This window comes from Gardnerella sp. KA01001, from assembly GCF_049244025.1.
GTDB classification, from domain to species: domain Bacteria; phylum Actinomycetota; class Actinomycetes; order Actinomycetales; family Bifidobacteriaceae; genus Bifidobacterium; species Bifidobacterium swidsinskii.
Genome location: NZ_CP058366.1, coordinates 288,357 through 346,027, shown reverse-complemented (window position 1 = coordinate 346,027; position 57,671 = coordinate 288,357). Strand labels below are relative to the sequence as shown.

Annotated in this window: 51 protein-coding genes (1 of these 51 only partly in view); 45 read left to right on the top strand and 6 right to left on the bottom strand. The window is 41.6% G+C overall.

The genetic code is table 11. The annotated features are described in order from the left end of the window. Positions 1 to 1,110 precede the first annotated feature (1,110 nt). Positions 1,111 to 3,348 carry an RNA degradosome polyphosphate kinase gene (locus HXT59_RS01595; protein WP_004110091.1) on the bottom strand — a complete coding sequence of 746 codons (2,238 nt, stop codon included), beginning with the start codon at positions 3,346 to 3,348 and terminating at the stop codon, positions 1,111 to 1,113. Between the two features lie 662 nt (positions 3,349 to 4,010). On the opposite strand from HXT59_RS01595, the gene HXT59_RS01590 reads away from it, so the two are divergent. The 4 genes from HXT59_RS01590 to HXT59_RS01575 all read left to right on the top strand — a co-directional run bounded on the left by HXT59_RS01590 (position 4,011) and on the right by HXT59_RS01575 (position 7,663). After that, complete coding sequence (locus HXT59_RS01590; protein ID WP_012913721.1) at positions 4,011 to 4,742, top strand: MIP/aquaporin family protein; 732 nt, start codon at positions 4,011 to 4,013, stop codon at positions 4,740 to 4,742. A gap of 199 nt (positions 4,743 to 4,941) precedes the next feature. Beyond that, positions 4,942 to 5,991, top strand: a complete 1,050-nt coding sequence (locus tag HXT59_RS01585; protein ID WP_032841656.1) for a glutamyl-Q tRNA(Asp) synthetase — start codon at positions 4,942 to 4,944, stop codon at positions 5,989 to 5,991. A 34-nt stretch (positions 5,992 to 6,025) separates the two neighbouring features. Continuing rightward, complete coding sequence (locus HXT59_RS01580) at positions 6,026 to 6,826, top strand: YggS family pyridoxal phosphate-dependent enzyme (RefSeq protein ID WP_004110083.1); 801 nt, start codon at positions 6,026 to 6,028, stop codon at positions 6,824 to 6,826. Positions 6,827 to 6,847: 21 nt separating this feature from the next. Then, complete coding sequence (locus HXT59_RS01575) at positions 6,848 to 7,663, top strand: fumarylacetoacetate hydrolase family protein (protein WP_004110082.1); 816 nt, start codon at positions 6,848 to 6,850, stop codon at positions 7,661 to 7,663. A gap of 73 nt (positions 7,664 to 7,736) precedes the next feature. Here the strand turns inward: HXT59_RS01575 and HXT59_RS01570 are convergent, their stop codons facing one another. Continuing rightward, positions 7,737 to 9,086 (bottom strand): hypothetical protein, encoded by a 1,350-nt coding sequence (locus HXT59_RS01570; protein WP_248893045.1) that lies wholly within the window; start codon positions 9,084 to 9,086, stop codon positions 7,737 to 7,739. Beyond that, entirely contained in the window at positions 9,013 to 9,720 is a 708-nt protein-coding gene (locus tag HXT59_RS01565; protein WP_421783975.1) for a cell wall hydrolase, read from the bottom strand. Before HXT59_RS01565 ends, HXT59_RS01570 begins: the two co-directional genes overlap by 74 nt. 391 nt (positions 9,721 to 10,111) lie before the next feature. On the opposite strand from HXT59_RS01565, the gene clpB reads away from it, so the two are divergent. From clpB to HXT59_RS01515, 10 genes are all read left to right on the top strand, one after another. Beyond that, positions 10,112 to 12,706: an ATP-dependent chaperone ClpB gene (gene clpB, locus HXT59_RS01560; RefSeq protein WP_116994957.1), complete on the top strand. Its 2,595-nt coding sequence runs from the start codon at positions 10,112 to 10,114 to the stop codon at positions 12,704 to 12,706. Between the two features lie 294 nt (positions 12,707 to 13,000). Continuing rightward, positions 13,001 to 13,162: a hypothetical protein gene (locus HXT59_RS01555; RefSeq protein WP_004136515.1), complete on the top strand. Its 162-nt coding sequence runs from the start codon at positions 13,001 to 13,003 to the stop codon at positions 13,160 to 13,162. A gap of 26 nt (positions 13,163 to 13,188) precedes the next feature. Then, positions 13,189 to 13,956, top strand: a complete 768-nt coding sequence (locus HXT59_RS01550; RefSeq protein WP_004136514.1) for an ABC transporter ATP-binding protein — start codon at positions 13,189 to 13,191, stop codon at positions 13,954 to 13,956. 533 nt (positions 13,957 to 14,489) lie between these two features. Next, complete coding sequence (locus HXT59_RS01545; RefSeq protein ID WP_421784330.1) at positions 14,490 to 15,584, top strand: hypothetical protein; 1,095 nt, start codon at positions 14,490 to 14,492, stop codon at positions 15,582 to 15,584. Further along, positions 15,574 to 16,305 (top strand): hypothetical protein, encoded by a 732-nt coding sequence (locus HXT59_RS01540; RefSeq protein WP_421783973.1) that lies wholly within the window; start codon positions 15,574 to 15,576, stop codon positions 16,303 to 16,305. Before HXT59_RS01545 ends, HXT59_RS01540 begins: the two co-directional genes overlap by 11 nt. 54 nt (positions 16,306 to 16,359) lie before the next feature. Next, complete coding sequence (rmuC, locus tag HXT59_RS01535) at positions 16,360 to 17,700, top strand: DNA recombination protein RmuC (RefSeq protein WP_004105862.1); 1,341 nt, start codon at positions 16,360 to 16,362, stop codon at positions 17,698 to 17,700. Positions 17,701 to 17,757: 57 nt separating this feature from the next. Further along, positions 17,758 to 18,525: a hypothetical protein gene (locus HXT59_RS01530; protein ID WP_012913729.1), complete on the top strand. Its 768-nt coding sequence runs from the start codon at positions 17,758 to 17,760 to the stop codon at positions 18,523 to 18,525. Positions 18,526 to 18,582: 57 nt separating this feature from the next. Next, positions 18,583 to 19,389, top strand: coding sequence for a TrmH family RNA methyltransferase (locus HXT59_RS01525; protein ID WP_288231412.1), 807 nt, complete (start codon positions 18,583 to 18,585; stop codon positions 19,387 to 19,389). A gap of 161 nt (positions 19,390 to 19,550) precedes the next feature. After that, the gene (locus HXT59_RS01520) at positions 19,551 to 20,543 is read left to right on the top strand and encodes an ATP-binding cassette domain-containing protein (protein WP_288231411.1); all 993 of its coding nucleotides are present in this window, start codon (positions 19,551 to 19,553) and stop codon (positions 20,541 to 20,543) included. Further along, complete coding sequence (locus HXT59_RS01515) at positions 20,540 to 21,529, top strand: ABC transporter permease subunit (protein WP_076002565.1); 990 nt, start codon at positions 20,540 to 20,542, stop codon at positions 21,527 to 21,529. Before HXT59_RS01520 ends, HXT59_RS01515 begins: the two co-directional genes overlap by 4 nt. Positions 21,530 to 21,937: 408 nt before the next feature. Here HXT59_RS01515 and HXT59_RS01510 read toward each other — a convergent pair whose 3' ends face one another. Both HXT59_RS01510 and HXT59_RS01505 read right to left on the bottom strand, forming a co-directional pair. Continuing rightward, positions 21,938 to 22,249, bottom strand: coding sequence for a hypothetical protein (locus HXT59_RS01510; protein WP_219705556.1), 312 nt, complete (start codon positions 22,247 to 22,249; stop codon positions 21,938 to 21,940). A 193-nt stretch (positions 22,250 to 22,442) separates the two neighbouring features. Beyond that, on the bottom strand, positions 22,443 to 23,993 hold the full coding sequence (locus HXT59_RS01505; RefSeq protein WP_012913731.1) for a thiol-activated cytolysin family protein: 1,551 nt from the start codon (positions 23,991 to 23,993) through the stop codon (positions 22,443 to 22,445). Between the two features lie 496 nt (positions 23,994 to 24,489). On the opposite strand from HXT59_RS01505, the gene gatC reads away from it, so the two are divergent. The 7 genes from gatC to rho all read left to right on the top strand — a co-directional run bounded on the left by gatC (position 24,490) and on the right by rho (position 33,360). Further along, positions 24,490 to 24,786 carry an Asp-tRNA(Asn)/Glu-tRNA(Gln) amidotransferase subunit GatC gene (gatC, locus tag HXT59_RS01500; RefSeq protein WP_004114131.1) on the top strand — a complete coding sequence of 99 codons (297 nt, stop codon included), beginning with the start codon at positions 24,490 to 24,492 and terminating at the stop codon, positions 24,784 to 24,786. A 2-nt stretch (positions 24,787 to 24,788) separates the two neighbouring features. Continuing rightward, the gene (gene gatA, locus HXT59_RS01495) at positions 24,789 to 26,330 is read left to right on the top strand and encodes an Asp-tRNA(Asn)/Glu-tRNA(Gln) amidotransferase subunit GatA (protein WP_012913732.1); all 1,542 of its coding nucleotides are present in this window, start codon (positions 24,789 to 24,791) and stop codon (positions 26,328 to 26,330) included. Positions 26,331 to 26,362: 32 nt separating this feature from the next. Further along, the gene (gene gatB / locus HXT59_RS01490) at positions 26,363 to 27,862 is read left to right on the top strand and encodes an Asp-tRNA(Asn)/Glu-tRNA(Gln) amidotransferase subunit GatB (RefSeq protein ID WP_012913733.1); all 1,500 of its coding nucleotides are present in this window, start codon (positions 26,363 to 26,365) and stop codon (positions 27,860 to 27,862) included. 256 nt (positions 27,863 to 28,118) lie between these two features. Then, positions 28,119 to 29,027, top strand: a complete 909-nt coding sequence (locus HXT59_RS01485; RefSeq protein ID WP_012913734.1) for a GNAT family N-acetyltransferase — start codon at positions 28,119 to 28,121, stop codon at positions 29,025 to 29,027. Beyond that, positions 29,027 to 29,341, top strand: coding sequence for a DUF2469 domain-containing protein (locus HXT59_RS01480; RefSeq protein WP_004105898.1), 315 nt, complete (start codon positions 29,027 to 29,029; stop codon positions 29,339 to 29,341). The genes HXT59_RS01485 and HXT59_RS01480 overlap by 1 nt, the downstream gene beginning before the upstream one ends. Positions 29,342 to 29,432: 91 nt before the next feature. After that, complete coding sequence (locus tag HXT59_RS01475; RefSeq protein WP_012913735.1) at positions 29,433 to 31,052, top strand: NAD(P)/FAD-dependent oxidoreductase; 1,620 nt, start codon at positions 29,433 to 29,435, stop codon at positions 31,050 to 31,052. Between the two features lie 337 nt (positions 31,053 to 31,389). Then, positions 31,390 to 33,360 carry a transcription termination factor Rho gene (gene rho, locus HXT59_RS01470; protein ID WP_410310928.1) on the top strand — a complete coding sequence of 657 codons (1,971 nt, stop codon included), beginning with the start codon at positions 31,390 to 31,392 and terminating at the stop codon, positions 33,358 to 33,360. A 96-nt stretch (positions 33,361 to 33,456) separates the two neighbouring features. On the opposite strand, the gene HXT59_RS01465 is transcribed toward rho, so the two are convergent. Further along, positions 33,457 to 34,662, bottom strand: coding sequence for a pyridoxal phosphate-dependent aminotransferase (locus HXT59_RS01465; protein WP_421783969.1), 1,206 nt, complete (start codon positions 34,660 to 34,662; stop codon positions 33,457 to 33,459). A 282-nt stretch (positions 34,663 to 34,944) separates the two neighbouring features. On the opposite strand from HXT59_RS01465, the gene HXT59_RS01460 reads away from it, so the two are divergent. From HXT59_RS01460 to nucS, 24 genes are all read left to right on the top strand, one after another. Beyond that, a complete protein-coding gene (locus HXT59_RS01460) occupies positions 34,945 to 35,406 on the top strand; it encodes an Lrp/AsnC family transcriptional regulator (protein WP_004105907.1) in 462 nt (153 codons plus the stop codon). Between the two features lie 5 nt (positions 35,407 to 35,411). After that, positions 35,412 to 35,753, top strand: coding sequence for a chorismate mutase (locus HXT59_RS01455; RefSeq protein ID WP_004110050.1), 342 nt, complete (start codon positions 35,412 to 35,414; stop codon positions 35,751 to 35,753). Between the two features lie 146 nt (positions 35,754 to 35,899). Continuing rightward, the gene (gene fbaA / locus HXT59_RS01450; RefSeq protein WP_421783967.1) at positions 35,900 to 36,955 is read left to right on the top strand and encodes a class II fructose-bisphosphate aldolase; all 1,056 of its coding nucleotides are present in this window, start codon (positions 35,900 to 35,902) and stop codon (positions 36,953 to 36,955) included. A gap of 115 nt (positions 36,956 to 37,070) precedes the next feature. Further along, positions 37,071 to 38,372, top strand: coding sequence for an adenylosuccinate synthase (locus HXT59_RS01445; protein WP_004110044.1), 1,302 nt, complete (start codon positions 37,071 to 37,073; stop codon positions 38,370 to 38,372). Between the two features lie 95 nt (positions 38,373 to 38,467). Then, positions 38,468 to 38,971 (top strand): fluoride efflux transporter FluC, encoded by a 504-nt coding sequence (locus tag HXT59_RS01440; RefSeq protein ID WP_421783965.1) that lies wholly within the window; start codon positions 38,468 to 38,470, stop codon positions 38,969 to 38,971. After that, a complete protein-coding gene (locus tag HXT59_RS01435) occupies positions 38,971 to 39,381 on the top strand; it encodes a fluoride efflux transporter FluC (protein ID WP_004110041.1) in 411 nt (136 codons plus the stop codon). Before HXT59_RS01440 ends, HXT59_RS01435 begins: the two co-directional genes overlap by 1 nt. A gap of 39 nt (positions 39,382 to 39,420) precedes the next feature. Continuing rightward, positions 39,421 to 40,788, top strand: a complete 1,368-nt coding sequence (locus tag HXT59_RS01430; protein ID WP_421783963.1) for a ClC family H(+)/Cl(-) exchange transporter — start codon at positions 39,421 to 39,423, stop codon at positions 40,786 to 40,788. A 123-nt stretch (positions 40,789 to 40,911) separates the two neighbouring features. Then, positions 40,912 to 42,087 carry an ATPase gene (locus HXT59_RS01425; protein ID WP_421783961.1) on the top strand — a complete coding sequence of 392 codons (1,176 nt, stop codon included), beginning with the start codon at positions 40,912 to 40,914 and terminating at the stop codon, positions 42,085 to 42,087. Beyond that, on the top strand, positions 42,074 to 43,150 hold the full coding sequence (locus tag HXT59_RS01420) for a CpaF family protein (protein ID WP_421783959.1): 1,077 nt from the start codon (positions 42,074 to 42,076) through the stop codon (positions 43,148 to 43,150). Before HXT59_RS01425 ends, HXT59_RS01420 begins: the two co-directional genes overlap by 14 nt. 30 nt (positions 43,151 to 43,180) lie before the next feature. Continuing rightward, entirely contained in the window at positions 43,181 to 43,756 is a 576-nt protein-coding gene (locus tag HXT59_RS01415; RefSeq protein WP_004110029.1) for a type II secretion system F family protein, read from the top strand. Between the two features lie 3 nt (positions 43,757 to 43,759). Then, on the top strand, positions 43,760 to 44,407 hold the full coding sequence (locus HXT59_RS01410) for a type II secretion system F family protein (RefSeq protein ID WP_004110027.1): 648 nt from the start codon (positions 43,760 to 43,762) through the stop codon (positions 44,405 to 44,407). 138 nt (positions 44,408 to 44,545) lie between these two features. Continuing rightward, positions 44,546 to 44,821: a DUF4244 domain-containing protein gene (locus HXT59_RS01405; protein ID WP_033888546.1), complete on the top strand. Its 276-nt coding sequence runs from the start codon at positions 44,546 to 44,548 to the stop codon at positions 44,819 to 44,821. 29 nt (positions 44,822 to 44,850) lie between these two features. Continuing rightward, complete coding sequence (locus tag HXT59_RS01400; protein WP_032835337.1) at positions 44,851 to 45,231, top strand: TadE/TadG family type IV pilus assembly protein; 381 nt, start codon at positions 44,851 to 44,853, stop codon at positions 45,229 to 45,231. After that, entirely contained in the window at positions 45,228 to 45,632 is a 405-nt protein-coding gene (locus tag HXT59_RS01395; RefSeq protein WP_033888548.1) for an Rv3654c family TadE-like protein, read from the top strand. The genes HXT59_RS01400 and HXT59_RS01395 overlap by 4 nt, the downstream gene beginning before the upstream one ends. 105 nt (positions 45,633 to 45,737) lie before the next feature. After that, positions 45,738 to 48,143 carry a DNA polymerase III subunit gamma and tau gene (locus HXT59_RS01390; RefSeq protein WP_421783957.1) on the top strand — a complete coding sequence of 802 codons (2,406 nt, stop codon included), beginning with the start codon at positions 45,738 to 45,740 and terminating at the stop codon, positions 48,141 to 48,143. 6 nt (positions 48,144 to 48,149) lie between these two features. Then, positions 48,150 to 48,758, top strand: a complete 609-nt coding sequence (gene recR / locus HXT59_RS01385) for a recombination mediator RecR (protein WP_004105782.1) — start codon at positions 48,150 to 48,152, stop codon at positions 48,756 to 48,758. A gap of 129 nt (positions 48,759 to 48,887) precedes the next feature. Beyond that, on the top strand, positions 48,888 to 49,652 hold the full coding sequence (locus HXT59_RS01380) for an aspartate kinase (protein ID WP_064621790.1): 765 nt from the start codon (positions 48,888 to 48,890) through the stop codon (positions 49,650 to 49,652). A 63-nt stretch (positions 49,653 to 49,715) separates the two neighbouring features. Next, positions 49,716 to 50,285 (top strand): ACT domain-containing protein, encoded by a 570-nt coding sequence (locus HXT59_RS01375; protein WP_004105778.1) that lies wholly within the window; start codon positions 49,716 to 49,718, stop codon positions 50,283 to 50,285. A gap of 101 nt (positions 50,286 to 50,386) precedes the next feature. Next, positions 50,387 to 51,454, top strand: coding sequence for an aspartate-semialdehyde dehydrogenase (locus HXT59_RS01370; RefSeq protein WP_415693603.1), 1,068 nt, complete (start codon positions 50,387 to 50,389; stop codon positions 51,452 to 51,454). A gap of 52 nt (positions 51,455 to 51,506) precedes the next feature. Then, a complete protein-coding gene (locus HXT59_RS01365; protein WP_004105772.1) occupies positions 51,507 to 52,127 on the top strand; it encodes a DUF5701 family protein in 621 nt (206 codons plus the stop codon). A gap of 109 nt (positions 52,128 to 52,236) precedes the next feature. Further along, on the top strand, positions 52,237 to 52,938 hold the full coding sequence (locus HXT59_RS01360; protein WP_004105770.1) for an ABC transporter ATP-binding protein: 702 nt from the start codon (positions 52,237 to 52,239) through the stop codon (positions 52,936 to 52,938). Between the two features lie 13 nt (positions 52,939 to 52,951). After that, the gene (locus HXT59_RS01355) at positions 52,952 to 55,705 is read left to right on the top strand and encodes an FtsX-like permease family protein (RefSeq protein WP_421783954.1); all 2,754 of its coding nucleotides are present in this window, start codon (positions 52,952 to 52,954) and stop codon (positions 55,703 to 55,705) included. A gap of 237 nt (positions 55,706 to 55,942) precedes the next feature. Next, entirely contained in the window at positions 55,943 to 57,376 is a 1,434-nt protein-coding gene (locus HXT59_RS01350; protein ID WP_100066729.1) for an amino acid permease, read from the top strand. A 36-nt stretch (positions 57,377 to 57,412) separates the two neighbouring features. Next, positions 57,413 to 57,671, top strand: the 5' portion of a protein-coding gene (nucS, locus tag HXT59_RS01345) for an endonuclease NucS (protein WP_064621458.1). The gene runs 449 nt beyond the window's last position; only the first 259 of its 708 coding nucleotides appear in the window; it begins with the start codon at positions 57,413 to 57,415; its stop codon lies beyond the right edge, outside the window.

Here is a 57,671-nt window from a genome sequence, read left to right as displayed (position 1 = left end):
TAGTAAATTAATAATTATCATTAGATTACGTACGACTACAAATGCCTGAGAAAAATACGGCATTTGTAGTCGTTTCTGTGTTGTGCAGAAACGTTTGCAGGTGATTTTTCTGGTGTTTGTGTGTTGTAGTCCAAAAAGCGTATAAGAAATCATGCTTTGCATATTGCAATACACGTGTGTCGCATTAATCGAATCTATTTTCTGTACATTAGCCAACTCGGACAAAAGTGTGTAAAAAATAAGCCCATAACCCTTATGGGAGTAGTGCTCATAGTATATCGAATGTAGGTTATTTCCTTAGGAGCTGTGGCGTTCGTATCAAAATATTTAATAGCGATTCATGTTGAGTGTTACTAGCTCAGTTAGTTAGATGAGTTTTTGATTGTGTTGAGGCTATGAGTATTACTACCTCGGTTGGTTGACTTAGTTTTAGGGTAAGCGGTAAAAAGTGTGTCTAAAAATCCGAGTTATCGTTGAAATACCAAGGAAAATTCTCTGTAACTAAGCTAAAAAACTTAACATTTAGTATTCCTTGACATTTTCGTAGACACGTGATCGCGCATATCAGGCATCTGCAACCGACTTAAATGTACTGTATTTCCCGAACTAACGTCATCTGTGTGTATATATATATTCTTATGCGCTAAGGATTACTAAATTTTATAACATAGTTAACTAGTGGATTGGGGTATATGTTTTATTATTACTTCAAACATCAAAAAAGTATATAACGCACTCACTTACTGCAAGAAAGCTATATTTCTCTCAAGACGCTCTAACTAACAGATACATTTTGCTGCTTATCGGTATTTGGAGCATGACCCTAGATATTGCAGGAGCTGATGCCCGAGATAATCAGGTGATTACAGCCTCAGCTTCCAATCCTTAAGAAGATAGGAATAGAACTGCTATATAGTATGTAAACAATATTATAAACGCTCAATTTTCACATAAATTATCCTAAAACTGGCAAATGGTGCTGTAGAAATTTCGGCTATTGCCGGGAATACTTGAGATTTAGCCAGATTATAAAGGGTTAATAAACACAACAAGAGCCAGAAACATGTTACTGAATCTGGCTCTTGCTTATTGTTTATTAGTTATTTGCGATTAGTTCGCACCGCGAGGCTTACGCGTGTGAGTATGAATCAAGTAAGCCTGGCTGTCAACGAGCGGACGACCTTCCTTATCACGAGAATGCAAGGTATACGTGCCGTCGCCATCCATCCACCACGAAACAGTTGAATCAGCCATTTGCAAATCAATATACTGAATTAATGCTTCAACTTGATCAGGCGCAGTAATGCGAACTAGGGTTTCAACTCGACGATCAAGATTGCGGTGCATCAAATCTGCAGAGCCAATCCACACTTCTGGACCACTTGCAGGACCGTCACCAATCTGCGGGCCACAAGAATTAGCGAACGCGTAAATACGGCTGTGCTCAAGGAATCGACCAAGAATAGAACGAACGCGAATATTCTCACTCAATCCCTCAATGCCAGGCTTCAGTGAGCAAATTCCACGCTCAACAATATCAATCTTCACGCCAGCTTGAGAAGCACGGTATAAAGCGTCAATAGTTTGCTCATCAACTACGGAATTGACCTTAATCTTAATCCACGCTTCCTTGCCAGCAAGAGCTGCGGCTTCCTCGCGGCGAATACGCTGAATAATGCCAGTGCGAACGGTTCGTGGAGCTACAAGTAAGCGATGGAAGCTTGACTTTGGAGCATAACCGGAAAGCTGGTTAAACAAGCGAGTCAAATCCTGTCCGACTACAGGATCGCAAGTAAGCAACCCCAAATCAGTGTAAAGGCGAGCAGTCTTAGGATTGTAATTACCTGTGCCAACGTGGCAGTAGCGACGCAACCCTTCTGCTTCTTGGCGTACCACGAGTGAAAGCTTGCAGTGAGTCTTCAAACCAACAATGCCGTACACAACGTGAACGCCTGCGCGCTCAAGCTTACGAGCCCAAGCAATATTTGCGTCCTCGTCAAATCGTGCCTTAATCTCAACCAGCGCAAGTACCTGTTTGCCAGCGTGAGCTGCGTCAACAAGAGCGTCAATAATTGGCGAATTGCTAGACGTTCGATACAAAGTTTGCTTAATTGCAAGCACTTTTGGATCTGCAGCAGCCTGCGCGAGGAATGCCTGTACAGAAGTAGAGAACGAATCGTAAGGATGATGCAACAAAATGTCATGCTCGCGAATAGAAGCGAAAATATCTTGAGCGTGGCTAGTTTCAACTTCCGCAATCTGACGGTTCGTAGTAGGAATAAACGGACGATACTTCAAATCTGGGCGGTCAAGCGCCTGCAATTCAAACAATACCGTCATATCAAGCGGCGAAGGCAAGCGATAGACTTCCTCAGGGCTTACGCGAAGTTGATTTGCAAGAAGCTGAGAAAGGAATGGGCTGGCCTCGTTAGAAATTTCCAAACGAATTGGCGGCCCAAAGCGGCGGCGAAGAAGTTCCTTCTCCATAGCGTTAAGCAAGTTTTCTGCATCGTCTTCCTCAACGTCAATATCTTCGTTACGCGTAACGCGGAAAGAGCGAGCTTCCTTAATAATCATTCCTGGGAAAAGTGATTCCAAGTGTGCTGCAATCAGCTTTTCCATAGTGATGAAGCCGTAGCGCTCTTCGCGACCTTCTTCGTCTGTTAAATCGTCAACTGGTACAAGGCGATTCAAATTATCTGGAATTTTTACGCGCGCAAAATGCGACTTTCCAGAATTTGGATTTTCGACGATAACAGCCAAGTTAATAGACTTGCCGGAAATGTATGGGAATGGGTGAGCAGGATCCACTGCAAGAGGCGTAAGAACAGGGAATACTTGCTTTTTGTAGTAATCAGACAAACGTGCTTTTTCTGATTCTGTAAGCTTATCCCAGCTGAGCAACACAATGCGCTGTTTGGCAAGCTCAGGAAGAATGTGCTCAATAACATAGTGAGCGTGCTCATCTTGACGGCGGTGAGTTACTTCACTAATAGCGCGCAATTGCTGACGAGGGCTTAAGCCGGATGCTGCAGTTACTGCTATTCCAGAATCTATTCTGCGCTTTAATCCTGCAACTCGAACCATAAAGAATTCGTCGAGATTTGACGCAAAGATAGCAGCAAAATTAGCGCGTTCAAGAAGTGGCAAATCTGTATTCTGAGCCAACTCGAGCACGCGACGATTGAACTTCAACCAGCTTAATTCTCGGTCGAAGAAACGATCTTTTGGCAACGGTAGCTCACCCTCACGAGCTTCACGCTTTTCTGCCTTTTCATCTTCGGCGATGTGTTCGGCAATTTGACCGCGCAGTATCGCCTTTGAGGGAGCGTCAAAAATTTGTACCATATTCTGTAATTGTATGCGTTGCAAGGGAAGTGCGCGACTGAGTGTCGATTTTATTGCTTGCTTTGCGCTCTAAAAATATCTTGCGACACGCCGGAGTGTGTCTCATGCGAACGTAATTTAACATGATAACCTTTGCATGTTCACAAAATGCCGCAAGAGTTGCGATTTTTCGTGTGCAATTGAACAGTAGTGACAATATGTTAACAAAGGCTAATTTGCTCTTTACTATTAGGCAAAAAACGATGATAATAATAATTACAAAAACAAAAAAGAGATAGCGGTAACCCACAAAAGTGTATGGATATGAAATCCGTGGACGTTGGACGGGATATTTAAGACTTTAACCGTTGCAACGAGGATGTTGTGAAGATGAAACCGCAGATATTGTTTTTGTAGATAAGAGGCTCGCCAAGGTGGCGGGCCTCTTTTGGTGTGAGGGCGATTTTACTATTTACGCAGACTGTCGCGCGTATAAGGGAAACTATCAAAGAATAAATGTTGGAATTCATTTTCTTAGCTTCTTTGAAAATGAGAATATATTGTGTTCCATGCTGTGCTAATCGCAATTGCGAGTTGTTGGACGATTGTTAAGCGACGAGTCGTTATTTATACGCGTGATTACGTGTGTGGAGTTTGAAACAAGTAAGAAGGATCGAAGGACCATGCAACATTCGTTTATGGCAATGTTGGCTGCAGAATTTATTGGCACTGCTATTCTCATGATTTTCGGAAACGGTGCTGTGGCAAACGTTGAATTAAAAAATACTAAAGGACACCATGCTGGCTGGCTAAATATTGCTATGGGCTACGGTTTTGGCGTGATGTTCCCAGTGCTCATGTTTGGCGGAATCTCAGGTGCGCATATCAATCCTGCTATGACAATTGCGCAAGCTGTAAACGGCATGTTCCCGTGGGCTAACGTTGCGCCTTATATTGTAGCTCAGCTTTTAGGCGCGCTGGTTGGTCAGCTTATTGTGTACGTAACTTATTTGCCGCATTACAACGAAACTGAGGAGTCAGAAGCAATTCTTGGCACTTTCTGCACTACGGATGCGTATAACAACAAAATTAACTACTTCCTTAACGAGTTCTTCGGCACGCTTGTGCTTGTTTTAGCTGCACTTTGCTGCCTTACTTCTCCTTGGGGTGAGAAGAATTTGGCTGGCGCTTCAATCGTCGTTGGCTTCGTTGTTTGGGGCTTGGTGACTTCTATGGGTGGTCCAACTGGTCCTGCTTTGAATCCTGCTCGTGATCTTATGCCGCGTTTGCTTCACGCAATTTTGCCAATTCCGCACAAGGGATCTTCTCGCTGGGGTGAAGCGTGGATTCCAGTTATTGCTCCTATTGCCGGCGCAATCTTGGGTGTGGTTATGTATAAGTCGTTATTTGCATAAAACATTTGCTTTTAACTGTGATTGATTGCGGTTTATTGCGATTGTAAGAAGCGCGTAATGCTAGTATGAATGCGTTACGCGCTTTTTATTTTGCAAGCTTATGCTTTGCAAGCTTGTGCTTATTAAGAAAAATATTGGAAAAGATTTTAAGAAAGATTTTAAGAAAGATTTTAAGAAAGATTTTAAGAAAGACGAAATCATGTTTTCGAAGTCAACTATTGCAATTGGTCGTTTTGCGCCGACTCCTTCCGGGCGTATGCATATTGGAAACATGGTAGCAATGTTGGCTGCGTGGCTTTCTGCAAAATCGCAGGGTGGCCACATGCTTTTGCGTTTGGAAGATCTTGATATTGCGCGAATGCCGAAAGATGCTAGCGCGCGAGTTATTGACGATTTGAAGTGGGCTGGTCTTGATTGGGTTGGTGAGCCTACTTATCAGCATAAGCGCACTGCAATCTACCAAGAAGCTCTTGATGCGTTAGAATCTTTGCAAGATGCTGACGGAAATTCGTTGATTTACCCGTGTTTTTGCTCGCGTTCCGATATTCGTGCAATCGCAGCTCCGCAAGAAGGCGACGGTTTTATACGCTACCCGGGTACGTGCAGAAATCTGTGCAAAACTGCGGAAGGCTTGGCGCAAATCGAAAGGCGTTTGCAAAATAACCAGCAACATTCTTTGCGACTTGCAGTGCCGTCTGCTGATTCGCTGCAAGCAAATGTGAGTTTTGAAGACGCGATTTTTGGCGCGCAATCGTTTAACATTAATCGCGATTTGGGAGATATGGTGATTCGCCGCGCGGATGGCGTTTTTTCTTATCAGCTTGCGGTTGTTGTTGACGATGTTTTGAGCGGAGTAAATGATATTGTGCGCGGCCGCGATTTGCTTCGTTCGGCAGCGCTTCAAATTTGGATTGGTGAGCTGCTTGAAAAATCGGGATTTTTTGCGGCTTATGGCGTGCACTATGTGCGTCCGCAATTTGCGCATTTACCGCTGATTGATAACGCACAAGGCGAGCGACTTGCAAAAAGTAAGCACTCGCTAGACGTCGGTGCTCTTCGTGAATCTGGCTGGAGTGCCGAGCGCATGATTGGCTATTGCATGTATCTTTTGGGATACAAAAAGCCTGGTCAAAATCAGCCTGTAGATATGAGTGCCGACGATGCGCTTGCGTTATTTAAAAGCCTTGACACGCCGTGGGGTTCTGTTCGCGCAAACCTAGCCGACAAATCCGTGCCCTTCCTCGACTAAACTATGTATTTAGATTGATAGATTGGGGCAATAAATGGCATATATGGCGCAAAAAGATTTAGCGAATACTGAGGTTGATTGTGTTCGTGCGCGTCAAATTGCCGACGGCGTGCACAGCGTGCAAGACGCCATTGCTCAAGCCGAATCGCATTATGGTCGCAAAGCTGAGTCGGTTACGCTACTTGCCGCAACTAAAACGCGAGATGTTGGCGAAATTATGGCAGCGCTTAAAGCTGGGGTGAGAGTAATTGGGGAAAATCGCCCACAAGAAATCGTTGCAAAAGCCGAAATTTTACGCGCGGAAGCTGCTAGAGAAGGTTTAAGCGTTGGTGTAAACGGCGAAATTCCGCTCTACTTAATCGGTCAACTGCAAAGCAATAAAATAAACAAAGTTTTACCACTTGCAAATGGTATTCAGTCGGTTGACGGCATTGAACTTGCGCAAAAGATATCTGCTCGCGCGCAAAATTTGGGACTTTGTGTAGACGTTATGTTGGAAGTGAACGTTTCGGGAGAAGCTACGAAATCGGGGTGCGCGCCAGAACGCGCGATTGACGAAGCGTTCGCTATATCTAGTCTTCCGGCACTTAATTTGCACGGATTTATGACGCTTGGAGCGCGCGTGGATGATGAAACAATAGTGAGAAGCGGTTTCGCAAAATTGCGAGAAATTAGAGATTGTGTGAGTAAACAACTCGTGCAAGATTATGATGGAAGCTCTGTAAAATTAGAGCTTTCGATGGGAATGTCTGGTGATTTTGCGTGGGCGATTGCCGAAGGTTCAACAATGGTCAGAATCGGTTCGGCAATCTTTGGCCCACGCGCATTTGTGTAGTGTGCTGCGTAATCTTGAACTATGAGAATTGCACGTTTTTCATATAATGAAGTTCCGCAATACGCTTTCGTTCAAAAAGACAAAGCCGACGGTAAAGATTATTTAGTAGCGCTTGAAGGTCATCCTTTAAGCTCGCAAGGAGTTAAACCAACTGGTAAACGTTACGCGTTGGATGCGGATGGCGTGCGCTTGCTTGTACCTGTAATTCCTTCGAAAGTTTACGGCTTGGCAAAAAATTACGATACACGTTCCGACGATGAGCGCGCTACTTCTTCTGCGGCTTCTTCACATACTGCTGCAGATATGGTGATTTTTACAAAGCCGAGCACTTCTGTAATAGGACCTGACGATCCGATTGTTATTCCTACTTGCTCAAACGACATGAATTTTGAGCCAGAAGTGGCAGTTGTTATGGGCAAAATCGCCAAAAATGTGACGGCAGATACTGCAATGAATTACGTTTTTGGCTTTACATGCGTAAACGACGTAACTTTACGAGATTGCGCAGGAAGCGACCCAATGTGGACGCGCGCAAAAGGTTTCGACACTTCTTGCCCGCTTGGACCTTGGATTACAACCGAGCTAAATTGGCGCGATGCACATATTTCATTTACGCTTAATGGTGAAAATGTGCCAGAAGCGAGTGGCACCACAGCTCGACTTATTCACAGTATTCCTGAGCAAATTGCTGCGATTTCAAGCTTCTCAACGCTTCTTCCGGGAGATGTGATTTTGACAGGAACTCCATACCCGGCTGGGACTTTACGCGCGGGTGACGAAGCTATCGTGCACGTAGATGGCATTGGCTCTTTGCGAAACGTTGTTGTAAGTGAATAAGAGTTAAAGGAAAGGGTGTCTTATTTGTAAGACACCCCTAAGTTTTTCCATAAACTGTAATTTAGCAAATCGTCTACATTTGTGGATTAATTGCAAAATCGCTGAAATGACATCCATCTACTTTCCCAGCAAGAAGATTACTTGTTGTGTTATCAAAATGCACGGTTTGTTGTAGTTTAAAATTCTTTTTGTTAAGAAAATACAATGTAGATTGTGGTGTCTTTTCTCCATTTGCGTTATCTAAAATTGCTATAGCATTTTTAGTGGTTTGCATCCAATATCTTTTTGGATTGAACTTGCTTGAAGTATTTACTGGGATGGTAAATGTAATTTGCGTTTTCCCAGTAATTGTATTAATTTTATACAGCACGCCTGTGCCTTGGTCGAGTGCTAAGAGCTCGCGATCATTTAGCATTGTCCTATTCCCATATGAAATATTTTCAAAATCGTGTTTTTCCCCATAGTTATAGGCTATGCGCTTATTTTGCAAGGTTAGCGGTATAAAATCGAATTTTCCTGATTGCGTATTCCACCGATTAATACCGTACGTGGTGAAAGTGAATTCAGGATTGTCTTTTTTATATTCCGTTGTGTCTCCAATCGAAATGATGGTGTTGCGAATGCAAGGAGCTGTGTCGTTTCCTATCGTAGAAAAACTATGTACCGTCGTTTCAGAATTTTTGAGTATATGTTTTATGGGTATTGAATCTTGGAGTTTTTTTATTACGAATCCATTTGTTCCATTAAAACTATTAGTTCCATTGTCGCTGGGGCTAATGGTGTACGTGCCACTCTCGCAAGCGCTCGATACATCATATATACGTGATTGCATAATATCTGTATGTCGCGGTTTGCCAAGGGTAATACTATTGAATTCGAGTTGATTTTTCCTAGTGCGAGTAAAACCGTGGTCAAGAACACTAATAACTTCGTGCTGATTATTTTCAAAAATTCCAGCTTGTGCAGCAGGTAATTTTTTGTGATGTTTAATTGCAATACGCATGTTACTTTTTTGGGCAAGGAAATAATCAAATTTAGCGTCTACGAAATACAAACCATCAGTGTTCCATAATATGCTAGGAGATTCAATGGCATAAGTGGTAATAGTTTGAGAAGTTCCATCGTTGTTGAGTAATACGATGAATCCATCTCGCTTCTTCTCTTTGCCGGCAGTCATGTCACCTATTGCCACAGCGCCAACGGCATGTGAAAGATTTGCTTGTTTATAACTAATTTGTGTAGGCATCTGCTGCCAAAACAGTAGAAACAATATAGCTGATGCGATGACGGCGGCAGAAAAGCATAGTAAAACAATAATTATCTTCTTGCTTAATTGTTTCATCTTGTCATCAAAGCTTTCTGTATGTTGTGGCTTTTGTTGTTTTTTCAAGATCCCAAGGCCAGACGAGTTCATCGTTGCCATCGTCAATGTCTATTCCAGCGCCATATTTATAAGAAGCCCAGACTAATTGCGCGCAATGTAGTCCTCCCCAGTCGTTTTTATTCGGTTGCCAGAAAGCATCATTATATCCACGACCGATATAAGTTCGAGCTCGATCTGTAGCTTTTGCTCTATTGGCATTAGATGTATTAACAGAACGTATTATTGCTCCTGGAGCTACAAGAGTCTTGAAAGCTAGTTTTTCTCTAGCTACTTCTCCTGATCCTACTGCCTCAACAATTTTATTTTTTTGCGAGTAAATGCCTGTGTGACCATGTAGTCCTGCAGGAGTGAAATAAAAATCACCACGATGTTGAGCGTTTGGTAGCGCTATAGTTGTTTGGCTGGAAGATTTATCTTGTTGGTATTTATTGATATTTGGATTTTGCAATAATTCCATTTCTGCATCGAGCGCTTTTTCTTTGCTCCAATGATGATATTGAGCTATTTCTTGCACGCTTTTATCTAGCTTTTCTTTATTTACGTAATAGGGTAACGCATTTGCAAAATCTGATAATTTATCATCATATGATTCTTTGGCAAAAGCGGAAGATGTAGGCCATAGTACGCATAAAACAGCTGCAATTGTAATTGTTTTAAAAAGTTTCTTATTCATAATAGCCTCATTGTTATTGTGGATAATTTTACCTGTAATATGTCGCCGACGATATATTTATATTGTAGATTATTTGCAGAAGTCAGTCTATAAAATATTCGTAAAACATTGCAATTTCACCTTAAATATGCAACATGTGATTGATTTTAGGAAATAGCCCTTAATCTTGATTTCAAAACTTGAGTCTAGTACACTCAAGTTTTAGGAATAAAGTTATAGGAAAATCTGTTATACGTATCAGATACATGAAAGTGAAAGCTCGTTAGAACTCGAAAGTATTGTCAAAAAGCTTGAAGTTGCAACGAAAGTTGCAATAAAAATTGCAATAAAAGTTGCAGCGATTTGACTTAACTGAAATGGTTTCTACAGCTTTCGTGGAAATGAGGTAGATATGGAACAAAAGTTTACAACCTTAGCGCAAGACGCATTAAGTGATGCTGTGCAAAGTGCAGCGGCTGCTGGCAATGCGCAAGTTGACACTTTGCATTTGGCGGATGCTTTACTTCGCCAAGAGCAGGGCGTCGTTCGCGCGCTTATTGCTCAGGCGGGGGCGGATGCGCAACAAATCGGTGCTGAAATTCGTAATGCATTAGTGGCATTGCCTTCATCTACTGGTTCAACTACAACTAAGCCAGATGCAAGTCGTCAGCTTTTGGCTGCGCTAAGCCAGGCAGAAAAAGAGATGCGCGCAATGGGAGACGAATACGTTTCTACGGAGCACATGCTTATTGGCATGGTTGCTAGCGAACCAAACGCTGTTGCGGATATTTTCAAAAAGCACAACGTTTCCGCAGACGTGTTGCGTAAGGCTGTGCCAACTGTGCGCGGTGGCGCAAAAGTGACAAGTCCGGATGCTGAAGGCAACTACAAAGCGCTCGAAAAGTATTCTGTTGATATGACTGCGCGCGCTCGCGAAGGAAAGCTCGACCCAGTAATTGGACGAGACCAGGAAATTCGCCGCGTGATTCAGATTCTTTCTCGCCGCACGAAGAACAATCCTGTGCTAATTGGAGAGCCGGGCGTTGGTAAAACGGCAGTTGTAGAAGGATTAGCTCAGCGAATCGTTGCAGGGGATGTGCCTATGACTTTGCAAAACAAGCGTCTTATCAGTCTTGACTTGGCTTCGATGGTTGCAGGTTCGAAGTATCGCGGCGAGTTTGAGGAACGCTTGAAGGCAGTGTTGAAGGAAATTCAACAATCAGACGGTCAAATTATTACGTTTATTGACGAAATTCACACTGTTGTTGGCGCGGGATCTGCAGAAGGTTCAATGGATGCTGGCAATATGCTTAAGCCAATGCTTGCGCGCGGTGAGCTGCGCTTGGTTGGCGCGACTACGCTTAACGAGTATCGTGAGCATATTGAAAAGGATTCTGCGCTTGAACGCAGATTCCAGCAAGTGTTTGTTGGCGAGCCGTCTGTTGAAGATACTGTGACGATTTTGCGCGGACTTAAGCAACGTTACGAAGCACACCACAAGGTGACGATTAGTGACGATGCAATCGTAGCTGCAGCAACGCTTTCAAACCGCTATATTACCGGTCGTCAGCTTCCAGATAAGGCGATTGATTTGGTGGATGAAGCGGCAGCTCACTTGCGTATGGAGCTTGATTCTCAGCCAGAAGAAATCGACGAATTGCAGCGCAAAGTTACGCGTCTTGAAATGGAGGAAATGCAATTAAAGAAAGCGGAAGATGCTGCTGCTAAAGAACGCTTAGAAAAGTTGCAAGAAGAATTAGCTAACTCGCGTGAAAAGCTTACTGGATTGAAAGCGCGTTGGGATGCTGAAAAGGCTGGTCATAACAAGGTTGGTGATTTGCGAGCGCAACTCGACGCTAAGCGCGTAGAGGCCGACAAATTCACGCGTGAAGGCAATTTGGAACAAGCAAGCCGTATTTTGTATGGCGAAATTCCAAGCATTCAAAAAGCTTTGGAAGAAGCGGAGTCCGAGGCTGCTAATGCTAAGAGTGAAGCGAAAGAGCCGATGGTTCCAGACCAGGTTGATGCTGATTCTATTGCAGGAGTCGTTAGCGAATGGACGGGCATTCCTGTTGGTCGCTTGATGCAAGGCGAAAATGAGAAGCTGCTCAACATGGAAAAGGAGCTTTCTAAGCGTGTGGTTGGTCAAAGTGAAGCAATTCAGGCTATAGCGGATGCTGTGCGCAGAAGCCGCGCTGGAATTGCAGACCCTAATCGCCCAACTGGTTCCTTCTTGTTCTTGGGTCCTACTGGCGTTGGTAAGACGGAGCTTGCGAAGGCTCTTGCTGACTTTTTGTTTGACGACGAGCGTGCAATGGTTCGCATTGATATGAGCGAGTACATGGAAAAGGCTTCCGTTTCGCGTCTAATCGGTGCTGCTCCTGGTTACATTGGCTACGAGGAAGGCGGCCAACTTACTGAAGCCGTGCGTAGGCGCCCGTATTCTGTAGTGCTTTTTGACGAAGTTGAGAAGGCACATCCAGAAGTATTCGACGTTTTGTTGCAGGTTTTGGACGATGGTCGTTTGACTGACGGACAAGGTAGAACAGTTGATTTTACGAATACGATTTTGATTATGACATCAAACTTGGGTTCGCAATTCCTTGTGCAAGAAGGCTTGGACGATGCTGCTAAGCGCAAGGCTGTTATGAACGCTGTTCACGCTGAGTTTAAGCCAGAGTTCATCAACCGTTTGGATGAACTTGTTATGTTCCATCCGTTGAGCCGCGAAGAGCTTGGCGGAATTGTGGATATTCAAGTTCGTCAAGTGGCTGCGCGCTTGAGCGACCGCCGTATTAGCTTGGATGTGAGTGACTCTGCTCGCGCTTGGCTTGCAGAGCATGGCTACGATCCAGTTTATGGTGCTCGTCCTTTGCGCAGATTGGTTCAAACGGAAATTGGCGACCAGCTTGCGCGATTGTTGCTTTCTGGAAAGGTGCATGATGGCGCTCGCGTAGTTGCAGATTGTGAGAATACTAGCGACCATGTGACCCTAAAGATTGCGTAGTGCCTGCATTCTTTAATGTAGTCAAATAATGTAGTCAAATAAAACAAAGCGTGCTGTTTGTTGGATTATTCCCCAGTAGACAGCACGCTATTTTTTTATCTAAATAAAAAATATTTGTAGAATGAACTTGAAATAAAAAGGTGGAATTCCCCCTTAATTTTTCGAGTTATTGCTGATAATTGGCATTATCGAATATGCGTATCTTTTAAAATTTTAATTGGTTTTTGTAAAAATCTATTTTTTTTATATTGAATTATTATAAAATGCGTGTATGTATTCAAGGCTGAATACGTTATGAAGCAGATTGAAAATGGAGATACGAATATGTTCGCAAAGGAAGGATTTGCAATAGTTGCGCGTTCTACTATTGCTTATGCTATGCCAATGTCAGCTTATGCTCAGATGAGTGGTTCTGTAGTTGGAATAGACAGAGAAAATATACGAAGTTGTAGGTAAGTAGTCTAGTTATTAAGTGGTGAGATATGCAAGAATCATATACGTGCTCAGATGTGCAACTTGTTAATGTGAATTTTTCGTATGGGAAAAAACAAATTTTGCATAATCTTTCTATAGATTTATCTTTTGGCATATGTGGTCTTTTGGGGCCAAATGGTGCTGGGAAAACTACTCTGCTTAACGTTATAGCGACTATTTATGCTCCCTCTAGTGGGAAACTTTTTGTTCATGGCTTTGACGTAACTGATCGTGCGGAAAGGGCTAAAGCTCGGTCAAATATTGGTTATTTGCCACAATCATTTGAACTTATGAATGCATCGAGTGTGTTAAAAAATGTTCAATATGCCGCATGGGCGCGAGGTTTATCGTGGAGCGCTGCGTATCAAGCTGCTTGGAATGCTCTCAAACAGGTTGGCTTGGAAAAACAAGCACATCGCATAGTTGCAAAAATATCAGGAGGTCAGCGTCAGCGTGCTGGTATTGCTTGTGTGATTGCTAGTCAGCCTGCAGTACTAATACTTGATGAGCCTACTGTTGGTTTAGATCCTGAGCAGCGTATTGATATTCGTAATTTTCTTAAGTCTTATTCGCAAAAGCATACTGTTATTGTCAGTACACATTTAGTAGAAGATTTAGCAGTAATTGCGGATCGGGTTATAGTTCTTAATGAAGGAATTATATTGCTTGATGGGAAAATGGATAATCTTCTTCAATATGCTAATCGTGAAGATCTTATGGTAACTCCATGGGAATCAGGGTATAGGCATTTGCTATCTAAATTTCATAAAAATTAGTAGTAGCAGTAACTAGATATGTATAGTTTCTTATTTCGTTAATGTGGTAGCAAGTAGGGATGTGATTAAATATGCGTCAATATTCTAACTTTTTAACTGAATTCAGATTTTTTACGAAAAATCATAAGAAGTGCACAATTATTTCACATATTATGTCCCCATTATCTCTAATAAGCAGTTGTATTTTTAGCTTATTTTTGATTGCATATCCTATTTTTTTGGGTGTGGCAAATTTTTTAGCGCATAATAATAATTATGCGCTTTGGTTAAGAATTGATGTCACGTGGATGCATTGTTTGTCTGATATTGTTGCTTGCATTTTTGGCGCATGGTGTTCATGTAAAGCTTGCTCGCCCAGATGTTTGGTTAATCCTGCGTGGTGTGCAGGAAAATCAGCCAGTCGTTACGCTATTCCTATACTAAAAGGCGCTATACTGTGCAGTTTGTTATATTGCGTAAGTATATTGCCAACAGTAATTCAGAGTGATGTAAATATTACAAATTTCCCGTATTTTCCACTATTATGTGGAGGCGTGACGCCAAGTGCATTTTTTGCAATTGGTTTTACTTTAGGAGTAATTATTGGCAATCGTTGGGCAATTGTATTCTCAGCTTTATTATCTTTTGCAATAATTTGGTGCTGTATTTATGGCGTCATTATAATGCGTAATGGCGTTATTCCTCAGGGAGATACTTTTCCTAGATATTGGGGTAGTAGTTTATACGCAATACTTCCAGTGTCGGATGCTGGTATCGGCGCCGAGCCTGGTTTGCGTATGAACCCATGGTTGGTGACTTTGCGCACGTTCTTTGTGTGTGTTGTTATCGTTTCATGCATTCTTTGTTGCGCGCATATTAGATATTTTTGGCAAAAGGGATCTTATTGGCGCATAAAAGCAATAAGTATTTCTTTAATTATGCCAATAGTATGTGCTTGTTGTATAGCTATGTGGGGTCCAAAACCTTGGATTCGCTCTGGACCTTTTGTGCCTCAGTGTACGACGTTTAAAGATACTGCTTTTTCTGTTTGTGTACATCCTGAAGAAGCTTATATTCGTAAACTTCGTGCTGTTAAACATCTGAAAACTGTTGCTTCTTGGTTTCCTAAGAATCAGAGAGATTCGCAAGGCAAAGGAATTGTGCTTGTGCTTGGAAATGCGTTTACTCCAACAAATACTGAAAAATCTTGGAATCTTACTAATAGTGGTTTAATAAAGTTACGTAATCTTAAAGCTACTGTTATTCAACAACAAACAGATACATTTGTTAGGCGTTCTGAGAAATATGGTGATATGACTGGTATCGCTCAAGAAGTGTTACAAAGATTTGTGCCTGCAAAATGTGCATCAAGTGCTATGAAAGAAGTATATGTAAAAAAGAATCTTGATTCAAACGCTTCTGTTACAGCATTTTTGCTTGCTCAGCTTCCTTCTCGTATAAGTAATGATGTGTATGGGTCATATGGATTTATTCCAGGTGAAGCAAACGATAAAGTGGCTATGAGTATTAATAATGCTGATGATGCTAAGCTGAAACAATTTGTAAAAAATCATGTTAAAGAACTTAATCAATGTCTCATAACTCCACAACAAGTCTTATCGGAACTTGGTGATAAGCATGAAAAATAATTTTCGCGCTTGGCTTGAAGGTAGGCATTATATTGTTGCAATCGTTGCAATCTTATTGTCCGTAGTCCTTCCCTCTTTAATGCTTGTCATATTCAGATCATTTGTAACGCAGTTGCCAGTTTATGTTGGTTATATTTGTTTGCCAGATTCTGCTAATGTGCATAACGCGGTAGAAGGTATAACGTTCCAATGTCAATCTGGCAGTAGTGTTGTTAATTTTGTTGTTCCTCTGTATGAAGTTATTGTAGTTGGGCTTATTACCACGGCATTCGTTTGCCTTGCTCCGATTATGGTATCGTGGGAACGTTTCGTGATGAAAAGGTTGCGAATATATGCATTGAGTGCTGCTTTATTGTGTTTGTTTGTTTCATTTGGCGCTTCAGTGTTAATTGTTCGTATAATTGATTTGCAGTTATTGAGTACATTGCAGATGATTTTAGGTAATGCTTGGATTGATATTGTGCTCATAATGATTGGATTAGCCTGTTTTGGAAGGTTTTACGGCCTTGCATTTGGTGTATTTTTAGCGGTGATGAATATTGCCACACAAGGTTTGCAAAGTAAAATTGGATTGATTTTGCGATGGTATCCTTCTGGAACTTTGCCTGTAATTCCTGGACAATCCATATTGTTATACGTCATTGTTGTGCTTACTGTAATTGCAGTTTGCCTATGGAGTGGCACGTGTGGACGTGGATTGCTTTATTTTGAACGTGCTTAAAAGACGTGTTTAATTATATTTCAAAAGTCAACTCAATAGTGTTTAATAGAACGTATGTTCGATAATATTGTGATGTTTGTTTTAATGGTGGTTGCTGTTGTAATAACCGCCATTGTTGTGCTGGCTATTGTTAAGCACAACTCTGGAACGCAAGGCGCTAATGGCGTAAACCAGCGCGAATTTAACGAATTGCGCTCGCAGTATGAACAAGCGCGCGCTCAAGCTCAAGAAAATGGCAATCAGGCTATACGGTATCGCACGCAAGCAGAGCAGCTTGCTGAGCGATTAAAGTTTGTTGAAGCAGAACTTGCTAAAGCGCAGCAGGCAGAGCAATTGCGAGTGAATCGCGAAGAACAATTGCGCGCAGAGCGAGAAGAACGCGAACGGTTAAATCGTGAAAAAACTTTGAAAGAGCAAGGTAAAGTTTTGGAAGCGCTTGCTCCAGTAAAAGACAATCTCGAAGCATTGAAGAATAAAGTTTCGCAGATTGAAGAAGGGCGTAAGCAAGAAATGGGTGTGCTAAGCACTCAGCTTAAAGGCCTAAGTGAGCAGCAAACAAGGCTTGACCGCGAAACGAGTTCGCTTTCTGCAGCATTGCGAAATAATAAGGTTCGCGGAGCTTGGGGCGAGGCTCAACTAAAGAATATTGTTGAATCTGCAGGCTTGCTTGAGCATGTTGATTTTGATACGCAGGTTGTTGTAACTGGAGTAAATGGCGAACAGCAGAGGCCGGATATGGTTGTGCATCTGCCAGGAGGCAAAACAATTCCAGTTGATGCAAAAGTTCCGTATGCGGATTATCAGCGCGCTTGCGAAATCCCAGATAACGCAAGTGACGAAGAATTAGCTAGAAGGAGCGAGCTTCTAAAAGCGCACGCTAAGGCTTTGCGAGAACACGTGCGAGTATTGGGAGCTAAAGCGTATTGGCAGGCTTTTGAAACAGCGCCAGATTTTGTAGTTGCATTTATTCCAAACGAAGCGTTGCTTCAGGCAGCTCTTGAAGCGGATCCAACGCTTATGGATGATGCTTTTGCGCAAAAAGTAGCACTTACTTCACCAGTTACTTTGTGGGCTGTGCTTAAGTCTGTTGCGTACGCATGGCAGCAGCAAAGTCTTACAGATGATGCAAAAGAACTTTTCGATTTATCTCGAGAATTATATGATCGCTTTGCGGTTCTTGGGGAAAATGCTTCAAAACTTGGCGTATCTTTGGCAAGAACAGTTGCAGCTTACAATAAGTTTGCTTCTTCGCTTGAGTCGCGAGTGTTGGTAACAGCGCGTAAACTTCAGAAGTTAGACCAAAGTAAAGTTATTGCTTCAATAGATCTTATAGATTCCGATAAAGCTGACGTTAAAGAGCTGAGCGCTCCAGAAGTATCAGTAGAAGATCGTTAAGCATAAAAACATCAAAGCATCAAAAATTGAACAACTCTAAACGCTAAGGAGTGCAAAATGGCAGAATTACAAGAGGAACGTGCGGAACTTAAGCGCATGCTTTGTGCGGATATGAGTGCGAAACCATTTAGTGAACTGTTTTCTGTTACTTTTAATCAGCGCGGCTCCAAGTTGGTTGGTGATGTTCTTTTTGACGCAATTGAGAAAGCTGGGTATTCGTTAGAGCGCGATGTTGACGCTGTTGGTGCGTTAACTGCTGCTGCAGTTCCAATGGTTTTTGCGCTTATTCATGCTGCAGAACGTAAAGGAATTGCACTCGACGGCTTTGTTATGGATTTTGTTTTTCCTGCAACAAAAGGTCCGTCAGTTAAAGGCAAGCGAGTATTATTGCTTGACTCTTGGCTTTCTGAAAAATCGTATGTTCAAACTTCTTCGCTTGTGACTTTACGACACGGAAATGAATTAAGTCTTGATTTTGGTATTGTTAATCAGCAAGGCGCGCAAATTCTTGCTATAGTTGCATTAATTGGTGGTGTTGACGCCGACGAACAAGGCACAAGGCATCTTCAATTAGTAAATCCAATAAGTGAGGAGAGTACTAAAATGGCATTTGTTCAAGCTTTCGGTGAAGAAGAATTACGTGCAGATGCAGATCACGACGATTGCTGCAACGACAATTGCTGTGGCGGTCATTGTGAGGTTAAATGCACTGGTGATTGTGCTCATGATGGTTGCACTGAGCCATGCTGTGAAGATAACTGCTGTGGCGGTCATTGCAAGTCAGGTTGCACAGGAGATTGCGCAACAGACGGCTGCCAAGACTAGTTGCAAATACTAGCTGCCAATACTAAGCAAAAGTATTAAACGGAGCAAAACTCACACATGCACGAACCGAATCCAATTACTTTGGCTGCAAAAGCTTCCGATGAGCCAGAATTTCGACCTATAGGAGTTGGCCCGTGGGAAGAAGAGCATCCAGGTGAGCCTCGTCCAGATAATCCAGAATCGCCAAATTATGATGCGCGGTTTAGCACTGAATTACTAGACGAAGGCGACCAGCGTAACGTTCTAGACCGCTACCGATACTGGAAAGTAGAAGCCATAAAAGCGGATCTCGATTCTAAAGGTCGTCATGAGTTTGAAGTAGCTGTAGAAAATTGGACTCACGATTTTAATATAGGCTCTATGGTTCGCACTGCAAACGCGTTTACAGCGAAAAAAGTGTATATTGTAGGGCCTCATAAATGGAATCGTAAAGGCTCGTTAATGACTGAGCTTTACCAATACGTTGAGTGCTGCCCAACTATTGAAACTCTAGTAACTAATTGGCGCGAAAATATAGCACGAGAAGCAGAAGAAGCGCATCAACTTTTGCTTAAAGCGCAGGCAGAAGGCAATAAAGAAGCCGAAAAAATCGCAAATATCAAGGAACAAGATGCTAAAAACGCTCGCGTTATAGCGCTCGATATTATTCCAGGTGCTGTTGCTATGGAAACCTACAAGTTCCCTAAACGTTGCCTTATGCTTTTTGGTGCAGAAGGTCCGGGTCTTTCTAAAAAAGCGTTACAAATGGCGGATGACGTTGTTTATATTTCGCAATTCGGCTCTGTTCGCTCACTAAACGCGGGAGCAGCTGCAGCTGTTTCCATGCACGCGTGGATTGCGCAACATGCAGTGCCAAATTGCTGAATCTTAATAAAATATTAATTAGAATTTCGGTAGCAGAATTTCGGTAGCAGAATTTTGTCAGCAGAATCTCATCAGCAGTATTAGTTAAAACGCAGTAGCTTGTACTCATAAACGCTTACATTTAATGTGTATTTTTTTTTTATTTGTGATATTGTTAATTTATGTTAGAATTTCAACATATTACAAAGCGTTTCGGCGCAAAAACAGTGCTTAACGACGTTTCTTTCGTCGCCGAAGACGGTAAAGTCACGGGCTTTTTAGGTCCTAATGGCGCTGGTAAATCTACCACCATGCGTTGCGCGTTAAATCTTATTCATGCCAATAGTGGCACTTCTCTTATTGACGGAAAACCTTACGCAAAAATCACATCCCCAATGACGGAAGTGGGAGCAGTTCTTGATGCAAAGTCTGCCCACAGAGGTCGAACGGCTTACAATCACCTGTATTCACTGGCTTTAACTCACGGAATATCAAAGAAACGTGTCGATGAAGTCATTGATATTACTGGTTTGACTAGTGTAAAAAATCGCAAGGCAGGTTCCTTCTCGCTTGGTATGGGTCAGCGTCTTTCCATTGCTGCAGCTCTTTTAGCAGATCCGCACAATCTCATACTTGACGAACCGGTTAACGGCTTGGATCCAGAAGGCGTTAAGTGGGTTCGAGAATTATGCAAGTATTACGCAAGTCAAGGTCGTGCAATACTACTTAGTTCTCACTTAATGAGCGAAGTCGCGCTTACTGCAGATAATCTTGTGATTATTGCGCATGGCGAAATTTTGGAGCGCACAACAGTACAAGATTTTGTTAATGCACATTCTCAGCATGCTATACGTTTAGTGACTCCTGAAGGCGAAAAACTAAAGTCGGTGCTCGCTCAAAATCGTCCGGAATGCAAGATTTTGCCTGATAAGCGCACGTCTCAAGACGCTCAAGAGGGCGAACTTTTTAAGGTAACAGGTTGCGAGCTTAATCAACTTGCTCGCGAAATTGCAGATAATCAAATTATGGTTTACCAGCTAAATCAAGAGCACGCATCGCTTGAGGAAGCATATTTGGCTCTTACGCACGGTCAAGAGCAGTACGTAACAAAAGCATTGCCAAATGCTACTGCTGCGACTGGAACGCAATATGCAGATGGAGGAAGCGCAAAATGAGTGAGCAAATTAATCAATCTGTTAATCAATCTGTTGATCAAGCAACAAGCAACTCTTACAAAACCGGCAGAAGCATGAACGCTCAGCACCTACGTCTTACATTTATGCACTCTCTTAAATCTGAGATGGTTAAGTTGCGTGGGCTTGCATCCACTTGGTGGTGCATGGCATTGGCCATTGTTTTGCCTGTAGTTTTCAGCTTTATTATCGCGATTGTGCAAAAAGCAATATCTAAAGTTGACTTTACTAAACAGGGTGCGTCTGCTAGCAAATCAAGCGGTGCAGTCACCATGGGGCCGAGTGATAAAAGCAGCCTTATTTCTTCTCAAGAAGGTATTTTCAACTTAGTTATTAGTTTTGCTTCTATATCTTTGATTGTTATTGCGATTTTTGCAGTGCTTGCTATAACAGCTGAGCATTCCACAACTTCAATTCAAGCTTCGCTTACTTCTGTACCTCGAAGGGGTATGTTCTTTACCGCTAAGTTTGTTGCAATCGCAATCTACGTTTTTGTGGTGCAACTTATTGCAATGGCAGTTTCGTTAGTTGCTGCAGAATTAGCATTTATGGGTGAGAATATCTCAGGTTTGTCTGGAAGTAGAACATGGCAATTACCTCTTATGCTGTTCCTTGGATCTCCTGTAATTATGGTTGTTGTGGCAGCAATGGCGTACGGTTTCGGCATGATTTGCAAGTCAACTGCTGGCGGAATTATGTGCGTTATTGGAGCTGTGATGATTTTGCCTACTGTTCTTAGCATTATTGTGATTTCAAGTGGTTTTGCTAAATGGACTTTAGTGCTTACTCAGCTTTTGCCAGCCACAGCTGTAAGTCAATTCTTGGGTGATTCTTCTAGCTCTAACGGAAAATTCGCATCAAATGTAAATGTTGCTTTCGAATGGTGGCAGTCCGGTTTAGTGGTTCTCGCTTGGGCTGTAGTCATGTACGCAATTGGCTACGTTATTGAAAAGCATCGCGATATTTAAACATAGTAAGTATAAATAAAAAATAAGCTCCGTTCGATTGCAATCATTACTGAGCAAACGAGCGGGGTTTATTTGTTGCAACTATTCGCTGATACTAGTTTTAATTCTTTTTGCTAGAAGTAAAGTGCTCACTGCAAATAGCACAACGGTTCAAGCAACCATAGCAATAATAGATGGCACTAATTCTGGCACTAAGCTCATTGTGCATTTTCTTGAGAATCCTGATCATCTTGTTTCTTTTTAGCAAATTGAGGATGAGCATACTCTGGTCCAATATATGAAGTATCAGGCAATGGTAGCTCGGTAGTAGGCTTAGTATGTTGTGGTTGCGCATACTGAGGTTGCGCATACGGCTGACCATATTGAATTTGTTGTGGTTGCGCATGCCAGTTGACATTTCTTTGATTTTCATATTTTGCATAGAGCTGATTCCGGCAATATCCATAATCTCCGATACGCGACTTTTTGGAATTTTACAATATTTTGTAACGAATGTGAGCTTTTTATAGCACTAGTATTTCTATAATTAGCTTTTAAATCTAATACTTTGCCGACTGTTTTTATTGGGGAATTAAGCTTTTTGTATGGGACGCCGTCGAATAATACTTCACCTTCATTGGCTTTTATGAGTCCCAATGCGCAATATAGCGCAGTTGATTTTTCGGAACCGTTAGGTCTAACAAATCCCGTAACTTTGCTATCTTCTGCTACAAAAGAAATATTATTGAGTACTTGCTGTTTTTATAGTACTTGCATATATTTTGTATCTCTAACATAACTAAATCCTACTGCGAAAAATGTAATAGAAACCCTATTTGTGTAAAAAATTAAGGACTTTATCTCGTAACTGGCTACAAGATAAAGTCCTTAATTTTTTCAGTTTTATTTATTTATGCTCAATTGCAATATGAGTTCAGTCATTCTTTACAGTTTCAGCGACGCGAGGCCATAAAGTTGTACCCCAGTTCTTGATTGTGCGCTGGCGAACCAACGGCAAATCAGTACGGTTGTACACTGTGCGCCATGGTTCCCATACTAAGCCGGTCTTTTCTTCCAACTTAATGCGAAGATTGCGCACATTGCCCTTGAACTGAATCGTTGTGCTGAAGTGAGCGGTACGATACTTGCCGTTTCCTTCCCAAGCGCGAGAACGTACGTATGGAGTTCCGTCGATATCAGTGCCGTACTCATCCCAGTAGACGTAGTAGCGAGCTACATAAGCCCCACGATGATCCAAGGTCAAATAACCGTCACGGTAAGCAGAAACCTTAGTCTCAACATAATCGCTGTTGCTCTGGAGAGTTGCTACTTCGTTATCTTTTACGAAGGAAGTAGTGTAAGCGATTGGAACAGCTGGGCTAGAGGTGCTCAAATTTGCACCTTCCTGAATCAAAGCCTTTAGCGTATCGATATTGCCGGTAATAACCTTTGCTGCACCGTTAGCGCTGCCGCCGAGAATCACTGCAGTAACAGAGGTATTCTGGAGAATGCGATGGAATTCGGTGTTTGGCTTGATGTCTACGCCCTTAATTGCTGCTTCTACTGCAGCCTGGAAATCAGTGCTCTTGCTGGTGGTATCGAACTTTACATACATTGAGCGACCATAAGCTACGTTTGATACGTAAACTGGTGGGCGTTTGCTGTCAACGCCACGGTTCTTCAAGCTTTCTGGCGTAGTGCATGGAGCAAAGAAATCTGCTGGGCTATCTGGAGCGTCAACGCTTACTGTGTAGTAAGTTTGCTTGAAGTTCACAATTTGAGTCTGCTTCTCACCCTTGTGTACTGCATCGAAATCAATCTTCAGCGGTACGCCAATCTTTGCAAAATCAGCACCAAACTTAGCTTTGAGCTGGTTCATGCTCTGTGCGCTTGCGGAATCATACTGCATACGAGCTGCCACATGATGGCTTGCTGCATATTGTGCATTCCACTTAGAAACTAAGCCGTTAACTGCTGAAGTAACGGAGCTCTTGGTTGGATGTTGCACGGTTACAGCACTCTCGCCGCCATGGAAGCCTGGCAAATCAATACTCAAAGTTAATGGAGCACGATTTGCTGAAATCAAGCTTGGCATGTTATCCATCAAATTCTGGTCAGCGCGGAATAATGCACCCGGATATACGCGATCATTGTTGGCCGAAGTTACCGACAAGTTTGATGTTGTATTTGTGATGTTCTTCTTCTGGTGCTCAACAACAACGAATTCACCGTTATTGTTGAAGCTATCGCTAGAGAATTTATTGTTAATTGTTTCGCCGTGACGTGCGAGAATATTCGTTTTATCGTAATGCAAATCCCACAAGTAGTTGTTCAGCGAGTCCTTGCTAGCTGCACAAGATGCAGCTGGTGCAGAAGGCTTTGCAGAAGAATCTGCCATTGCTGGAACTGCTAAGCATTGTGGAATAATAGTCGCGCCCGCGAGCAACAACATTGCTGCATTACGGTAGAACTTTGTGCTCTTCATATGTATCCTTCGATTTTTATTAGATTTTATTTCAAATTATTTTTTCAGTGAGATGCTGCAAATACGTGCTTCAGTGCATATATGCTTCAGTGCATCAGCTTCAGCTTCTCACATCACACGATTATTACACACTTTTTATTTATGCGATAATTGTTTAAAATAATTTTTTAAGTTTCAAACAAAAGTTTAAATAATGCTGAAATACCAACACTTTTTTGTTACGTCAGTTTTGTCGTTTCGGCGTGTTGATAGATAAAATGAACGGATTTTACGTATTTTGATTCGTGATAATTTTGTGAAAATATATGCAAAATATTTGTGCAAGTATTATTTAGTGTTACACATGCGCAATTTTTAATTGCTTCAGTCTTAAAAAATTAATTCGTAGTACTTTCTCAATAAAACAAAATAATTAACAAATAATTCTCATAAAGCTTTTATCCACATTGCTTTTTTCTACTAACGAAGGTCACGTATCACACATATAGTTGAGGTTATGCCTACATTCACACGCGAAGAAATTGAGCATTTGGGCGTTCTATCCCAGATTGCGCTTAGCGACGAAGAAATCAGTCGCTTGCAAGGCGAATTAAACGTCATTGCAGAATCTATTAACAAAGTGCAGGAAGTTGCTGGCGAAGATGTGCCACCTACTGCAAATCCAGTACCTCTTGAAGCGTATTTGCGCCCAGACGAGCCTGCTACGCCATTGACTCAAGAAGAAGCGCTTTCTGGCGCTCCTAGAAGTGAGTCTGGCATGTTTGTAGCACCTCGAATTTTGGGGGAGGAATAAACATGACTAATACTCAAGATTTAGTAAAGCTTTCTGCTGCCGATATGGCAAAAGCTGTAAAAGCTAAAGAAGTTTCTAGCCGCGAGCTTGTTGAAGCTCACTTGGCAGTAATCGAAGCAGCCGAGCCAGAAATCAAAGCATTCTTGCATGTTTCTGCAGATGTTGCACTTGAACAAGCAGATGCCTTTGATAAAAAGAATGCTAATGGCGAAGCTGAAGGCTTACCTGAGCTTGCAGGCGTTCCAATTGCCATTAAAGACATGATTGTTACTAAGGGCATTCCTACTACTGCAGCCTCTAAGATTCTTGAAGGCTGGGTTCCACCTTACGATGCTACTGTTATTGAAAAGCTCAAGGCAGCTGGCATGCCAATTCTTGGCAAGACTAATTTGGATGAGTTTGCTCAAGGTTCTTCTACCGAGCATTCCGCTTACCAAACCACTTGCAACCCTTGGGATACTGAGCGCGTTCCTGGCGGTTCTGGCGGCGGTTCTGCAGCTGCTGTTGCTGCATTTGAGGCTCCTATTGCTTTGGGTACAGATACTGGTGGCTCCATTCGCCAGCCAGGCGCTTTAACTGGTACAGTCGGCGCAAAGCCAACTTACGGCGGAGTTAGCCGTTTTGGCGCAATTGCCATGGCAAGCTCCTTGGATCAGATTGGACCTGTTTCTCGTACCGTTCTTGATTCTGCGCTTTTGCAGGAAATTATCGGTGGTAACGATAGGCGCGATTCTACTTCTATTCCAGCTCCTGTTCCTCCAATGGCTCAAGCTGCTCGTGAGGGTGCTCGCCGTGATTTGAAGGGCTTGAAGGTTGGTTTAGTTAAAGAGCTTAGTGGCGACGGATTCCAGCCGGGAGTTGAAGCACGCTTTAATGAAGCTGTGCAATTGCTTAAGGATATGGGTGCAGAAGTAACAGAAGTCTCTTGCCCTCATTTCCCTTACTCTTTGGCTGCTTACTACATTATTATGCCTTCAGAAGTTAGCTCTAATTTGGCTCGTTACGACGGCATGCGCTACGGTTTGCGCGTAATGCCGCCAGCAGACAAGCCTCAGACTGCTGCAAATATGATGGCCGCAACTCGTGAAGCTGGTTTCGGTGACGAAGTAAAGCGCCGTATTATTCTCGGTACTTACGCGCTTTCCGCTGGCTATTATGATGCTTGGTATGGTTCTGCACAGAAAGTTCGTACGCTTATTATTCGCGATTTCGAAGAAGCGTTTAAGAAAGTAGATGTTCTTATTTCTCCAACAAGCCCTACAACGGCATTTAAGTTTGGTGAGAAGATGGACGATCCACTTTCTATGTATATGAACGATATTGCTACGATTCCTGCAAACATGGCTGGCGTTCCAGCTTTGAGCCTCCCAGCTGGCTTAAGCGACGATGGTCTGCCTGTTGGTATTCAGATTATTGCTCCGCAATGCCATGATGAAAAGATGTACAAGCCTGCAGCAGCGTTGGAAGCAGCGCTCGAAGAAAAGTGGAGCGGCCCAATCTGGAAGTCGCTTAAAGCTGGTTGGCTCGATTCATTGGCTAAGTAAAGTGAAATAAAGCTTAAGTAAGAAGGATTCTCATGGCTGAAAAACTTATGAAATACGCCGATGCTGTGGAGCAATTTGACCCAGTTTTCGGCTTGGAAACTCACGTTGAGCTTAGCACTCGTACGAAGCTGTTCTGCCCAGCAGAAGTATCTTTTGGCGGCGAACCAAACACTCAGCTAACACCTGTAAGCCTTGGTTTGCCAGGCTCTTTGCCAGTTGTAAACAAGACTGCAGTTGATTACGCGATTAAGCTTGGCTTAGCGTTACATTGCGAGATTGCTGAGTGGAGCCAGTTCGCTCGTAAGAACTACTTCTACCCAGATATGCCTCGCGATTACCAGATTTCCCAGTACGATAAGCCTACTAATGGCAACGGCTACTTGGATGTTGAGCTGGAAGATGGCACTGTGTTCCGCGTTCCGATTGAGCGCGCTCACATTGAGGATGACGCTGGCAAGAATACTCACGTTGGCGGCGCAGATGGCCGAATCGAAGGTGCAAATCATTCTTTGGTTGATTACAATCGCGCAGGCGTGCCTTTAATCGAGATTGTAACTAAGCCAATCGAAGGTGCTGGCAGCCGCGCTCCAGAAATCGCAGGCGCATACATGCGCGCTATTCGCGATATTGTTCGCGCTCTCAACATCTCCCACGCTCGCATGGAGCAGGGCAATATGCGCGCAGACGTAAACGTTTCGCTTCGCAGAAAGCCAACCGATTCGTTCGGCACACGTTCTGAAACTAAGAATGTGAACACATTCCGCGGTATTGAAAAGACGCTGCAATATGAGATTCGCCGTCAGGCTGCTATTTTGAGCGAAGGCGGCGAGATTTTGCAAGAGACACGTCACTGGGATGAGGCAACTCAGACTACTGCTGGCGGCCGCGTAAAGTCTGACGCCGACGATTATCGCTACTTCCCAGACCCAGATTTGGTTATGCTTCACATTACTAAAGAGCATATTGAGCGCATGAAGGCACAAATGCCAGAAATGCCTCGCGAGCGCCGCAACCGCTTGCAAAGCGAATGGGGTATTAGCGATCTTGAAATGCGCGATATTCTTAACGCGGATGCTCTTGATTTGGTTGAAGAAACCGTTAAGGCTGGAGCAACTGCAGCTGGTGCTAAAAAGTGGTGGCTTGGTGAGCTTGCTCGCGAAGCAAACACTCGTGGCGTAACTTTGGAAGAATTGCCTATTACTCCACAAGACGTTGCGCAAGTTGAAAAGCTAATTGCAAGCGGCAATCTTAACGATAAGCTCGCTAAGCAAACTGTTGCATGCGTTTTGGCTGGCGAGGGTAAGCCTGATGAAGTTGTTAAGAAGCACGGATTCAAGGTTATGAACGACGACGGTGCTTTGGAAGCTGCTGTTGACGCTGCTCTTGCAGCCGATCCTGAAGTTGCCGAAAAGCTTAAGTCTGGAAACATGAAGCCGATGGGTGCAATTATTGGCGCTGTTATGCGTGCGACTAAAGGTCAGGCTGATGCTAAGGCTGTTACTAAGATTGTGATGGCAAAAATCAAAGGCTGAAAAGTGCCGTAAAGGCTGAAAAATTTAATGTTTGATAACGCTAATGTATAAACGTAAAAGCGTAATCAATATTCAAAAGTAAGTGCTGCGTACTTGCTGCATGCTCAAATCAGATTTGTTTGTGTAGCAGGTGCGCAGAATTTACTATTTATCAACATTGCGAGGCATTTTTCGTCTTCGGGATTATCATATATTATGCGACATGAGAATTATGCGAAGGGCTTAATTCTCAAAGGCACAATACAAGTAGGTGACTATGCAACAAACCAATGATGGTGTTATTAACTCTCGCGAGTTACCAAAATCTATAGTAATTCCTCAAATTCGTGGAGAGATGGCGCACCTTCGTCCAGCTACGTGCAATGATTTGCAAAGAATGGATGATTTGTGCGCATTTGATGGTGCTGCAGTTATTACTGGAAAGGATGCTAATTCAGAGCGTTCTATGGTTCATTCGTGGGTTGAAAGCTCTATGCAATGGACTAAAGATAGTCTTATTGGCGAAAATCCTTCTGAATCTTGTCGTTTTGCTGGCGATGTTCAATTGCGTCACACTATTGCGTGGGCGATTGTTCCTGATGTTTTGGATGATTCAAATAACGCTTCCGGCGACATTATTGGCATGATTTTCCTTATAGATATTGACGGATGGTCTCGCAGTGCTCGAATTCAAGTTGTTTTAGGCAAAAATTATCGAGGAAGAGGCTATTCGCGCGATGCGATGCCTAGAGTGATGACTTATGCTTTTGCATCAGAGCCGACTGGTCTAGGGTTGCATAGAATTTGGGTGGGAGTTCCGGCAACTAATACTCGTTCGCTTTCGGTGTATCAATCGCTTGGCTTTGTAAAAACAGGCACTGCGCGCGATGCATTATGGGATGCCCAGAATCAAAAATATCAAGATTTTGTTGTAATGGACACTCTTGTAGATGAATATGATGCTATTCGCTCGCTAGATGCTTTTGGGTTACACGTTATTGAAGAAAATCCTGGTGTAATTGAAGCTTTGAGTGCGCATGAACATTCTGTGGCTATACCTGTGCATCGTGATAATCTTGATGAAGCATGGCCGTACAATGTAAACGTCTCTGAAGGAAGTTCATCAAAAAAAGCTTGGTGGCGCATTATAGGTCGTGGACGCAAACGTAATACGGAAGGTAAGTAATGAGCGCCGAAGATCTCGACAACTATGAAACCGATGCAGAACTTGCGTTATACAAAGAATACCGTGATGTTATTAAGCTTTTTACTTATGTTGTAGAAACAGAGCGACGATTTTATTTAGCCAATAAAGTCGATTTTAATGTGCGTTCAGCAGGTCAGGATGTTTATTTTGATGTTCAACTTACGGACGCTTGGGTATGGGATGTTTACCGCCCTTCGCGTTTTGTTAAAAATGTACGAATAGTAACTTTTAAAGATGTAAATGTTGAAGAAGTACAAAAAACAGACATTGACATTCCTGAATCTATCGCGTGATGCGCGTATGCTCAATAAGGATGTATAGGAATTGCTTACCTAGCACGCAAAGTGTTTTCGTAAAAATTTGATGTATTAAGATGGAGGACAAGTGACGGATACACAATCCCCAAAGGAATCTGTGGTAATTATTGGTGGTGGTCCGGCAGGGTTGACGGCAGCCTGGGAACTCGTTAAGGATGGCGGATCTAGCCGCTACGACGTAACAGTGCTCGAAGCCACGCGTGAGTTTGGTGGCATTTCGCGTACTGTGAAGTATAACGGCAATCGTATGGATATTGGCGGTCATCGTTTCTTCTCAAAAGATGACCGTATTATGCAGTGGTGGCGTGAAATGCTACCTCTCCAGGGTGCGCCTTCATATGATGATAAAAAGCTTGGTCGTCATCATGATTTGGAAGCAGGTGGACCTGATCCTGAAGTTGAAGATGAAGTGATGTTGAAGCGTCATCGCGTTTCTCGTATTTTCTGGAATCATCATTTCTTTGATTATCCAATTTCTCTTTCTGCAGCAACCTTGCGTTCTATGGGCTTTATCTTGACTATGAAGGTTGGCTTCAGCTATTTGTGGTCTATGATTCACAAGTTGCCAGAAACTAATCTTGAGAATTTCTACATTAATCGTTTCGGCAAGAAACTTTATTCCATGTTCTTTGAGGGCTATACAGAGAAGCTTTGGGGTAGGCATCCAAGCCAGATTTCTGCCGATTGGGGTGCTCAGCGTGTTAAGGGTTTGAGCATTGTGGAAGTGTTGAAGAACGCTTTTTCCAAGCTTTTCCCTAAGAAAAAAGGCAAGGAAAAGGAAGTAGAAACCTCATTAATTGAGGAATTCTGGTATCCAAAGCTTGGTCCTGGTCAGTTGTGGGAAACGGTTGAGCGTCGTTGCCGCGAAAACGGTGCTACTGTGCGCACAGACGCAAAGGTAGTTGCTATTAAGCAAGCAGACGGAAAGATTTCCAGTGTTGTAGTTGAAGATGCAAATGGAGAGCGTTCAGAATTGCACGCCGACCAGTTTATATCTTCTATGCCAATTAAGGATTTGGTAGCTGCTCTTGAGCAGGGTGCAAATGGTGACGAAAAGGCTGAAGTTCCAGCAGAAATGCAACGCGTTGCCAAAGGTTTGCCTTATCGCGATTTTGTGACTGTAGGCTTGCTTGTTAAGCGCGTGCGTCTGCGTAATACTACCACTATTCCAACGCTTGGTAATCCTCCTATTGTTCCTGATTGCTGGATTTACGTGCAGGATCCTGGATATAAAGTCGGACGTTTGCAAATCTTCAACAACTGGAGCCCATATCTCGTTAAGGATGTTGATAACACTGTTTGGATTGGTCTTGAGTACTTCTGCGACGAAGGCGACGACTTCTGGAATATGAGTGATGATGATGCTCGCAAGATGGCTATTGACGAGTTGACTCGTATGCAGGTTATCAATGGTGAGGAAGATGTTCTTGATTCTCACCGTGAGCGAGTTCCAAAGGCATATCCTGCTTACTTTGACACATACGCTCAGATGCCTGAATTGATTGATTATCTTGATGGCTTTGGTAATTTGTATTGTGTTGGTCGTAATGGACAGCATCGTTATAATAACCAAGATCATTCAATGGCAACTGCTATTGAGGCTGTAGAAGATATCCGAACTGGAGAAACTTCTAAGAAGAACGTGTGGTCTGTTAATACTGAAAAGTCGTATCACGAAAAGAAGTAGTAATTAATTCTCGTATAAATTTGAGCGTTTGATTTTAAAGCGCAAATAATTTAGCGATATAGCGTCAATAATACTGGGTGTTACCCAGGTTATTGGCGCTTTTTGTTTATGTGAGTAGCTCTTTAAAGGCTTTATAGAAATTGCAATAAAATACTAAATACTATGGCGCGTCGCATTGTACAGCGTCGTATAGCTGTAGTAGCATACATAATGTTCGTTGTTATGTACATATGAATTGTTATGAAATAGCAACGAGTTCGTGACGGATTTTTCCGTAATCTTCCATGTAAAGACTTGCCGGGTCTCTATTCCGTGCGAGTTAAGGAAAGGTAAAATTGTGGCAACAGGCCAGAATCTTGAAAAAATGAAGCTTTCAGAATTGAAAGATCTTGCGAAACAAATGGGTTTGCGTGGTACATCTACAATGCGTAAGCCTGAGTTGGTGGCTACACTGACGGCTGCTCGTAATGGGGGAGAAGCGCCTGCAGGTGTAAGTGTGCGTGTTCCTCGTGATGTTGTGAATGCTAATAAAACTGCAGATACTAGTACGGATATAGAAGATGTTAGGTCATCGAAAGACAATAGTGATTTAGAAGCGTTAGAAGTTTTGGTTCCCAATGCTGCTTCAGATCGTCGATATAGAGACGAAGAAGATTTTGGGAATAAAAATTATCGACGCGATGCGAATCGTAATAATACATTCCAGCGTCGTCGTTCCTCAGAAGATCGTAATGATAATCGCGATCGTAGAGAAGATGGGATGGATTCGCATGAGTTGGATCAAATTTTGGCAACATTACCTGGTGAAGATTCTCACGCAGAGGGTGAGCAGCGTCGTCAGCGTGTAGCTTCTCGTGACTTTGATAGAGAAGAACAGCAAAATCGTGCTGATCGTTTCCAGCGTCGTATGCGCGGTCGTGCGCGTGATTACGATGAGTCTCGTTCAGATTATTCAGATCGACAGAATCGTTCAGAACGCATGGATCGAGTAGAACGTGACGATCGTGATGAACGTCGTGCTGAGCGTGGAGAACGTCAAGATCGTAATGATCGCAATGTTCGTCTTGATCGCGATGCGCGTGATGCACGTGACTCTCGTGAAGAACATGATTTACGCGAGACTCGCCGTGAAGAGCCTCAGGAAGAGCTCGTACCAGTAGCCGGAATTGTTGATGTCTTAGAATCTTACGCATTTGTGCGCACTTCTGGTTATTTGCCTGGTCCTAACGATGTGTATGTTTCAATGAGCCAAATTAAAAAATATGGTTTACGCAAGGGTGATGCAGTTCAAGGCTCCATTCGTGCTCCTCGCGAGGGTGATCGCAGGAATCAGCGTCAGAAGTTTGTTCCGTTGCAAACTGTTAATAGCATTAATGGCATGAGCGTTGAAGAAGCTCAGTCTCGACCGCAATTTGCTAAGTTGACGCCGTTATATCCGCAGGAGCGTTTAAAGCAAGAAACTACTCCTAATCGCATGTTGGGACGTGTCATTGATTTAGTTGCCCCAATTGGTAAAGGTCAGCGCGGTTTGATTGTGTCGCCACCAAAGGCTGGTAAAACTATTACTCTTCAGAATATTGCAAATGCAATTACTACAAATAATCCTGAAGTGCATCTTATGGTTGTGCTTGTCGATGAGCGTCCAGAAGAAGTTACCGATATGGAACGCACTGTGCAAGGCGAAGTGATTTCTTCTACATTCGATCGTCCTGCAACGGATCACACTACTGTTGCTGAGCTTGCTATTGAGCGTGCTAAGCGTTTGGTTGAGCTTGGTCAGGATGTTGTGGTTTTGCTTGATTCTATGACTCGTTTAGCTAGAGCCTACAATATTGCTGCTCCTACTTCTGGTCGTATTCTTTCCGGTGGTGTTGATGCTCAGGCGTTGTACCCACCAAAGAAGTTCTTCGGTGCTGCTCGAAATATTGAAGATGGCGGCTCTTTGACTATTATTTCTTCTGCATTGGTTGAAACCGGCTCTAAGATGGATGAAGTAATCTTCGAAGAGTTTAAGGGCACTGGAAATATGGAATTGCGCTTGAGTAGAGATTTGGCTGATAAGCGTCTCTTCCCAGCAGTAGATATTAATGCCTCTGGAACTCGTCGTGAGGAGTTAATTACTCCAGCTGCAGATTTGCCAGTTATTTATCGTTTGCGCCGTCTCTTTGGTGGTCTTGAGGCAGAGCAAGCGTATCAGACTTTGATTCCTCGATTGAAGAAAACTGCTTCAAACCGTGATTTCTTAGCTGCTATAACTCAACAAACTGGCACTGCTACGAATAATTCTTCTTCTACGACTATTGCGTAGTTCTTATTTCGTAAGGAATTAAAATTATTGCCCTTTGGATTACCTATCAAGGGGCAATAATTTTATTTATATTTATATTTATTAATAACTAATATTTTATGCAGCATGTAAAGCTTGTTGCGCAAGTGCAAATTTGCTTATGCGCGCTACGCATTCTTTAAGTTCTTCTGCTTTTCCAGCGTAAGATAGTCGCACGAATCCGCTTCCTTCTGCGCCAAAGGCTTCTCCTGGCACAACAGCAACTTTTTCTTCATCTAAAAGTTTTTTGCTAAATTCTTCTGAACTTAAACCAGTTGGTCGAACGTTAACAAAAACGTAGAATGCACCTTGAGGCTCTATAAGACGCAATGCATTGCAATTTGCCAATCCGTCTATAACAAGCTGACGTTTTGCGCGATATTCTTCTCTCATTTCGCGCACGTGATCTTGCGGACCTGTTAATGCAGCTACGCCGCCATACTGTGCGGTAGAATTTACAGAAGAATGCATCATTTCTGCAATTTTGCTGGTTTGCTCAATAACTCGGCTTGGTGCAAGAATATATCCAATTCTCCAGCCTGTCATTGCGTAAGTTTTCGATAAACTTTCTACAATAATGGTTCGTTCGTGCATTCCTTCAGCTGCTGCAATAGATGGTGCTACAGCATTTCCGCAAGGTTCAGTTTCTGGATTGCTTGCGAATACGAATGGATGGTAGACTTCGTCAGAAATTACCCAAAGATTAAATTCTTGGCATAATTTTGCAACTTCTTCGAGTTCTTCTGCGGTTGTTACAGCACCGGTTGGGTTGCATGGAGAATTGATAATGATGGCTTTAGTGCGTGGCGATATAGCTTTGCGTATTTCTGCTGCATTAATATGCATTCCATGTTCTGGCTTTAGGGCTACAGTTACTGGAATTCCTTCGCACATTAGCACTTCTGCATCGTATGATGTGAAGTATGGAGATGGAATAATAACCTCATCTCCCGGATCTATTACTGATTTAATAGCTAAATATAATCCAATAGTAGCGCCGTCAACGGCTTGAATTTCTGTGTCTGCGTTGTAGTTTAAACCTTTTACTCTATTCGTATAATTTGCAGCTGCCTCGCGGAATTCTGGTATGCCTAAAACGTCTGTGTATTTTGTTTTTCCCTCTCGTAATGAGTTGCACGCGGCTTCAACAATGTGTGAGGAAGCAGTTTCGCCTGGTTCTCCTAGGCATAGTGAAATAGCGTCTGGTATTTGTTCTACACGGTCAAATACATCTCTAATACCTGAACGAGGTATTGAAATTGCATGTTTCGCTACTTTTGCCATGCTGTGCTCCTTTTTGATTGTTGGTTTTGATTTTATAAGAATAATCTTTAAAGGTTATAGGTTTCGTTTATACGCTTATTATGCGAATTGTACAACACTATTACGGCTGATGTTAAAAGAAAAAATTATTTTTAACGTAATAATTTGTATTTTTTATTATTTTTTGAATAAATTTGTTCTTTTTCTGTAAAAAATACTGTACCATGAAAGAGACTGCAATGTGGCGCTACATAGATTCGTTTTAGATTCTCAATTCAGCGTCGACTGGAGAATGGAGGACGTATGGCTGGAAATCCTCATAAAGCTGAAACTAGTATAGCTATGGATTCAACTGATGCAATCATTGTTGATATTCTCGAACATGATGGTCGAGCGACGTTAACTCGTTTGGCGAAGGCTTCGGGTTTGTCTGTTTCTGCAGTTCAATCTCGAGTGCAAAAGCTTGAGCGTAAAGGTGTTATTACTGGTTATCGCGCGTTAATTGATTATGAGCGTCGTGGTTTACCTGTAAGCGCATTTGTGTCTGTCACGCCACTTGATTTTGGGCAGGAAGCTACAATACCTAACAAATTGCGTGATATTTCTGGTATTGAAGCTTGCTATTCGATTACTGGTAGTCCAAGTTTTATGCTGGTAGTGCGTGTTGCTACGCCAAGCAAATTGGAAGAACTTATTAATACCATTCATCGCATAGTCCCTGTCAGTACAGAAACAACTATGGTTCTGCAAACATATTTCGATTAAATAATATGTGTGATTTTTCTGAAACAACGGTTGACGCGCGCGATACATCTCTTACGACATGTTGCAAAGTTGCTGCCGAAGAGATTATTGTGTTGCGTCAATCTGTTGATAATTTTGATAATGCAATAATTGCGCTGCTTGCTGAGCGGTTTAAAACTACGAAACGAATTGGTGAGTTGAAGGCTGAAGCTGGATTTGCTCCTGAGGATTCTAAAAGAGAGCAGCAGCAAATAGAAAGTTTGCTAAATATTGCGGAAAATGCCGGATTAGATTCTTCGATTGCGTTGAAATATCACGAGTTTGTTGTTACTGAGGCTAAGAAACGTCATCAGCAAATGCAGTCTTGAGATTAGATATTTCTGTTATTTTAATTGCGTTGAACTATGAATCACAATCAGTTTGTAGATTTTGAAAATAAATTTTCGCATATCGGTATGTAATGTTTTTGTGCATATGCGTGGCTATCTGAGTAATAAAGGCGGATAATACAAGTATGACTATTGCAACTGTTGAACGTTATGCGCATATGCTTGATGCTGCAAGTCGAGGTGGCTACGCATACCCTGCTATCAATGTTACTAGTACGCAAACTCTTAATGCAGCTTTGCAGGGATTTGCTCAAGCTGAATCTGATGGCATTATCCAAGTTTCTGTCGGTGGCTCTGCTTATTTTTCGGGTCAATCTCTCAATAATCGTGTTGTTGGTTCAATAGCATTTGCAAAATTTGCGCACGAAGTAGCAGCTCAATATCCTAATATCACTATTGCGCTTCATACAGATCATTGTGCTGAGCAATATTTAGATGATTGGATTCAACCACTAATTTCTTATGAAACAGAACAAGTCAAAAAAGGCGAAGAACCATTATTTCAGTCGCATATGTGGGATGGCTCAACGGTGCATTTGCAACATAATCTAGACGTTGCAGAACAGTTGCTGGATGCTTCGCAAAAATCTCGCACAATTCTTGAAATTGAGATTGGTGCTGTTGGTGGAGAAGAAGACGGGCATCGTGCTGATATTGACGAGAGATTGTATTCTACGCCTGAAGATGCTTTGCGTGTTGTAGATAAACTTGGCTTGGGTGAACGTGGCAGGTATATGGCAGCGTTTACTTTTGGCAACGTTCATGGAGCCTATAAGCCTGGCGTTGTAAAACTGCATCCTAAATTATTGCAAGAAATCCAAAAAACTGTATATCAGAACTATCAAAATATTTGTGATACTCGCACCTTTGGCGCTTCTAAAAAGCCGTTCCTGCTGGTATTTCATGGCGGATCTGGCTCTACTGCTCAAGAGATTGCTGAAGCTGTGCGTTACGGCGTAATTAAAATGAATATAGATACCGACACTCAATACGCTTTTACTCGTGCAATCGCTGGTCACATGTTCAGCAATTATGACTCTGTTCTTAAAATAGACGGAGAAGTTGGCGAAAAGAAGTTGTATGATCCTCGATCTTGGGGTCGTGAAGCCGAAAAAGCCATGGCTCAGCGTGTAGCAGAAGCTTGTGTGCAGTTAGGTTCTGCTGGTAAAGCACTGAAATAGTAAATTTTTAATTTTATATATTTCATTTTCTTATTCGGTAGGGGCATAGAGATAGTCTTAACAGGTAAGGATTGTGCTTATTTGAGCAGCGTTAGCTCAAAAATGGAGGTGCGGCATGCCTGGTATTGTGCTTATTGGAGCTCAATGGGGTGACGAAGGTAAAGGCAAAGCAACAGATTTAATTGGTTCAAAGGTTGATATTGTCGCACGTTTTAATGGCGGTAATAATGCTGGGCACACTGTCGTTGTTGGCGATAAATCTTATGCATTACATTTACTTCCAAGCGGAATTATCAGCCCTAATGTTACGCCTGTAATTGGTAATGGTGTTGTTGTTGATCCAGAGGTATTGCTTGAAGAAATTGACGCTTTGGAATCTCGCGGTGTAGATTGTTCGCGCTTGCTTGTGAGCGAAGCTGCGCATGTTATTACTCCGTATCATCGAGTTATTGATAAAGTAACTGAGCGTTTTCTTGGCAAACACAAGATCGGCACGACTGGTCGTGGTATTGGACCTACTTACGCAGATAAAATTAATCGTGTTGGTATTCGAGTGCATGATTTATTTAATGCTGATCACTTGCGCGACAAAGTTGAAGCAAGTTTGCATCAAAAGAATCAAATGCTTGTAAAACTTTATAATCAACATCCTATTGATATTGATGCAGTTACTGCTCAACTTGTGGAGCTTGGCAAACGCTTGAAGAAATATGTTGCTGATACTTCATTAGTATTGAATGAAGCAATGGATGAAGGCAAAACTGTGCTGTTTGAAGGTGGACAAGCCACAATGCTTGACGTCGATCATGGCACTTATCCGTTTGTAACTTCTTCAAACCCTACTGCTGGTGGCGCTTGCACGGGTACTGGTGTTGGTCCTACTCGTATTACGCGCGTAATTGGAGTAGCGAAAGCGTATATTACTCGTGTTGGTGAAGGTCCATTCCCAACTGAACTTTTGGATGAGCAGGGTGACTGGTTGCGTGAGCAAGGCCATGAATATGGTGTTACAACTGGTCGTCCTCGACGTTGTGGATGGTTTGATTCTGTAGTAAGTCGTTATGCAACTCGCGTAAATGGTTTGACGGATATTGTTCTTACTAAGCTTGACGTTTTGACTGGTTTGAAGGAAATCCCAGTTTGCGTAGCTTATGATGTGACTTTGTCTGATGGAACAGTTCAGCGTATGGAAGAAATGCCTGTAGATCAATCACTGTTTGCTTCTGCGAAACCAGTATACGAGATGCTTCCAGGCTGGAATGAGGATATTTCTCAAATTCATAAGTTTGAAGATTTGCCTCAAAATACGCAAAGTTATGTAAAGCGTTTGGAAGAGCTTTCTCATTGCCGTATTTCTGCTATTGGAACTGGTCCGCAGCGTGATCATATCATTAGTGTTCACTCACTAACTGACTGAAATTGTTTATTATTTTATGATCAACTTAGCAAAACGACACTTCTCGGTTGGGAGTGTCGTTTTGGTTTATGACGATAATTTCAAAAAGAGTGAAAATGAGTAAAATAAGCGGAAAAAATAAAAAAAATAATTGTCGATTATACTTTTTAGTTTTTATTGGTGGTACATGTGGAGCTTTCGTGCGCGCAGTAATTTCTTCTTATGCGCACACGATTCACCAAGTAGACGGACAATCATTTATATTTGGTCAGCTTACTTTAGGAACTTTTTTGTCGAATATGATTGCATGCTTTATTTTTGCTCTTGTTACTGCAATATCTGTTAAAGCGTTATCTAAAGAAAAGCAAACTTTGTATAAATATACTTTAGGAACAGGCTTTTGTGGCGGATTGTCGACTATGTCTACTTTCGCGTTTGAAAGTGCAATGTCTTTTATGTCTCCACGCATGACGCTTGTTGTTTTGGGCATGCTTTTTTCGCTGCTTTTTGGCGTTTTTATGGCTTTTGTTGGTAATTGGGTTGGAACAGGAATTGCGAATTGCATGAACAAAAAGCAAAGTCGATCTGTTGCAGAAGCTAATACTAAGGTGATGAAGTGATGAATTCTTTATACGTTTTTATTATGTTTATTTTGCCTTGCTTTTTTGGCGGTTTAGGTGCTGTTTTAAGATGCGCAATGACTAAAAAAATTTCAGCTGCTCATAAAAGCGAAGTTCCAGTTGCAACGCTATTTATCAATTGCGTTGCTTCATTTGCTATAGGTGTTATGTCTAATGTTTTCATGGTTGCAGCTGCAATATGTGGAGTACGTTTTGCTTATTTGATGATTTTGGGATTTTTGGGTGGATTTTCCACGTTTTCTACTGCAATTTTTGAAGGTGTGGATCTTATTCAAAGAAAGCGCATAAAAGATGGAGTGTTCTTGCTTTTTGCAGAACTTATTGTTCCATTCTTTGCTGCTTCTGTTGGGTATATTGTTTCGCAAATATTGTTACTGTACGTAATTTAGTATTTAGAAGTTAAGTGTTGTGCGCAGAATCGAGTTGTAGTGAAGTTTAAGAATGCATTGAGCTTTTTGAGTAATAAGTTAAAGCAAATATCAAAAACTTTTTGCCAGCTTCGTTGGAAAGTAATATTAGCTGGGATATTTGTCGGCGCTGTTTCTGGTTCATTAGTAGCTTCTTACAGGCTTGGTATTGAATACGGTACGGATTTTGCGCGTTGGATGTATTTACAAATACGGCATAACGTATGGTGGATTTTGCCATGCTTAATTTTTGCTGTAATTGCAGGTCTAATTATTGGCTGGATGAGTCGTAAAGAAAGTATGGCTTCTGGAAGTGGTATTCCTCAAGTCGTGGGATATGTTAATCGCGGTTTGAATATGCGATGGCATACAATTCTGCCAGTGCGTTTTGTTGGTGGTTTACTTGGTTCTTTATTTGGATTGTCTCTTGGGCGTGAAGGTCCATCTATTCAAATAGGTGCATGTGGTGCTCAAATGTTGTCTCGAATTTTCCGTAAAGGTAGGCGTGACGATATTAAAGAGCATTATGTGGTAACTGCTGGAGCTGCAGCCGGTTTATCTGCTGCGTTTTCTGCGCCACTTTCTGGAGTTATGTTTGCTATGGAGGAGATTCAGCACGGCTTAACTTCAATTGTTCTTATAGGAGCTGCTGCAGCTGCTTTATGTGCTGATTTTGTGTCGCAAACTTGTTTCGGATTGCGTCCAGTTCTTGATTTTGGTCAGATTCCAGATTTGCCAATGAACTTGCATATTTGGATTATTCCTCTTGGTATTTTTGCAGGTTTTGTAGGCTCGATAATGAATCGTTCGTTACTTGGTTTGCAAACATTATACGGATATTTGCCAAAGTGGATGCCTGTTGCTATTGCTTGCTTAATTGCAATACCAGTTGGCTTGTTCCTGCCTGAAGTTCTTGGTGGCGGATCTAATTTAGTGCGACTTTCTGAATATGGAAAAGCAAGTCTTGTAATGCTTTGTTTGCTATTTGTGGCAAAAATGTTGTTTACTTCTACGAGTTTTGGTTGTGGCGCTCCCGGTGGTATTTTTATGCCTATTCTTGCAGTAGGTGCGCTCGCAGGTGGTGTTGCTGCGCGCTGTATTACTAGCGTTTCAGCATTTGGCATTGATACAAAATTTGTATCTGTGTTTGCAGTCTGCGTTATGGCTGGCACGTTGTCTGCATCTGTAAAAGCTCCACTTACTTCAATTTTGCTTACTGTTGAAATGTCTGGAACTATGATTCATACGCTTCCAGTTGCAGCTTCTGCATTTATTGCATTGCTTATTTCAGATATTCTAAAAACTAAGCCAATTTATAGTGAGTTACTTGAACGCTATATGAAAGTTAATAAAGATTTAGTATTGCCATCTGTAAATTCTGTAAAATAGATGTTTTTATAGATAATTTTTGTGCAATATTTGCTTATTCTTAATATTTCCTGAGCTTTTAACCACATTGCATGAATATTGTTGAAAACTCATTGCTGTATGCGTTTCAATAGGCGCATGAGTATGAATATGAGTGTAAACAATAAATCAATTGGCGTTAAGCAGATTGATAAGAATTATAACAATGGCGAAGCTGTAGGCGCATTTAGAGATGTTAAACGTTATGTTTATCCTCCTCAAGTTGCAGATAAATCTATATACGAATCTGTGTCTAATGGTGTAAAAATTGCGCCATGTATAGCTGACGATCATACTGTTATGACTCTTTTGCCTAAGAGTTCTCAAGATGCGGAGAGTTTTCAAAATACTGAACGCTCGCAAGATATTTCTATTAAGCATAAATCTCGTATGTTTAATAATGCTGAAGAAGATAATCTTATTGCGCGTGATTCTTTAGATCCATTGCCTAAAAATATTTTGGTTGGAATGTCTGCTGCAGATGGCATTGGGTTAAGCACTTCGCTATCTATTCTTTCTCGCTATATAAGTGAGCAAGGTCATAGTGTTGCTCTTGTAGATGCTGATTTGACTCATGGTGGTTTAGACGTTCTGCTTGGTTTGGAATCAGATGAAGGCCGCAGGTTGCAAGAAGTTGATGCTTCTTTAGGTAAATGCGATGGCTATGTGTTACGCAATGAGCTATTGCATTGGGATAATGTGGATGTTTTAGCATTTTCTCCATGGCATGGTAAGTATCCTGAACCTTGGGTTTTAGAGGCTGCTATTAGAGGTTTAGCTGATGCTGTTGATGTAGTTATTGTAGATATAGGTTCTGGCGAGACTGCTATGAAGTCTTACCGTAATATTCCGCAATTTATTGACAGTGCAACTCTTGCTGCTGGTGAGCTATCTGTGCTTGATTTAGCAAGGTTTAGAGCGTTGCTACAAAAATTAGATACTTTGTGTGATTCTGAAGTAAAGTTTAATAAATTTGCTGTTGTGGGATTGTCTCCTCGTGGTTTAACGCAAAAATCTTATGTTTTAAGTATCGATGAAGCTTCTGAATATCTATCAACTACATTTCTTGGTTCTTTGCAACACGATGCTCGCATGTACACCGACATTATAGGGGGATATGGTATTCGAAATGTTCCATCTTCAATGAAGGAAACCATGAAACGCATAAATAATTGGCTTATCGGAGATGTTATATCAAATACAAAAAATGCTGTAACTAAATATCGTCGTTCGCAATATCGTCGTTCGAAATACTCAAGAGGTAAATATGATCGTAAATAATATTCGTGATATCGATTTTGGAATTCTGCAGGAATTTGCCAATGATGTAAGAGTTACAGACATGGTCGTAAGTGAGTCCGGTCGTGTGTGGGTAGATTGTGGGCAAGGTCTCAAGGAACGCGCAACTCGAGTTCCGCTTAACAACCCTGCTTTGTTAAGAGAATATGCTGTATGGCTTTGTGCACAATTAGGCAAAAGACTGGATGATGCGTGTCCTATTGCTGATGCTTCAAGTACTTCTGGCATTCGCATACACGCCGTTTTAGCACCACTTGTATCTCAAGGAGCAGCATTGTCAATTCGTTTTCCTTCAGTTAATCGTTATGATCTTGTTTCTTTAAGCGATCAAGGCATGTTTCCAAAAGAATTGTCTTGTATTCTAAGCGTTCTAGTTAAAAAGCGAGCAAATATAATGATCACTGGAAGTACTGGATCTGGGAAAACCACACTTATGAAGGCTTTGTTGGCTGCTGCTGATTGCGAAGATCGTATTGTATCTGTTGAAGAAATTAGAGAGCTCGGCGAGTTGACACAAAATCATGTTTCGTTAAGTGCGCGAGAAGCTAATGTAGAAGGTGTAGGAGAAATTGGCTTATCTCAATTAGTAAAAGCAACATTAAGAATGCGCCCAGATCGCATTATTCTTGGTGAATGTCGTGGGGAAGAAATTGCTGATTTGTTGAGAGTGTTTACTTCCGGGCATAAGGGTGGAATGACAACTCTTCATGCAGATGAAATAGAAAAAGTTCCCGCTCGTCTTATGGCATTAGGGTTATTGGCTGGGTTGGAGCCTGCAGCTTTATGTGCTTTAGCTGCTGGAGCATTCGATGTTGTTATTCATGTAGAGAGATCCTCTAACGGGCGTCGAATGATTAAAGAACTCGGTATTTTGCAATACGCTTCTAGCGCTTCGTTGCTGTGTGGCATTCCAGTTTTGCAATTATCTTGTGGAATTGACGGCAGTATTGTCATGAAATTTTTGCCTGCATGGGTTAAGTTCTCAAATTATTGGAATCTTCCCGAAAATATGGCCAGCATATGTGTTGACAGTTCAAATAATTAGTAGTCGATTGTTGTTGCTTGGAGCGTAAAAATGGATATTGAAGAAGTTCTTGCTGGAATGATTGCTGCATTACGTTCTGGTTCTACTTTTGCAATGATTGTTCACAGTGACTCTAAGTCTCAACAATGTATTTGCAGTAGTGCAGTTAATACAAAAATTATTTATAAATGGCTTTATGAACGTTGTTTTCCAAAGAACCGCAATATGAATAAGAATCAACGTCGTCAGCTTGAAAAACATATGCATACTGTTTCTGAAAGTCTTATGGCTTCATATGAATTGAGTAATACTCTTGGTTGTGCTATGGCAGAATGTGTGGAAGCTACGGCAGCGTCATATCATGCTCAGAAGCGTGCAGAAGATTTACGTGCTGACGTAGCTGCAATGCCAAAAGCAACAATAAAACTACTTACTGCTCTACCTATTTTGGCTCTTTTTGCTGGTGAATTATTAGGTGGGCACCCTATTTTGATGTTAATTACAACAGTAAATGGATGGATTTTATTAACAATAGGTGGAATATGTTATGGATTGGGTTTGGCATGGGTTAGTTCTATGTTGCAAATATCTCAGCATGCAATGGATGCTGCCTCGCTGGAAGGCTGATTTATGGAATCCACAAAGCAGCTTTTGTTTATCATCCCATTGTTTGTTGTAATTGTTTGGCAATGGGTGAGTTTGAAATTAGAGTGCGATTCATTAGATAATCGTATGCGTTTTAACAGTAAAATTATGCTAGTTAAGTACGAATGGCGTAACTCCAAAGTTTCATATGTAGATCCTCTTCTTGGTTTACATATGATTATTGTTTCACTTCGTAGTGGTGTTGCTATTACTAGGGCTCTTAGTGCTGTTGGAGAAGTGTTTCCTTGTGGTCAAGGCATGTGGCTTTGCTCTGTTTCCAATGCTTTACTTGCAGGAGATACGTGGCATGAAGCATGGTCTTCTACTTATACTAAACAAGATAATTTTGAATTAGAAAATAAATCAAAATTTACTAATCGTAAAAACTTAGATTCTTCAGAAATATTAGCTAGATGGTTAATGACATCTTTAAAAGAATCATGGTGTTATGGTTCATCTCCAGTTCCTGTATTGTCTGCACTTGCTCAACATTATGAGATAAATATGGCCAATATTGCTAGACAAGAAAGTTCTAAGTTGTCTGTGCGATTGCTGCTTCCTGTTGGATTATGTTTTTTGCCGTCTTTTATATGCATAGGAATTTTGCCAACAGTTATGTCGCTTATGCGCTAGCTTTTTAAAAATAAATTTTTAGAAAAATAAATTAGCTTTTATCCACAATGCAATTTTTTTATTTTCATTCGCAAAACAAGTTGTAATAATATTTCTATCCGAAAATTTCGGATAGTTTGAAGTGAAAGGTACAAGATGATGGTTGGGATAATGCAAAAACTTGTTGCACGATACGCTGTGTCTATGCTTCAAGTAAATGAACAATTAGTGAATATTGAGTCACGTTTGTGTCAAAAAAGAAAACTGTACGCTGAAGGTCTTAAAAATAAGGATTCTGGAGCTGTAACAGCTGAGTATGCAGTAGTTATTATTGCTGCTACTGGTTTTGCTGCACTGCTAGTTGCTATTTTGAAATCAGATACGGTTCGCACAACGTTGACAGATTTAGTGAAAAAAGCATTGAAAATCGGCTAACGGCATGTTTTAGCAGATGAAATGAGCTTATGATGCGGAAAGTTATTGTGTGCAAAAGATTGTTGCGCAAAATTAGTGATTATGACAGAGGGACGGTAACTGCTGAATTTTCTATTGTTTTGCCTTGTGCATTAATACTGTTATTTGTATTAATTGGCATAGGTAGAGCAGTTGTATGTACTATGAATTGTCATGATGCTGCTGCGCAAGTTGCGTATTATCTTGTGACTCATAAGGACGATAAAGCTGCCGCAAGTATTGTGCAGTCGGTCGCAGGTCAAGGAGCGTCGGTGAAAATAAGTCGTAGCAATAATATGGCGAATATTGTTGTTAAATGTCCTCTTATTCCCGATCCTCTTCATATTTTGCCGCCTCTAGTGGAAAGTCATGTAAGCCAGGTTTTAGTATGAGTAGGCGCAAGAATTTTGTGAAGCATTCAATAAATTTCATTCATAAGCGATGTAAGGGCATTGACTGCGGTTCTGGCACTATGCTTGGCATTATGCTAGTGATCGCAGTCTGCTCAATAGTAGTGCTTTCTGCTATTTTATGTAATGTTCTCGGAGCTAAACATCAAGCTTATGCTGTTGCAACTTCTGCTGCTTTATCTGGTGCTTCTGCGTTGCAAAGGATGGAGGATAATGCGTGTGAGGTTGTTGCGCGTACTGTTGCTTCAAGCAATGCTTTTTTGAAATCTTGCAACTCTACTAGTAATGATGTAACTGTTCGTGTTTCTGTTGGGCTAAATATTCCATTTGCTTCTAACGTGGAAGTTTCTGCTAGAGCAGGACTAGAAGATTGCAATAAGTAGTAAGTAGCAAAAACGAATATAAATATCAGCAGTCGGGTGGCGGCTGCTGATAGTCTTAACTAAGATATATCGGGGAAATAGTTAGGTCGCAGTAGGTTAGGAAACATGGCACTTGCACTGTATCGTAGATATCGTCCTGACACGTTTGATGGTGTTATTGGGCAGGATCAGGTTACCATACCTTTGTCTAGAGCATTAGACCAAGGAAAAATAACGCATGCATATTTATTTTCTGGGCCGCGTGGATGCGGTAAAACAAGTTCTGCGCGAATTTTAGCTCGCTGCATTAATTGCGAAAAAGGACCAACTTCGCACCCATGTGGAGAGTGCCAAAGCTGTAAAGATTTAGCTACTGGCGGTGCCGGTTCTATCGACGTTGTAGAGATTGATGCTGCAAGCCATAACGGTGTCGATGATGCTAGAGAGTTGCGTGAGCGTGCTGGCTTCGCTCCTGCTCGTGACCGTTATAAGATTTTCATTCTCGATGAAGCTCATATGGTTACGCAGCAAGGTTTTAATGCTTTGCTTAAGATTGTAGAAGAGCCGCCTGAACATGTAATGTTTATTTTTGCTACCACTGAGCCGGATAAAGTTATTGGCACTATTCGCTCGCGTACACACCATTATCCTTTCAGACTTGTGCCTCCAGAGGTAATGTCTCCATATCTTGAAGATATTTGCAAAAAAGAAGGTATTCTGCCACAGCCGGGAGTTCTTCGCCTTGTCATGCGCGCTGGTGCAGGATCAATGCGAGATACGTTATCTGTGCTCGATCAGCTTATGGTGGGTGCTGTTGATGGTTCAATTTCTTTGGATTCTGCGGTTGCTTTATTAGGTTTTACGCCTAATTCATTGATTAGTGAATTCATTGACAATCTTATTAATCATGATGGTGCTTCGATATACGATGTAGTTCGTCGCGTTATTGTTGGAGGCTACGATACTCGTAAGTTTGTAGAAGATTTATTAGGTAGAGTTCGTGATTTGTTGCTTATGGTATCTGCAGGTCCTAAAGCGACTTCAAGCTTACTTAATGATGTTTCTCCAGAAGATTTGGAAATATTGAATAAGCAATCTGCAAGCATGACATTGCATGATTTAGCACGTATGGCTCAAACAATTAATGATGCTTTAAGTGCAATGGCTAGTGCAATTTCTCCTCGAATGAATTTGGAAATTTTAGTTGCTCGTTTGCTTGCAGACAGCGAAACTTCAAATACTGTTGCAACTAATTTGCGCATCAATAACGTGCAGCAACAAAATATTTCAACTTCTAAGCAGAATATTCAAAATAAAGTATCTTCTGGTGCTCATTTCGTAGGTTCTACAAGCAATAAAAAATATGTTTCTGCAAATAGTGAGAATAATAGTACTTCAAATTCTTCGCTACCTTCTGAAACTACGGCATCTCCTATTGCTAAAGCAGAAACGCAATCTGCTCCACGCACAAAAGAAATGGAATCTAAAAAAGCGTTTTTGAACGATGCACATAATGCTAATGCAAAGAATGATTCCATGGATACTGATGCAATGTGGGATAAAGTAGTTTCAAAATTGCCTGATGACGTACGTGAATATGTAACTCGTGAGTATGTTCCTACAGTGCAACTTACTCCAGCACAATCAGGTCGACAGCGTCTTATTTTGACTTTTAATGAGCCTATGAGTCAACATGCATTTGCGCTCGCAGTATGCACTACTTCTCCATATGATGGGCAAAAAGTGCCAAAAGTAGTAATGAATGAAGTGCATGAGATATTTGGAGCGCAAGTAATGATTGCTCCTGCACCAGTTGCTGCTAATGGTGAACAAGTAGAATCTGTTGCTCGAATGGATCCGCAAAAGCTTGCCAAAGTTAAGCGAGATATTTTATTACGCAAAACTGGCCTATCTGCTGGATTTAGTAATAAAACTGATTCTGATGGCAGCAGAATAAATAAAAATCCTACTAAAAAAGAATCTTCGGGTTTTAGTGGCGCTGATGGCTCCGCAGCATCAGTAGCTTCTGAAAATACTGCGGATGAGTTAAGTGATGTTGCGAATGCGGATGATGATGTTTGGGCAGATATGTCGTCTATGCCTATGTCGGATGTGATTGCAATGCCAGAAAACTCTTCTTCTGAAGAGTCTTCTTCTAAAGACTCTTCTATTGAAGATGAGCCTATGAATCATGATGACGAGATTACAATACAGAAGAGTTCGCATTCTCATAACCAATCTGAAGCTATTTCTGGTGTCTTGGATCAAGCTAAACTACACTCTCAAGTTCAGAATGCAACTAATACTTCAGAATTGTCTACTGAATCAATTCAGACTACTGTTTCTCCTACGAATGGAGCTACTGCTGACGAATGTTCGATGGATGATGCTTCATTAGAATCCGCAACGTCTGTAAGCACTGATGAGCTTAAACAAATTTTTGAAGTTAAATCTGTTGAAGAATTTGCTTCTACTGATCCTAAAAATCCTAAAAATGCGATTATGAGCGTTAAGAAAAAGCAAGAGGAGTAGTTTACAGTGCATAATTCATCGTCATATGATGGAGCAATTGGTCGCTTAATTGAAGCATTTTCAAAGCTTCCAGGGATTGGACCTAAAGGCGCTCAGCGTATTGCGTTTTACTTACTTTCTTCTTCGGATAAAGATGTTCAAGAGCTAATAGACGCAATTAATAACATGAAAGAAAGTGTGCGTTTTTGTGATGTATGCGGAAACGTATGTGAGCAGAGCCCTTGCATAGTATGCGCAGATCCTCGGCGTGATCATAGCAAAATTTGTGTAGTTGAAGAACCTAAAGACATTATGAGTATTGAGCGAACTCATGAATATTCAGGTGTTTATCATGTTCTTGGTGGTGCAATTAACCCAATGGCAAATGTTGGGCCTGGGGACTTAGCAATTACGCAATTACTTGAACGTCTTAAAGATGCAAAAGTTCAAGAAATTATTCTTGCGCTTGATCCTGATATAGAAGGTGAAGCGACTGTTACGTATTTGGCTCGGTTGCTCGATCCTCTAGGAATTAAAGTTACTCGCTTGGCAAGTGGATTGCCTGTTGGTGGAGATTTAGAGTATGCGGATGAGATCACTTTAGGTCGTGCATTTTCTGGTCGTCAATCTGTGTAATTTTGAATATTGTTTTTATGAGCACAAATCATTATTAGTAAATAGGGCATAATTGGTAGTCTGATATTGAAGCCATTATTTGGCATATCCTGTGCGTTTATCAATATTGACATGAGCAAGGGGTAAAAATTGGCGCTTATCGTACAGAAATACGGTGGTTCTTCTGTAGCGGATACGGATTCCATACAACGTGTTGCCAAACGCATTCTTTCTACAAAAGCAGCAGGCAATGATGTTGCTGTTGTAGTTTCAGCGATGGGAGATACGACTGACGATTTAATTGATCAAGCAATGAGTGTAAATACTCATCCTCCTGCTCGCGAAATGGATATGCTTATGACAGCAGGCGAACGAATTTCTATGAGTTTGCTTGCAATGGCTATTCATGCTCAAGGATCTCATGCTTATTCTTTTACTGGTTCTCAAGCTGGATTTATGACAGATACTCAGTTTGGAGCTGCGCATATTCGTGCGGTTAAGCCTGATCGTGTCAGAAGAGCTCTTAGCAAAGGCAGTGTTGCAATTGTTGCAGGGTTCCAAGGAATTAACGAAGTTGGAGATGACACGACTCTCGGTAGAGGCGGTTCGGATACTTCCGCTGTAGCGCTTGCGGTTGCTTTAGGTGCTGATGTATGTGAGATTTACACGGATGTAGATGGAGTATTTACTGCGGACCCACGTATTGTGCCAACTGCAAAACGTATTCCTGTAATTGATTATGATTCAATGCTTGAAATGTCATCTTGCGGCTCGCGCGTGCTTGCGTTGCGTTGTGTTGAGTACGCTCAGCGTTTTGGTATGCCTCTTCATGTTAGAAGTTCATTCTCACATAGGAACGGAACGCTTATAGTTCCAAATAATATTAATCCGAACGATTTGCCTAATCTGAGTTAGGAAATACAAAACTAAATATTAATAGATAATGTCAAATAATCTTCGAGCTTAAAGGCGGTAACAATGGTAAACCACGATATTCTTTCGACTATGGGCGATTTATTTCCTGATTTAGGTCCGGAAACTCCTGTTATCTCTGGCGTTGCTCATGATCGCAGTGAGGCAATGATTACGGTTCGCGGTATTCCAGATATTCCTGGTATGGCTGCGAAAGTATTTACAACTCTTGCAAAAGCAAATGTAAATATTGACATGATTGCGCAAGCAAGTGCTTCTACTGGTACAGCAGATATTTCTATTACTGCTCCAGGAGCATCAATGGAAGCAGTCCGTAAAGTTCTAGAAGAAGCGCATGATGAATTGAAATTTACTTCTATGGATGTCGTTCCAGTAGTAGGAAAAGTAGCTGTTGTTGGCGTTGGTATGAAAACACATTCAGGCCTAGCTGCTACCTTCTTCACTGCGCTAAGTGAACATGGTATAAATACTTTGATGATTTCTACTTCGGAAATTCGTATTGCTGCCATGGTTCCTGTTGAACAAATTGATGAAGCTGTTCGCGCTTTGCATACTGCTTACGGTTTGGACGCAAGTCAGGTTGAAGCAGTAGTGTACGGCGGAAGCGGGCGCTGAAGCAATTTAAATTATTAAATTATTAAATTAACTAAATTATTTAAATTGTAGAATTGTAAAAACTGTAGAAATTATACGTGCTTACTTTTAAGGGAGTCTCGATGACAATTATCAACGAAAAAGGCGTGAACGTGGCAGTACTTGGCGCAACTGGCCAAGTTGGTATGGTAATGCGTCGAGTGCTTGACGAGCGTGATTTCCCAATAAAAGATTTACGTTTTATGGCTTCTGCTCATTCTGCTGGCACAGTTTTGCAATATCGTGGCAAAGACGTAGTTGTAGAAGATGTAGAAAAAGCAGATTTGCACGGAATTGATATAGCTATTTTTTCTGCAGGCGGCGGAACTTCAAAAATTTGGGCTCCGGAATTCGCTGAAGCTGGCGCAATTGTAGTAGATAATTCTTCGCAATGGCGTATGCATAACGATGTGCCTTTGGTAGTTGCGGAAGTAAATCCTGAAGATTTAGATACTATTCCAAGAGGAATAGTAGCAAATCCAAATTGCACAACTATGGCTTGCATGCCTGTATTAAAGCCGCTTGCTGATGCTTTTGGATTAAAACGTTTAATAGTTTCGTCTTATCAAGCTGTTTCTGGTGCCGGTCGAGCCGGTGCTTTGCAACTCATGAATGAGGCTCAAGCTGCATTAAACCAAGGAGCAGATAAACTCGTTTTCGACGGTAGTGCAATAGATTTCCCTGAGCCTACAAAAGTTGCTCGTACTATTGCTTTTAATGTAGTGCCTTTTATTGGTTCAATAGTTAATGACGGATCTGAAGAAACTGACGAAGAACAAAAATTGCGCAATGAAAGCCGTAAGATTTTGCATTTGCCAAATCTTGCAGCCTCATGTACTTGTGTGCGAGTAGGTGTTTTCACTGGTCACGGCATGAGTGTAAACGCTGAGTTTGAGCATGATGTAACTCCAGACATGGCTCGCGAAGTATTGAGCAATGCTGAAGGAGTTGAACTTAACGATATTCCTACTCCTCAGCTAGCAGCCGGAAAATCTGCAAGTTATGTTGGCAGAATTAGGAAAGATCAAGCAGTAGATGGAAATAAGGGATTGGCACTTTTTATCACTAACGATAATTTGCGAAAAGGTGCTGCATTAAATGCTGTGCAATTGGCGGAAATTATTGCTAAAAAGCGTAATTTCCTAAACTAATTATGGTTATATTGCGCTCGCGATTATGTAAGATTTTGCGTAAACTGGAATTATGTCAATAGCATCTGAAGAAATACAGCAGCAACTCGATCGTATAGTGGCACTTGGGTATCCAGATGTGGCTGATATGAGTGCCGATGCTTTTCGTAAGTTGGCAAATCCTATATTGTGTGCGCTTGAAAATAGTAGTTTAGGTGCGAATATTTTATTGGTTCCTACGCGTGAATTAGTTTCGCCTGAATCGTTGATTTCTCGTACGAGTATTAATCGCATGGCTGGATTCACCACTATGCCTCCGCGAGATATCATAAGTTTTCTTCCCAAAGACGGGTATGAGTTTCCTAAAGGCCCGTTCTATATAGTCGTCGATCCACATACTGGCTCATCGTATTTGAATCGAGAGCCTGATGTCGCTCGTAAGCTTATTGATTCTGATGAACGTTTGCCTCTTACTCTTGAGGAAGGGCTTGCTATTGCAACACAGCATCCAGATTGGCTTGAAAGCAAGAATGGATTTAATTTGCTTGGTTCGCAAAGCGCAGATGGGCGTGTGCCAAGTATATGGATGAGTCAGTGTGCTCCGCGTTTAGGTGCTGTTTGGCCAAATTCTCGTCATACTTGGCTTGGTAATGCATATTGCATGGAAAGATGTGGAGTGTCGTCGCTGAAGTAAGTTAGCGAATTTTGCGCTCATTTAGTAAAATAGTACGAAATATAACGGTAGATAATACAAATAAAGAGAAGTTGAATTTTTATAGTTTCTCATATTGTGAAGGTGCATTGTGGCATATATAACTTTTGATCATGTAGTGAAAGAATACCCATCAGGTTCTGGTGCTGTGCGAGCTTTAGATGATGCCAGTTTTACTGCACAAAGCGGTGAGCTTACAGTAATCTTAGGTGCATCTGGCGCTGGAAAAACTACAGCATTAAATATTTTGGGCGGTATGGATACTGCGACAAGCGGTCGTGTTGTTGTTGGCGATTGCGATGTTACTAAGCTAAAAGGTCGTAATTTGGTTCGCTACCGCAGAGAAGACATTGGTTTTGTTTTTCAATTTTATAATTTAGTTCCAAATTTAACTGCTCTTGAAAATGTAGAGTTAGCTTCGCAAATTTGTGCAGATCATTTTGACCCTGCTCAAACGCTTATTGATGTTGGCTTGAAAGAAAGACTACATAATTTCCCAGCTCAACTTTCTGGCGGTGAGCAGCAACGCGTATCTATTGCGCGCGCTCTTGCTAAAAAACCTAAATTATTGTTATGTGACGAGCCTACTGGTGCCTTGGATTATGAAACAGGTAAGGCAGTATTGCAATTATTGCAAGATATTTGCCGAACTGAAGGCATGACAGTGCTGATTATTACTCATAATGCTGCCATTGCTCCGATGGCTCACAAAGTTGTTCGTTTCCGTTCTGGAAAAGTTGTAGACGAAACTGTGCAAGAACATCCTATGGCTATAGCCGATATTGAGTGGTGATTAGGTGGTTGTTATGCGGAAAGTAACAGCAGTTTCAAAGCAATCTGATAATAAAAATGCCAATAATGGCAGTGAAGGTAAGTGCACGCACTCATTGCTGCCAATAGTATTTATTAGCGCAATTAGAATGTGGGTTCGCGAATGGCGTCGCTTCTGTGTTCTTGCGGTTATTGCAATGCTTGGCGTTGCTGTTATGACTGGTATTTATGCAGGCTGCAACGACATGTTTCTCGCTACTAACGATATGTATGCGAAATTGCATGCTTATGATTTGCAAATCGTATCTACTCTTGGTTTAACTAAAGACGATGTTGCAGCATTACGCGCGTTGCCAAGTGTGAGCGAAGTTGAAGCAGAGCGTTCTTGGAAAGCAACAGCGCACGCAACAGATGATGCAAAGTCTTCATACGCAATGAATTTCGTGCATTATGTAGAATCGCAAAAAAATCTTAATCGTTTGCATTTGCTTAAGGGCAATATGCCTAAAAATAATAGTGAAGCTGTTGTAACTCAGCGATTTTTACACGATAGTGGCTTGAGCATTGGCAATGTGATAGTAGTCAACATGCAGCAAAATGTGGGCGTTGGAAATCTTGATTCTTCTAATTCAAAGTCTAAAACTTATCGTTTGCGCATAACTGGTAGCGTGCTAGATAGTAACGATTTAAACAATCCTGATGGCTATCAATCTAAAGCATTTCGCAACTCTGTGACGTCTAGATATCCAATATTTACTTCTGCTGCTCCTGATAACGTGACCGGCTTGCCGTATACAGCAATATCGGTACGTTTGAATGATACTCAACATGTCAATGTTTTTTCTAAAGATTATCGGGGCATTGTCGACGATGCATCTGAACAGATTCAAAAACGCGTGCAATCTAAGCGAGAAACAGCTCGACGTAATCAAATTATCGACAAACAAGTTAACTCAGAAGTAAAAAACATTATTGCAAACGATCCTAGGCTTCAGCGCGCTCCAAATTTTGTTAAAGAGCAGGCAAAAAAGCAAATTCGTAAACAAATTAAGTCAGAGATTCAAAAACGTGTTCCTCAAGCTCAATGGCATATATCTACTCGTATAGCTAACGATAGTTATGCGAGTTTGCGTTCTGACGTTGCTTCAATACAGTCACTTGGATACGCTTTCCCGGCAGTATTTCTGGTTGTAGCAATGATGATGAGTTTAACTGCTATGGCTCGTATGGTTGAAGAAGAGCGAGGGCTTATTGGCACATACTTAAGTTTGGGATACGGTCGTTCTACTGCAGTAACAAGACATGCTTTCTTCGCAATATTTGCGTGCTTTGTTGGCGGCGGAATTGGCGATATTATGGGTTTTCTTGCAATCCCTTCACTTTTACTAAAAATCTTGCGTGGTTTATACGCCGTTCCAGACGTTAGGTTGAAGTATGACTGGCTATATGGCTCTTTGTGTGTGCTAGCATTTGTGATTCCTGTTGCAATATGCACAATCGTTGTTAGTTGGCGAGAAACAAAGCAAGTTCCTGCAGCTTTGTTAAGACCAAAAGCTCCAAAAGCTGGTTCTCGCGTTCTTCTTGAAAGGTTGCCTTGGATTTGGAAGCGAATGAGTTTCTTAAATAAGGTTACTGTTCGCAATTTGGCGCGATTCAAAGGCAGATTGTGCATGACTATTGGTGGAGTTGCCGGTTGCACAGCGCTTATTGTTTGCGGTCTTGCTTTGAACGATACTGTTGCGACCTTGGGTATTCGCCAATACGAGGGAATTTATCGATACGATATGATTTCTATCTCGGCTCCAGGATCTTTCCAAAATATGAAGAAAAGCGTTGAGCGAGACAAGTCAAATAATAAAGTAGAAACTATACTTCCAGCTTATGTGGGCTCTGGAGAAATAGCTAAAAATCAATCAAATAAGTCGCATAGTCGTCATGTTGAGGATGCTGAAAGCGTGCAGTTGATTGTTGTAAAAGACACAAAAGCTTTGTCTTATCTTGTAAATTTGCAGGATGTGGGCAATAATTTGCAAGCTATTAAACTTACGGATGAAGGTCCGTTGCTTTCTCAAAGTGCTGCTGCATCTCTGGACATTACTCGTGGTAGTGAAATTAATGTGACGAATACTAGTTTTAAACGTGCGAAAGTTAAAGTTAAAGCTATTGTTCGTAATCTTATTGGTTCTAATATTTACATGACTGAACGTTGCTACGAACGCTTATTTAATGGAGAAAACAGTAAGCTTTTGAAACATAATGCGTTAATTTTGCGTTTGCGAGGTAGCGATAATAATAAAATTAAATATGCCGACAAGGTTTCTGAACGTGACGGTGTGCTTGCTGTTATGAATATTACGCGTATGAAGCATGCTTTTAGTTTTGATCTTATGAATGCTGTTGTTGCTTTAATCGTAACTTTGGCTGCTGGCTTAGCTTTAGCTGTGCTTTTTACTCTTGCAAGTACTAATATTTCGGAACGTACTCGCGAAATGGCTACGCTAAAAGTTCTTGGTTTTTATCGTAGAGAAGTTCATTCCTATGTGCATAAAGAAATGCTTACTTTAACTGTTATCGGCATTGCAGTTGGATTGCCATTAGGAAGGCTTATTGCAGGATTGTTGACTAGCGCGCTTCGTATGCCGTCTTTGTATTTTGAAGTTGAAGTAGCTCCTTTAAGCTATTGCATTGCTGGCGTTGCAACACTAATTTTTGCGTTAATTGTGCAATGGGCTACCAACCCAGCTTTGGATCGCATAGATCCAGTAAGCTCACTTAAAAGTGTGGAATAGTTGCGCGAATTGTGGAATGCGTAATGAATAGTTAAGGGTTCCTATAAAATTAGAAATTCGTGGCTATTAAGGAACGGAGTTGTAATAATGAGTGAGACTGTGAATAGTGACATTAATGTAGGTTCTAAACAAACAGAATCTGCAGAGACGCACAATAGCACATCTTCTCATAATCAATCTTCAAACCAATCTTCTCGCGTATCTGCGCAAGAAAATGCAAGTAGCAATACAAACCAAATGGAGCGTAGTCTTACCAAGCGTCATGTGCAATTTATTGCTATTGGCGGCACAATTGGAACAGGTTTGTTCCTTGGTTCTGGAAAATCAATTAGCTTAACAGGTCCGAGTATTGTATTCGTTTACATTATTGTGGGCTTGATCATGTTCCTGCTGATGCGTGGCATTGGTGAGCTAATGTACAAGGATCCAAACCAGCATACTTTTATTAGTTTTATTACGCGTTATCTTGGCAGAGGTTGGGGTAATTTTGCTGGATGGTCGTATTGGTTTGTGCTTGTACTTATTGGTATGAGCGAAATTACGGCAGTTAGTACGTATTGTGTCACATTCTTCCAAACTTTCGATATTGACGTAAGTCATTGGAAATGGCTGATAGAAGTAGTATTTTTAGCGGCTTTAGTGTGCATAAATTTGGTAGCTGTAAAGCTATTTGGGGAAACTGAGTTTTGGTTCTCAATGATTAAAATTACGCTAATTGTTGCTCTTATTGTCACAGCCGTAGTTATGGCTTTAATTGGTTACCATTACTCTGCAACTCCTTTGCATGGTGGTGTAATGAGTCCTGCTGGTCACGCTGGATTAGATAATATTTTCAACAATTTCTCGCTTATGCCAAATGGCTGGCTTTCCTTCTTAATGAGCTTCCAAATGGTGTTTTACGCGTACCAGCTTATTGAGTTTGTTGGTGTGACTGTTTCGGAAACTAAGAATCCTCGCCAGGTTTTGCCAAAGGCTGTTAACGAGATTATTGTACGCGTTCTGGTTTTCTATGTTGGTGCTCTCATAGCGATTATGCTTATTGTGCCGTGGCAACAGTTTAGGGCTACGAATGCGGAAGGCGTATTTATGTCACCATTCATTATGGTGTTCCAATACGCGGGATTGCATTGGGCTTCTGCGCTTGTGTTCTTTGTGGTTATTACAGCTGCTTCTTCTGCGCTTAATTCTTTGCTGTATTCTGCTGGTCGCCACATGTATCAAATCGCGCTTGAGTCACCTTCGCCTCTTTTGGGTAAGTTGCGTAAGGTTTCACGCACGAAGGTTCCTGCTCGCGCGATTTTGTTCTCGTCTGCTTTGATTCTTCTTTCACCAATTATTAATTCGATCCCTGGTATTCATGGTGCGTTTATTTTGTTTGCTTCGGCTTCTTCGGCAGTGATAATCATGATTTATATTTTGATTATGGTTACGCATCGTAAATACCGTGAATCTGCTGATTTTATGCCAGATGGCTTCGTTATGCCGCATTATAAGCTTTTGAATTCTCTTACTATAGCGTTCTTTGCTTTTGTGTATGTGACTTTGTTTATTAGCGACGATACGCGAGCTTCTGCAATTGGCGGACTAGTGTGGCTCGTATTGTTCGGCGGATACTGCGCCTTACATCAACATTGGCAGAATCGCGATTTAGCTGAAGCTTTGGGGAAGTAAGGTACTTCTTTACTTGATTTCTGTTATGCTTGCTGTGTGCGAATTATTGTTGCAGATTGCAGTGCAGAGTATACAGGTAGGTTAAATGCCACGCTTCCTTTAGCTAAGCGAGTGTTGCTTATTAAAGCAGATGGCAGCGTACTTATTTTTTCTGAGCTTGGTGCGTATAAACCTCTTAATTGGATGGTAGCTCCTTGTAGTATGCGTGTTTTACGTAAAGAAGATAGCGGCGAATCCGATGCTGGCGTTGTTGTAGATGGCTGTATTTTGCGTGTTGCTGCCGCTAAAAGCGATG

Bases quoted from the DNA above. Each gene is read 5' to 3' on its own strand.
- HXT59_RS01520 (WP_288231411.1), top strand. From the start codon at position 19,551: ATGTTAGAATTTCAACATATTACAAAGCGTTTCGGCGCAAAAACAGTG.
- HXT59_RS01420 (WP_421783959.1), top strand. From the start codon at position 42,074: ATGATCGTAAATAATATTCGTGATATCGATTTTGGAATTCTGCAGGAA.
- HXT59_RS01415 (WP_004110029.1), top strand. From the start codon at position 43,181: ATGGATATTGAAGAAGTTCTTGCTGGAATGATTGCTGCATTACGTTCT.
- rmuC (WP_004105862.1), top strand. From the start codon at position 16,360: ATGTTCGATAATATTGTGATGTTTGTTTTAATGGTGGTTGCTGTTGTA.
- HXT59_RS01355 (WP_421783954.1), top strand. From the start codon at position 52,952: ATGCGGAAAGTAACAGCAGTTTCAAAGCAATCTGATAATAAAAATGCC.
- HXT59_RS01595 (WP_004110091.1), bottom strand. From the start codon at position 3,348: ATGGTACAAATTTTTGACGCTCCCTCAAAGGCGATACTGCGCGGTCAA.
- HXT59_RS01580 (WP_004110083.1), top strand. From the start codon at position 6,026: ATGGCATATATGGCGCAAAAAGATTTAGCGAATACTGAGGTTGATTGT.
- gatC (WP_004114131.1), top strand. From the start codon at position 24,490: ATGCCTACATTCACACGCGAAGAAATTGAGCATTTGGGCGTTCTATCC.
- HXT59_RS01370 (WP_415693603.1), top strand. From the start codon at position 50,387: ATGACAATTATCAACGAAAAAGGCGTGAACGTGGCAGTACTTGGCGCA.
- HXT59_RS01410 (WP_004110027.1), top strand. From the start codon at position 43,760: ATGGAATCCACAAAGCAGCTTTTGTTTATCATCCCATTGTTTGTTGTA.
- HXT59_RS01400 (WP_032835337.1), top strand. From the start codon at position 44,851: ATGATGCGGAAAGTTATTGTGTGCAAAAGATTGTTGCGCAAAATTAGT.
- HXT59_RS01395 (WP_033888548.1), top strand. From the start codon at position 45,228: ATGAGTAGGCGCAAGAATTTTGTGAAGCATTCAATAAATTTCATTCAT.
- clpB (WP_116994957.1), top strand. From the start codon at position 10,112: ATGGAACAAAAGTTTACAACCTTAGCGCAAGACGCATTAAGTGATGCT.
- HXT59_RS01540 (WP_421783973.1), top strand. From the start codon at position 15,574: ATGAAAAATAATTTTCGCGCTTGGCTTGAAGGTAGGCATTATATTGTT.
- HXT59_RS01585 (WP_032841656.1), top strand. From the start codon at position 4,942: ATGTTTTCGAAGTCAACTATTGCAATTGGTCGTTTTGCGCCGACTCCT.
- HXT59_RS01550 (WP_004136514.1), top strand. From the start codon at position 13,189: ATGCAAGAATCATATACGTGCTCAGATGTGCAACTTGTTAATGTGAAT.
- HXT59_RS01390 (WP_421783957.1), top strand. From the start codon at position 45,738: ATGGCACTTGCACTGTATCGTAGATATCGTCCTGACACGTTTGATGGT.
- HXT59_RS01565 (WP_421783975.1), bottom strand. From the start codon at position 9,720: ATGAATAAGAAACTTTTTAAAACAATTACAATTGCAGCTGTTTTATGC.
- HXT59_RS01425 (WP_421783961.1), top strand. From the start codon at position 40,912: ATGAATATGAGTGTAAACAATAAATCAATTGGCGTTAAGCAGATTGAT.
- HXT59_RS01405 (WP_033888546.1), top strand. From the start codon at position 44,546: ATGGTTGGGATAATGCAAAAACTTGTTGCACGATACGCTGTGTCTATG.
- HXT59_RS01465 (WP_421783969.1), bottom strand. From the start codon at position 34,662: ATGGCAAAAGTAGCGAAACATGCAATTTCAATACCTCGTTCAGGTATT.
- fbaA (WP_421783967.1), top strand. From the start codon at position 35,900: ATGACTATTGCAACTGTTGAACGTTATGCGCATATGCTTGATGCTGCA.
- HXT59_RS01525 (WP_288231412.1), top strand. From the start codon at position 18,583: ATGCACGAACCGAATCCAATTACTTTGGCTGCAAAAGCTTCCGATGAG.
- HXT59_RS01555 (WP_004136515.1), top strand. From the start codon at position 13,001: ATGAAGCAGATTGAAAATGGAGATACGAATATGTTCGCAAAGGAAGGA.
- HXT59_RS01505 (WP_012913731.1), bottom strand. From the start codon at position 23,993: ATGAAGAGCACAAAGTTCTACCGTAATGCAGCAATGTTGTTGCTCGCG.
- HXT59_RS01440 (WP_421783965.1), top strand. From the start codon at position 38,468: ATGAGTAAAATAAGCGGAAAAAATAAAAAAAATAATTGTCGATTATAC.
- HXT59_RS01455 (WP_004110050.1), top strand. From the start codon at position 35,412: ATGTGTGATTTTTCTGAAACAACGGTTGACGCGCGCGATACATCTCTT.
- HXT59_RS01365 (WP_004105772.1), top strand. From the start codon at position 51,507: ATGTCAATAGCATCTGAAGAAATACAGCAGCAACTCGATCGTATAGTG.
- HXT59_RS01435 (WP_004110041.1), top strand. From the start codon at position 38,971: ATGAATTCTTTATACGTTTTTATTATGTTTATTTTGCCTTGCTTTTTT.
- HXT59_RS01445 (WP_004110044.1), top strand. From the start codon at position 37,071: ATGCCTGGTATTGTGCTTATTGGAGCTCAATGGGGTGACGAAGGTAAA.
- HXT59_RS01460 (WP_004105907.1), top strand. From the start codon at position 34,945: ATGGCTGGAAATCCTCATAAAGCTGAAACTAGTATAGCTATGGATTCA.
- HXT59_RS01590 (WP_012913721.1), top strand. From the start codon at position 4,011: ATGCAACATTCGTTTATGGCAATGTTGGCTGCAGAATTTATTGGCACT.
- HXT59_RS01515 (WP_076002565.1), top strand. From the start codon at position 20,540: ATGAGTGAGCAAATTAATCAATCTGTTAATCAATCTGTTGATCAAGCA.
- HXT59_RS01350 (WP_100066729.1), top strand. From the start codon at position 55,943: ATGGAGCGTAGTCTTACCAAGCGTCATGTGCAATTTATTGCTATTGGC.
- HXT59_RS01575 (WP_004110082.1), top strand. From the start codon at position 6,848: ATGAGAATTGCACGTTTTTCATATAATGAAGTTCCGCAATACGCTTTC.
- HXT59_RS01375 (WP_004105778.1), top strand. From the start codon at position 49,716: ATGGTAAACCACGATATTCTTTCGACTATGGGCGATTTATTTCCTGAT.
- gatA (WP_012913732.1), top strand. From the start codon at position 24,789: ATGACTAATACTCAAGATTTAGTAAAGCTTTCTGCTGCCGATATGGCA.
- gatB (WP_012913733.1), top strand. From the start codon at position 26,363: ATGGCTGAAAAACTTATGAAATACGCCGATGCTGTGGAGCAATTTGAC.
- HXT59_RS01485 (WP_012913734.1), top strand. From the start codon at position 28,119: ATGCAACAAACCAATGATGGTGTTATTAACTCTCGCGAGTTACCAAAA.
- HXT59_RS01480 (WP_004105898.1), top strand. From the start codon at position 29,027: ATGAGCGCCGAAGATCTCGACAACTATGAAACCGATGCAGAACTTGCG.
- HXT59_RS01570 (WP_248893045.1), bottom strand. From the start codon at position 9,086: ATGGCAACGATGAACTCGTCTGGCCTTGGGATCTTGAAAAAACAACAA.
- HXT59_RS01530 (WP_012913729.1), top strand. From the start codon at position 17,758: ATGGCAGAATTACAAGAGGAACGTGCGGAACTTAAGCGCATGCTTTGT.